This window comes from Roseobacter sp. HKCC-CH-9351, assembly GCF_037830295.1.
Classification (GTDB): domain Bacteria; phylum Pseudomonadota; class Alphaproteobacteria; order Rhodobacterales; family Rhodobacteraceae; genus M30B80.
Window position 1 is genome coordinate 1 of sequence record NZ_JBBLYM010000001.1, and the last position, 55184, is coordinate 55184.

The window sequence follows — 55184 nt, forward strand, 5'->3', positions numbered from 1 at the left end:
GATAGACATTCAACCGCCCCGCAAACCCCGCTTGCATATCCGCGATTTCGGCGGGCCAATGGGTGTTGTCTAGGGGCGGGTAGCGGGTCATCGGGATCTCCATCTAAATGACTGAAGTGATTGAAGCCATCGCTATGTAAAGGAAGAGTCGTTAGATTGTGTGACACATTTAACGACAGTTACTAGGTAAGCTTGTCAGCCGCAAAGGCCAGACATTTTTCCACGATGAAAAACCAGTGGATCACCCGCACCCTGCCAAAATTGTCTGACCGCACCCACAATGAGTTTATGATCTCCACCATCCAAAACTTGGCTAACGACACACTCAAAATGAGCCAAACTGCCATCAATACTCGGAGGCCATACCACAACCGATGGCCGAGATTTCACATTCGCAAACTTGTTACGACTAGGTTTCGCAAATTGCCAAGCAATCTCCTCCTGAGACGCCGACAGCACGTTCACAACAAATTCTTTCTGTTCTGCCAGCAAGCTCAGACTTGCCTGCGAATTTCCAATCGAGAATACACAAAGAGGAGGATCCAAGCTTAAGGATGAGAAAGAATTGACCGTTACTCCAGTGGGTGAACCATCGTTGTCCAATAAGGTTACGACGCAAACTCCAGTAACAAACTCACCAAAGGTATTTCTTAGTCGCTTCGAGTGGGAGAGATCAGTATCCAGCATTTCTAGTACCATTAGAGTTGACCTATTCTTGCTTTAAATTAGCGCTTCCAAAAATAAGTAAAAATGATATTTTATGATAAAAAATATCAAAAAGAGAGATGCCAAAAAATGCCAATCCCCAAAATCTCTATAAGAGCATTGAAAGCTTTAATCTCAATTTACGAGGAACAGTCGTTCTCACGAGCCGCGGCTCGCGAGAATGCGACACAATCTGGCATGTCGATGCAGATCAAAACATTAGAAGAGCGTATTGGGGTGAAAGTTTTGGAACGCGCCAGAAACCAACTTAATCTGACCGCAGAGGGTCGAATTTTGTATGATGAAGGACGAAAAATCATAAAATCATTGGTCGAGGCAGAAGAGAAAATTTCAGCACGAGCAGACACGCTTCAGGGCTCTTTAAAAATTGGCATCATCCCAGCGCTCACAAGATCTGTCGTTCAAGCGGCATTAAGTCAGTTTAAAACTATTGCCCCTATGGTGGAGATTTCATTAGTGGAAGAGTATTCAGGCAGCCTGATCAATCGAGTTGTGGCTGGAGAAATTGACTTTGCTATCGTCCCCGCAGGACCAATTGGCCCAGGGCTGGATGCAGAATATATCGCTCAGGACAACGAAATGTTATTGTGCAATTCTAAAATGTTTCCTGAATACTCACACCTTTCAACAGCACCACTTTCGAGCCTGAAGAAAAAAAAGTTGATAGTTCCATCGCATCAAAATGTAAGACGGATCCAAATTGAAAAGCTACTTGATAGCTATCAAATCGAAGTGAGCGACCTGTTAGAAATGGATGGGATGCTCGCCACAATTGAGTTGGTCGCACAGTCTGATTGGGTTGCAATATTACCTTCAGCGATTTGTCATGCAGATTTAGATGGACGAATGCGAAAATCACTCAAAATCACCGAGCCGGCAATTCCGTTAGACTACATCATGGTCAAAAGGAATGATGTAACCTTCACACTACCCGCTCAAAAAATGGCTGAACAAATCAAATATCAAACAAAAAAAATCATTTCCGAATTCCAGGAAAATTCAAAGTTACATTAGAGAAAACTATGTGAACGCTCTCGTTAGATGTACGATGGTTTAATCATGATAAGCAGCGAGGTGACATGATGATAACTTGTGCAGTAGTGGGCTTTGGCTGGTGGGGTCAGCACATCTCGCGGATACTGAAAGATTTAGATGAAATCAAAATCGTATGTGTTGTGGAACCGGACATTCAAAAACGTTCTCATGTAGAAAGCTTAGGCCTCAAATACGAAAATGACTATGCAGATGCTTTATCTAAATATTCTATAGACGCGGTCATATTAACGTCACCAAATGATAAACACGACGAGCAGATTGCACTAGCAGCAAACAAAGGTATCCATGTGTATTGTGAGAAACCACTTTCTCTCACAGCAAATGGTGCACAGTTTAGTATAGCTACGTGTAAACAGAACAACGTTGTTTTAGCCATTGGTCATGAACGGAGGTTCGAGCCAGGCATCCAAATCATTAAGGAAATGATCACGTCTGGCCAGCTCGGCACGCTGATGCATGGCGAATTTGCATTTTCCCACCAAAAACTCGCAAGTCTACCGACGACTAGCTGGCGCACTAAAAAACAGTACGCTCCAGCTGGTGCGATGACGCAAATGGGCATTCACTTGACGGACCTCATGATATGGTTCTTTGGGCCCGTAGAAGCCGTTCACGCTATAACTGCAGACCGCTCTTTAGGTTGGGAAACTGGAGACCTTACGAGCGTTCATTTTCAATTCGAAAGCGGAGCAACAGCAACGCTACAGGCCATTTTGAACACACCGAACTACATACGTACATTCGTCAGCGGTACAGATGCGTGGGTCGAGGTTAAAAACTCGAGCCATCCAGATACACCAGGAGGTATAGTTTCAATACAAAAACTGGACAAGCATGGCACAAAAACCGAAGAAGAATTGCAGTGGTCAGATGCAGTTAAAGCTAACCTACTCGCTTTCTTTCAAGCGATATTAGGCCACGCAGATTACCCGTTCAGCGAATTTGAACTTATGCATAACATCGATGTGCTCGAGGCGATCATAAAATCAAGCGAGACTAAGACTTCTGTCAAGGTGCATGCCACTAAATTAGAATGATCTATTGAAATGAACTTGCCTAAATGTTTAAAAAATTTCCGATTGCCGCATTGAACGGCTCTGGCGCATTAATGTTTGCAACATGCGCAGCATCTCTAATCTTGACGTATGTCGCGTTAGGCGTCGCTCCAGCCATATTAGACATTACCTCTGGTGAAGCACCTTTGTCTTGATCACCGCCAACGTAAAGAACTGGCACAGTTAATCGTGGCAAGTCTTTGAGATAATCAAGCTCTTTGAGAGCATAGCAACAACTCACATATCCTTCTGGATCGTTGGATAGGAGCATTTCTTTGATCTCGGCGACGCGGCTTGGATTTCGCTCTACCCAATCTGAGGTGAACCATGACTTTATTGTACCGTCCACTATGGCTTGAAGGCCACCATCTTGAACTCTAGCAATCCTATCGTCCCACATATTACGGAACACTTCTGGTGAGTCAGCACGTCCATCGGCACACACAATTTTACTGAAGCGCTCCGGGAGCTGAAGACCAAGACCAAGGCCAGTCATGCCTCCCATCGACAAGCCCATGAACACCGCTGACTCAATTTCAAAGTGATCCATCAACTGCAGCACATCAAAACACAAATCGTCAAATGTATAACGGCCAATTGGCGTCGAGCTACCACCATGACCTCTGGTGTCATAACGCAATACGCGAAACTTTGACGACAGCAGCGGGATCTGATCATTCCACATATTCAGGTTTGCACCTAGTGAATTTGAAAGAATTATCCAATCACTGCTTTCTGCGCCATCAATACGGAAATTGATTTTCGACTTAGGCGCCTCAACAAACCCAGTTTCAACAAAATATCTACCCGTCTCCATCATTCTGCAGCCTTACTAGACCCGGCTTCGGCGGTATTCACTAGCGGTTTAACCTGCTCAGCTAGCAATCGCATGGAACGGCGTGATAATTCTAAATCGGCCCAATCCTTCCCTGCGTAGAGCAGTGTGCCAAATCTTCCAACCTGCTCACGAAATTCGAGCAATTCGTCGGCCACTTTGTCTGGCGTGCCCCAAATAACCAGCCTATCAAAAACACTTTGCAAAGTGACTTCATCATCTGGCTGGTCCTTGTACTCTTTAAAAAGGTTAATACGACCGTGCTTCTTAAGTTTAGTGTATAGCTGCTTGTAATAGAAATAATATGGTCCGTTGGGATCCGTTGCGTAGTTGCGAGCGGTGTCCAAATCATCTGCCACAAAAATACTCTTCGCAACGCGCCAGTTTTTCAGATCTGCCACGCGCCCCACACGCTGGCAACCTTCAACGTACTTTGGCCAGTGGCTAGCCACCCATTGCGGCATTAGAAAGTTTGCACTTATGGGATCCCAACCACGTGCAGCTGCTTCGGTCACACCGTTAGAAAATGGTGCAACTGCCGTCACAACGATTGGGGGATGTGGCTTTTGGAGCGGCTTCGGCATAATACCCTGGCCTATCTCTGTCATAGAAGTCCGCTCTGTACTGATATTCCAAAAATCGCCAGTGATATTATATGGTGCCTCGCTTTCCCAAATTTTCAGTACCATATTGATACTTTCTAGGAACATCGCAGGGCGATCTTTGTCCAAGTTACCAAACACTTCAGCATCAGAAGCTAGCCCCCCAGGAGAAATACCGAGATTGAACCTACCATCAAGCATGTGATCTAACATTGCCGCCTGCGCAGCGATAGCGGCAGGATGATTGTTCGGCATGTTGAAAGTGCCCGTTCCCAAGCGAATGTTTTTGGTCGCAGCTGCCAAATAGGCGACGAACGCTGCACAACTGGTAATGTTTTCAGCGGCGTCGGTTACATGCTCTCCAACGTATCCCTCCACGAAACCCAATTCATCAGCAAGTAGAAACGCTTCTCTATCTTCGGCAATTGACTGCCTCCAATCCTTGTCGATTGGGTGAATAGGCATGGTGAAAAAGCCAAGTTCCATCAACACAACTCCATGTCAGTGCAATCTACGTGTCTCGTTTTTATTAAGATAGATCGCTACATACGCCTCGGAAAATTATAATTTCAGAGTATTTTCATCAAAAAAAATGATGCAAGCGCTGGCGTCTAGTCAGAGCATAACCTGCGGGAGCCACGTTGCGAGACCGGGGATAGCAATAACAAGCATAGCAGCAACAAGAATTAGAACAAAATAAGGCGCTGATCCTTTGAAGATAGTCCCCAATGAAACAGTTTTATCTGGCAGAGCACCTTTGACAGTGTAAACGAGAAGCCCGAATGGAGGCGTCAACAAACCAGCTTCAATCACCAAGATGCCAAAGATAGCAAAGGCTATTGGATTGAAACCAAGAGCCATGGCCAGCGGAGCAAAAATCGGGACGGTTAGCAGAATTATGGAAACACTATCTACCAACATCCCAAGAATGATCCAAATAACGGCCATTATCATCAAGATGATCCACGGGTCCGCACCTAAACCTAAAAAGATGGACTGAATAAAGTTAACCGCCCCGCCCATAGCCAAAAGGCGCGAATACATTTGGGCGGTAATAAGCAAAAACATTATCGGTGCTGTGGTGCGACCGGCTTGTAAGATTGCATCCATCAGCTCAGCTTTTCTCATGCCTTTCACCAGCCCGATTACAAGAGCTCCGATAGCTCCAAAACCTGCTGCCTCGGTCGGAGTGAATAACCCAAACCAAAGTCCACCAATGACCAAGCAAATAAGCCCAACAATGCCTAGGCCTCCAATTAGTTCTTGTTTGCGCTCTTCAGAACTTAGGATTACCAAATCTTGATTGGATGAGGGTGCTACATGCGGCCTGAGCTTGGCGGCTGTCACTACATACCCGGAAAACAATAACGCCAAGACAATACCGGGAATTATTCCGGCTATGAATAAAGCACCCACGCTCATTTCAGTTAGAATTGCCCAAACGATCAGCAAGATTGATGGAGGGATCAGCATCCCTAAGCACGCAGAACCGGCAACGGCTCCAACAGAAAAAGTATCTTTATAACCAAGCTTTTTCATTTCAGGGTATGCAATTCGAGAAAATGCTGCAGCAGCAGCTATGGAAACACCTGTAACCGCCGCGAATACGGTGTTGCCGGCTATGGTTGCAATCGCGAGGCGTCCAGGCAAACGCTTCAAACCTCGATCGCATATTCGATACAAATCTCCCGCAGCACCAGATCTTGAAATTATGTCACCCATAAGTACGAATAGCGGGATTACGGCAAAAACGTCTTTACGCACGGCCTCGTATGCCGTGTTACCCATGATAGAAACAGCCGCCTCGAAGCTCCCGATCATTAGCCAAACGCCGAGACCTGAACACAAAGCCAACGCTATTCCGATGTGTACTCCCGTTACGATCAGGGTCACGAGCAGCGCCAGCATCCAAAGAACAATATCTGCACCCATGCCTCTTCAGCCCCTTATTCTTCTAGTGGTGGAAGCGCGCCAGGCGCCTCGGCCTCGTATTCCAATTTGTTTTGCCAATCCAAAACCATCATTGAGAAATATGCCCAAGCCGCGAAGATAGATGTTACTAAGACCACCCCGCGAACCGGCCAAGTAGGCACGCGCAGAGCTCCCTCGCCCTCATATTCGCCAATCCGATACGCATCCCAGAAAGATGGATACGTACTCTGAATAATGCCAATAAACACACTAAAACCAAGTAGGCAGGTAATGGTTCTCAATACTTTTCGCCCCAATGGAGGCAACGCATCTGAGAAAATCGAGGTACGCAACATTGACCCTGAATATATCGCCAACGGGATCTGCAGAAAGGCAATGGAAACGATCGAATTCTGTAAAATCTCCTTAGTCCCAGGCAACGGCTGATTGAAAATAGTTCTACCCATTACGTCGATAAAGATGAGTACAGCCAGGCCAATGACCCATACAGATGAAACTAGGTGGATTGCTTTAGCGACGGAAACCGACTTTAGCATCTTTCCTGCGCACCTCCCCTTGCACATCTCAATACCGATAAGGCTATCTAATTGAGAATTTGGGTCAAGAAATAAATTAGCGAGCGATAAATAATCTCAAAGCTTGACGGACGAGGATTTCTGTATTGAACTAAACTGGTGTTTAGCAATCGATAAATTAAGGCGAGTAAGAAACTCGCCACTCAACCATAGATAACTTCGATGGCAAGCAAATAGGGAGAATGAAATGCATCACAACCGACTATCAATTGCCAGCCTTTTGGCAGCTACAGTGTCAACTATTGCTGCGACCAGTGCAGCTGCTGAAACGTTTACGCTACGCATCGGAGCAGGGCATCCAAATGGCCCTGCCGCTTACGTGGCGGATGTTGCGAATGTGTTCGTACCAGAAGTCGTTAGACGGGTTGCGGAAGAAACTGACCACGAAATCGAGTTCGTGGAAGGTTATGGCGGTGCTATTGCTGGGGTAGCTGAAACGCTAGAAGCCGTTCAGAATGGCATTTTGGACATTGGTGCTTACTGCATTTGCTTCGAACCCGCCAAATTGTTCCTTCATAACTTCCCATACTACGCTCCATTTGGACCTCAAGACTCTGCAGACGAAATGCGTGCAGTACGAGCCGTCTATGATCAAGTGCCTTGGTTGACTGAACAATTTTCATCAGAATATGGCCAAGAGCTTCTAGGGCTCCACGGCTGGGACAACTATCACCTCGGGACTACAGACCCATGGGAGACCGTGGACGATTTGCAAGGAGTGAAAATCGGAGGCGCAGGACCCAACTTGCCTTGGCTTGAATTTGCAGGTGCCATCCCTGTTCAATCGACCTTGCCAGACGGGTACTTGTCGCTACAAACTGGTGTATACAATGGATGGCTGATGTTCCCATCAGCTTATCTTGGCTTCAAATTTCACGAGCCCGCGCCATACTATACATTGATTGGCTTCGGAGCGATGGGCGTAAACGCGCTAACAGTGAACGAGCGGAGCATGGCAAGACTTCCAGAAGAAATACAAGCCATTATTCGTGAAGTAGGCCAGCTGTACGAAACACAAGCCGGTGAAACATTGAACGCACGCCAAGCCTCTGGCATGGCTGGGCTTCGTGAAGCTGGAGCTACAATAACTGAGCTTTCTCAAGAGGCTCGTGCAGGTTGGGCGGCTTCTCTCGCATCTTTCCCATCACAACAGGCGGCAGATGCAGATGGTCGAGGAATGCCTGGCTCAGAGGTTATGGCGGCTTATCTCGAAGCGGTGGCCGCTACCGGTTACGAATGGCCATACGAGTACAGTCTTGACTAAGCTTCACAAAAAGGGGGCGAAAGCCCCCTTTTTTTTGTGACTTGGCGAATTATCCCACCATCGAGATGCATAAATGTTGAACAACCGAATTCCATACACTGCCATTGTTGATCGTCCCAAACTATTGTTACCCAATAAGAAAAAGATGGCTGTTTGGGTGATCCTGAATGTAGAACATTGGTCTATCGACAAACCTATGCCACGAACTGTCCTACCACCACCGATGGGAAAACCGCTCATTCCAGATGTGCCCAACTGGTCTTGGCATGAGTACGGAATGCGGTCGGGCTTCTGGAGACAGTATCAAGCCCTAGTGGAACGCAAAATCCCAACAACTTTAGCAATCAACGGCAATGTATGCGTTTCCTATCCCAGAATTGCTTCTGCGGCTCTTGAAGCAGGTTGGGAATTCATGGGTCATGGATTTTTACAGGGGCCAATGCATAACCTAGCAGACCAAGAAAAAGAAATATGTAAAGCTCTCGACACTATAGAACAATTTTGTGGCAGACGCCCCACGTCATGGGAAAGCCCTGGATTAACTGAAACCACTGAAACTGTTGATCTATTGAGAAAGCACGGAGTGAAATACGTTGCAGACTGGGTTATTGATGACTTGCCAGAAATAATTGACACACCGCATGGGACGATGACCACTATTCCGTACACAGTCGAAACAAACGACATAACGGTATATGCGCTGCAAGCGCATCGCTCACCGGAATTTTTCGACCGAGGGAGAGATCAATTTGATCGACTTTATGCTGAAGCGGAACATAACGCGCGAGTGATGGCAATTTCTATTCATCCATACATTACGGGTGTGCCCCATCGCATCAAGTATCTCGAGGCGTTACTAGATTATATCGGAAGTCATGAAGAGGTTGAATGGATGACCGCCAGCCAAATTGGTGACTGGTACGGGAACGAATTACAAAGGCTTTCGGGAAAATAGTTTAAGCGGTTTGGGCCATTAGTTCTGGCCCAAACCAACATCAATTTTCTGCTGTTGTTTCCGCCAAGGCAGAAAGAATGCGATCCGGTGTCATTGGCATTTGATAGATTGTTACTCCCATATGACGGAGAGCATCGTTCACAGCGTTCATAACGGCAGCTGGTGCACCTCCAGTACCGGCTTCACCAGCTCCTTTAGCACCCAAAACAGAAGATTTTGTGGGTGTTTCTATGTGTGCCACATGAATATCCGGCATCTCCGACGCCATCGGTACAAGGTAGTCTGCCAAGGACGTATTCAAAAGCTGCCCTTCGTCCGAATAAAGACACTCCTCATATAAGGCGCCACCAATTCCTTGAACCACTCCGCCTCTAATTTGCTCGTCAACCAAGAGAGGATTAATCACGCGACCACAATCTTCAACTGCCCAAAAATCTAAAACTTTCACGAAGCCAGTCTCAATATCCACCTCTACATGTGCTGCCATAGCCCCATTAGTAAATACAAATGGGGCATCGGTGACGCGATAATGACGTGTCGCAACTAGCTCTGGCTTTGCTTCATCAGGTAACTCGTTGCCACGATAATAAACAGTCCGGGCCAAATCAGATAAGTTCATCTTCTCAACAAAAGTCTTTGCGTCCACAACCTGTCCATTCTTTATGTCAAGCTCGGACGGTTTGGCTTGCAATATAACAGAAGCGGCATCCAAAATCTGCTCTTTCAGCGCATTTGCAGCTAACAATGCAGCTTCACCACCAATACCAGCGCCGCGAGATGCCCACGTTCCACCGCCGTAGGGTGTAGTCTTTGTATCGCCGGTGGTAACTTTAACCCGAGCTAGATCTACTCCTAACACATCCGCTACAATCTGGGCGAGTATGGCATTAGTTCCTTGGCCTTGCTCGGTGACTGACGATGATATGTGGATACCGCCTCCAGCATCTAGCCTAACGGTCGCCCCGTCTTGGCTGGCAATTGGAGCACCGCCGATCCCATAAAACATTGGGCTTGGGTTCGTAACTTCCACCATGGAAACAAATCCAATACCCCTGAATACTCCATCTTTACGCTGCTCTAATTGGTCAGCGCGCAGGCTGTTATAATCCATCATTTCGATCAGTTTGTTCAGCGCGGCCTGATGCGACAACTCATCTAATTTCATCCCAGATACACTGGTGCGCGGATAGGAGTTGTCAGCCATCAAATTAATGCGGCGCACTTCTACCGGATCCATTTGAATTTGAGCCGCCGCCTCTTCAAGCAGGCAGTCGCAGATAGCCATAGCAATTGGATGCCCCACAGCACGATACTGGCACATCAAATTTTTATTTTGAAAAACTACCTTTGATGTTGCTCGATAGTTCGGGATGACATACGGGGCACCGGTCAGATTCAGTACCTGATTAGCTTCAATCGCAGATGTCCGCGGGTACATCGAATAAGGCCCTATCCCAGTCACGTCGTCAAATTCTAAACCAACAATTTGACCGGAGGCACTAACGGCCATTCGCGCATCAACCACATGATCTCGCGCATGAATGTCAGACATAAAGCTCTCGTAGCGATCTGCGGTGAATTTTATCGGGCGCCCCAAGAGCTTTGCTATTGCGGCAACAGCGACTTCATCGCCATAGGTGTGCACCTTAATCCCGAAAGATCCGCCAACATCCTGTGAGATAACTCGAACGTTCTCTTCCATAAGGCCAAGATGCTTGGCAAAAATAAACTGCATCATATGCGGCGCTTGGCCAGAATACCAAACCGTCAACTGATCATCAGATGGGTCATATTCTGCAATACTCGTTCGAGGTTCTAAAGTAACGCCCGTATGTCGCCCGAACTTGAACTTCTTTTTCACAACAAAATTTTCAGGATTACTGAACGCGTTCGATACATCGCCTACGTCAACTGTGCGTTGCCAAGCGAGATTAGAGTCGTAGCCTTCGTGAATTAGGGGACAACCCTCATCGAGCGCCTTTTCCATATCAACCACTGCTGGCAGCTCATCATATTCTATCTCAACAAGTTCTGCCGCATCTTCTGCCTGCGCTCTTGAGTGAGCAAGGACAACAGCTACTGGCTCTCCTTGCCACTTCACATAGTCAATGGCTACTGGCGCCTGTGGAGGGGACCTCAGACCCGCCAAGTGACTTAGAACTCCGACATATGGCTCGACAACGTTTTCTAAATCTTTGCCGGTAAAAACATTTACTACACCATCTGCATCCATCGCTCTGGATGCATTTATTGAAACAATTTTACCGTGGGCAATTGGCGATCGTATGAAATACGCGTGGAGCATTCTAGGAAGTTGAATATCGTCAACAAACCTTCCGCGTCCGTGCAGTAAACGCTTCGCATCTAAACGTGCTTCAGGCTGACCAATTAATTTAGTCGGTTTATCGAAATCGAACTTAACGCCAGTCATGTTTCAGCACCCACCTGTATTACATCACAAATCGCATCAACGATTGATTGATAACCAGTACATCTGCAGTAATTCCCTGATAAGTGCTCGCGAATTTTTTTGCGATCTGGCTCTCCAATTTTCTCAATATATTCAACGGCGGATGCGAGCATGCCAGGTGTACAGTAGCCGCATTGGAGTGCATTTCGTTTCAAAAAGGCATCTCGCAATGCTGATACCGGTCCACTGTCAGCTAGTCCTTCAATCGTGGTTACCTCGAGATCATCCACTTGGACAGCTAACATCAGGCAGGAACGAACAGTTTGACCATTAACACGCACGGTGCATGCTCCACATACACCATGTTCACAACCTACATGAGTACCAGTCAGCCCCAGATCATTTCTTAAAAAATCTGACAGATTTGTTCGTACGGCAACGTCTCGTTCAATTCGCTCACCATTAACCATCACTTTGATTTTTTTAGTCTGCCCCATTTACATCGCCTCCAAAGCACGGCGCACACACACAGTCGCAAGCCGCCGTTTTGTGTCCTGAGAATTGTGCAAATCAGAATCAAAAATTAAATCAGACAACGCTTCACTAGCGCCGCGAATTTTCCGTTTATCAGTACGAGCGACACCCACTAGGTTCTCTTCAACAGACTTTGCACGCAGCGGGCGATCAGAGACACCAAACAACACAACTTTAGGTGCGTTAAATGCTTCAGATGGGCGACTGTCATCAGAAATGCAAACGCCTGCTATTGCGTAATCTCCATGCCTTCTTGCCAACTCATAAAACCCAGTGCTCAGCGACTTAGAAGAATTTGGTATAAAGACCGACAAAACCAACTCATCGTCTTTCCGGTCAGTAAGATAGAGCCCTTGAAAAAATTCATCAGCCAACACAAATCTGGTGCCTCGTTGGGACGCCAGCTCAACACTGGCCCCTAGAGCCATTAACACCGCAGGCATTTCCGCGGCAGGATCAGCAAGCGCCACACTTCCGCCAATCGTTCCTCGATTTCGTATTGCTGAATGAGCTATATGAGGCAGAACGCTATCAAAAACCTGCGAAAACTCTGACACCAGAGCTGACGCTCCTAACTCGCTGTAGGTAACAGTGGCGCCGATGCGAAGGCCATCATCTACGGCCACAATCTCTTTCAAGTCTTTCAACCCACTCAAATCAATCAGCGTTTTCGGAGCCGCGAGCCTAAAATTCATCATCGGCAACAAACTCTGGCCTCCAGCCAGAAACGCCTTTTCGTCAGCATCTTGCGCAACTATAGCGAGTGCCTCAGATATTTCCGTGGGGCGTTCGTAGGTAAACTCTGACGCTTTCATAGGTCTTCCCTTAAATCAGCATTGCACCACAAATTTGGTTGCACAGCTCGGCGTCTGTCAATAACAATTTATCAAACTATAAACTAATCCATGGCTATCAAGGAAGGGCTTCCGATGGCAATTCGTCCCAAAACCACCATTCAAATGTCGCTCACAGGGTCTGGACAAACTCACGCACGCACGGTCGTTAAAACGAGAGATGTAACCGCTTTAATAGACGAACCAATGATCAGGGGCGGAACAAATCTGGGCCCGAGCCCAACTGAAACCTTCATGGCATCGCTGATCGGTTGCACGAATGTAATTTCCAGCCGCATAGCCCAAAAGATGGGGCTAGTGTGGCAAAACTTAGAGGTAGAACTGTCCGCAGAATTTAACCGCCTCGGCACAATGTTGGAGGAGGAAGTTGAGCACCCTTTTGCCAACATCGTTATGGATATTTCAGTAGAAACAAACGCATCGGAGCAAGAACTCGAAAAATTAAAAAGCGATCTGTCAAAATTTTGTCCAATCGCGAAGGTGATCCGGAACAGTGGCATCACCATCACAGAAAACTGGTCAACTAAATCGATTTAAATCAGAGGTTTACGCTATGGACACCAAACCAACGCCTGGGAACTTTGCTCCCAATCTAGAATTAAAACTTATCGGCGGCGAAACATTTAGCCTTAAAAGCAGCAAGCCACAACTGATTGACATGCTTGTGTTCTACAGGGGCTATCATTGCCCACTTTGCAAGGATTTTCTGCATAAATTAAATGGACTAGCAGGCGCATTTTTAGAATCTGGCGCTAACGTTGTTGCCGTGTCTATGGACACCGAAGAACGTGCCCAAAAATCAAAAGAAGAATGGGGATTAGACAACCTTTCCATTGCTTATGGGCTTTCGGAAGAAGCGGCACGCGCTTGGGGCTTGCACATCACAGAATCTATTAAAGAAGTTGAGCCTCAAACATTTAGCGAACCTGCTTTATTTTGGGTTCTTGCGGACAAGAAAATATATCTAATGGATGTTGCAAGTATGCCGTTTGCTCGCCCCGACCTAGAACTGCTACTTGCTAAGGTTCCGGCTATCACAGCTGGATACCCCGCTAGAGGAACTAAATAACATCATCTTGCGGCGCCACTGCCATGGATGGCGCCGCCCTTATTTGCTAATTTAAATTGTGTTTACGAATGGCCACAAGTTGGTGTGTCCATGCTTGAATACTGTTTTCAATGACAAATGACTTATCAGGGTGCACAGCCATATTGTATATCAAGAGGCGCACACCGTAATAAAAAATTCCTCCATGTATCGTCCAACCAAATTCTATTTCATCATCACTCGGCGGCATTTGGTCTACATGATATTCTGCTAAAATTTCTCGCGTAATTACTTCAATGAGGTTCTGACGAATAAAAAGCAAATATTCACGATTCAGACCAATTCCTTTCAAGCCCGAAAATAAAAAGATGCGCATCCAGTCGTCTCGGAAAATCACATCAGTATATTGGGTGTAAAATAAATTCAGGCGATCTTTAATGGACTTACTCCTGTCTATTAACAAATCATTCCACTCATCACGCCACCTTTGAAGATAAACAGCCTCGTAAACCTCACGGATTAAATCCTCCTTTGACGGAAAATATCGATATAGAAGAGGCTGCGTGACGCCCAAACTACGGGCTAAATCACGGGTCGAACTCTCAAAGCCCTCTTTTGCAAAGAATTGAACAGCTTTTTCGACAAACTGTTCTTTACGTTCATCATATGGCAATCTCTGCCTTACAGGTTTATTTGGCATAATAGTCTCAAATTCAAACTTCAATCCAACCAGAGTTGTCTTTTAAGCGATGCTTGACCTTCACCCGATCTGAGAGTGACTGCTCGATAAAACAACCCTTGGTTGCGGCCTGTATCAATGCAATTTTTTCAGAAACATTAACATCTGTGTCCATCTCGATGTCCAATGTAAACAACTCTGGCATAGAAACATAAGGCTTATTACCTTCTTGCTCAGCACTCCAATGCAATTTGGTGTTCACTTTCAAATCATGTATTTGAACTTCCAACCTGTTCGCAAAAGCTCTCAGTTGTGTCATCAAGCATCCAGTAAGAGCTGCCGTGAATAACGCGAGTGGCGGTGGCGCTGTGCCGTCTCCCCCATGGAAAGGCCCTTCATCAGTCGCCAGCTCAAAATGCTCATTCATCATGGGCCAACTGACAGCGATGTCATTACGCATCTTACCAGTCGCAACTCCAACACCTTCAAAAATCACACTAAATTTTTTTATACTTCCAGCCACAAGCTCAACTCCACATTAACACAATCATAAATTATTCTGCGATTGACCCCCACAAAGTACCAGTCAACCGCGATGCATTTTGCTCGATTGACAAATTTTACAGCTTATTTTTCAATTGATAAATAGTGGAGGATCAAAGGAAGCCATAAATGCCTAAGTTCACACGCGATTACATTTATCAAACCGCTAAGGAGCTCTCCAATTGGGGACGTTGGGGCACTGATGACCAGATTGGCACCCTCAATAACATCTCACCAGAAGATGTTGTTGAAGCTGGCAAGCTCATACGAAAAGGCCGGGTATTTGCTTTAGGCCTGAACCTTAAAGAGCAGATCCAGTCTGGGCTTTTTGGCGGCCGGTGGAACATGATTCATCAGATGCTCGCCACCGGCACTGATGCTGCAATTGGAGCTCAAGACGGCGACGGTAAAGCCTACTTGCGTTATGCTGATGACGCCATCAACTTACCATGCCAAGGATCTACGCAGTGGGACGCCCTCTGCCATATTTTCTTGGACGACAAAATGTACAACGGGTTTCCTGCCACGGACGTGACAGTACAGGGCGCAAAAAAGCTTGGCATAGAGCATGTACGAGACAAGATGGTCGGGCGCGGAGTCTTGCTCGACATAGCGCGTTGGAAAAATCAAGAATTTTTACAAGATGGTTATGCAATCACGCCTGAAGACCTAGACGAGTGCGCCAGTGCACAGGGCGTTAAAATCAAAAAAGGAGACTTTGTAATCGTTAGAACGGGCCAACAAGAGCGCTGTCTGAAAACCGGTGACTGGACAGGATACGCTGGCGGCGATGCTCCTGGCTTAAGCTTTGAAACAGCTCGTTGGATAAAAACAAAGGATATCGCCGCAATATGCGCTGATACTTGGGGTTGTGAAGTCCGACCCAACGAAACAGATGAGGCGAACCAGCCCTGGCATTGGGTGGTTATTCCTGCAATTGGCATCTCAATGGGCGAAATTTTTTACGTGAAAGAATTGGCACAAGACTGCGCCGAAGATGGCGTGTATGAATTCTTTTTCAGCGCACCTCCACTTCATATTCCTGGAGCCGCAGGCTCGCCGATCAACCCTCAGGCTATAAAATGATAACGCTCTGGGGAAGAGGAAGCTCTGCTAATGTTCAGAAAGTTATGTGGGCATTAGCAGAGCTCAACTTACAATTTCGCCACGTTATAGTGGGAGGACCTTACGGAGGCACCACCTCGGAAGAATTTAAATCACTTAACCCAGTTGGCAAAATCCCTGTTTTTCAGGACGATAATATCACTCTCTGGGAGAGCCATGCCATATTGCGATATTTATCTCGCAAACATGGAGGACACCTTTCCATAAAGGAAATTGATCAACCTTTCGTTGATCAATGGCTGGACTTCACAGCAACCTGCTTCTTTCCACCATTTGTCGGCTTGTTCTGGCAATTGGTTCGCACCCGTCCAAGTGACCGCTCGCAAGAGTTAATAGCTCTGCATACAAATAATTTAGGCGCCGCTTTGGACATAATAGACGAACAGCTAAGGAAAAGCAGGTGGTTGGCAACAAATACATTCACGATTGCCGATATTGCAGCCGGCGTAACCATGGAAAGGTGTTTAGAGATCATCGATCTACACCAAAACCGACCGAACCTCACAAAATGGCACGGCAAACTAGCTTCTCGTGAGGCTTACAAAACGGTAGTTGCGACGTCCTACGAAGAGCTACGTGCTAAATAAAAACTATTGACGCTAAAAATCAGCTGTAGCTGTCAAGCGGACAATTTCATCTTCAAAAGGGTGAGAGGCTCCATCCAGGTTTCCTTTTGGATCTTCGCCTTGCACAAAACTTCCCAAACGCTGAGACCGGGCATTTATCATCAACGCAATTGGACGCCTTGCAGCGTCATAGGCCTCAAACGCCTCTTCAATGGTTCGGTTGGCGCGCAGACAACTCGAAAGACAAAGCGCGTCTTCTGCCGCTTTTGTTACACCCATTCCGACGTGCGGACGAATTAATGCGGCAGCATCGCCTAATAAGCAAACATTGCCGCAACAAAAGCGTGGAGAGACATAATCATAAATCGGCGCGAGAAAGGGACTAGCCGCGCATTTGAATGCTTCAGAAAACATCCAAGGCAAGTCCACCTCTGCTGCCATCAATGCGCAATCTACAACTTCACGACGAACCAAAGGCGGCGGTATTGAAATCTCATGGACTTTGCCACTTTCATCCGTCAGTAAATCGACAAGCTCATCGTGGGATGTGGGCTTATACCAAACAATATTATATCTTCTCGATCCTTTATTCGTCTCATTGTGGAACCCTGGTATTGGATATCCAATCACCTGGCCTCTGTTGGGTATAAAAAAGGAAAAATCGTCAAAAAAAGCATCTCGAAGATTGGGCTCGATTAACGTTTCGTCTACAACGGCTCGCCAAACAACATAGCCAGAATAAGCTGGCGCTGGGCGCTCAACAAATTTGGACCTAACCGCTGATCTATAGCCGTCCGCACCAATCAGTGCATCAAACTGTTGAACCGAGCCATCAGACAAATGGACGTTGACTTTGCCTGCTACGTTCTCCCAGTTTAAGACGCTTGTGTCGGTGAAATAGAGCTCACGCGGCAGCCGTGCGTGAAGCAACGAATAGATCATATCCCAACTTGTAACTAGTTGTGGAAACTCGCGCTCTGAGACAATCTTACCAAACTTATCGAAGACCCGACGAGAGCGTACCTCCACGCCTATATCTTGCAATGATACCCCAATAGATCCAAGAGCTTTCAGCAACGGCTCGTGCGTGACAATGCCAGCCCCTCTGCCTGAAAGGGCGCTTCTAACTTTTTCGAAAACGGTAACCCGCCATCCAGCTTCGGCCAAAGCCAGTGCAGCAAACAAACCACCTATAGATCCGCCAGATACAGCAATGTGACCGCGCATTCGACTGAATGTTTCCCAATTATGATAACTATGCTAACTTTATCGCACGATAATTTAGTAACAATGGTATCTCAAGAATGTCTGACAATTTTGACCAAGAAAATAATACTGACGCCAACATTTGGTCCAGCTGGACAGCCGATCTGAAACAGGAACTGGACCGCAACGCGGGTAAAAATGGCCGAGTAGGATCTGAACTCGTCAGTACTACTGATCGAGTTAGAATTTGGTTGATATCGCTCCATCCCGGCCAAAGGTTAGAGTTTCATACCCATGTACTAGACTACTTCTGGACTGCTACGAGCAGCGGCAAAGCTAGATCTCGTTACTCAGACGGTCGCCTGGTTGAAATGGAATACACAGTGGGCCAAACACAACACCATAAATTTAAGTTTGGCGAGTCAATGACACATGATCTCGAAAATATCGGTGAAAACGTTTTAAGCTTCACCACAGTAGAATTTCTTGACAGCCCAAACTCTCCTTTAAGTATATAAATTAAATCTCAAGTAAGATGCTCTAGAAGGTTTGCATAAATGCTATAAAAAATAAATTATAAATATTTCGAATAGAGGCATTTCAAACAATACGTGCCTTAACGCCTGAACATTGTTTTCGAAACTTTCCGCGTATTCTCTGCACGCCCAAGAACCAGTGACCACTCGAATGAATAACGAAGAAAAAAAGACCGGCTGGCTAGAAAACTTTCCAGTTTTACTATTTACGGTAATTATGGGATATTCAGGTTTGACCCTCGCTCTTCAGATAGCAGGCGAGGTCTACTTAAGTAAGATCACACTACTAATTACTACGTGTCTGTTTTTACTTATCCTGCTAATTTATATAATGAAAATTATAGTATGCCGAAATTCGGTAATCCATGAATGGCAGCACCCAATAAAAATTTCTTTTTTTCCAGCTATTTCTATCTCTATCCTCTTACTTTCAATGCTTTTTAAGACATTCTCAATCGAAATCGCGACGATCTTATGGCTAGTGGGCATAGCCGCTCAAACGCTCTTAGCTCTTTCAGTACTGGCAAATTGGATCGGCACTCGTCCTTACGAAACCATACATATTTCTCCTGCTTGGTTTATCCCGACGGTAGGAAACATCATTGCTGCAGTGGGCGGCGTCGATTTGGGATTCATACAAATTTCGTGGATATTTTTTTCAGCAGGAGTGATATTTTGGATATTATTACTAACATTAGTATTTAATCGCTTAATCTTTCATGATCCACTTCCAGAACGGATGGTTCCCACGCTAGCAATTCTAGTCGCCCCCCCTGCCGTCACTTTTCTGGCTTGGATAAAGTTTAATGGTGGAAACGTTGATAGCATGGCGCATGCAATGTATGGAGCTAGCCTTGCGTTCTTGGCGTTAACTCTTACTCAGGCCAGGCTACTTATTCAGCTTGCATTCTCTTTATCTTGGTGGGCCTTGAGCTTTCCCTTTGCGGCGCTTGTTTCGGCAACCATGATCTATGGAACAGCACTGAATAGTCAGCTTCACCTACTACTAGGGAGAGCCGGTATATTTCTTCTTTTCTTGCTCATCGTTGGGCTGTCATTACGTACTGTATTAGCGTTCTTTCGCAAAGAAATTTGTATGCCTGATTGAACGACCCAGCGCCGGTGAAAATATAATAAATGCTAGAGCGCAGGACTAAAATACAGCCATCATCTCATTAACAACTTAGTGAGCCTCCCCCACTGAACCGGTCCACCGCTATGTTTAGGAAACGGAGGACCATGAATGGCAAACAAACGACCAAAGCCCGAAGAGATCGTTACAAAGTTACGTCAAGTTGAAGTGGTGCCCGGGGGCGGAATCGAACCACCGACACGAGGATTTTCAATCCACTGCTCTACCCCTGAGCTACCCGGGCACGGGAGATGGTGGAACACCATCAAGGTGGGGGCGTTCTAGGGCCTTCGTGGGGGGCTGTCCATAGGGTTTGCGCAAAATTATCGCGTTTTTTCTATTGCAGCGGCCCTGCATCATCCTCGCCATCGCCGTTGCGACCAAATGCTTTGGCGCGGGCTGCTTGATCAAGGGCTTCTTCGATATCTTCGGGGTCGTTGGACGGCACGGCATATGATCCGTTCAACCATCGCGCCAGATCCACATCCGCGCAGCGGCGCGAGCAAAAAGGGCGATAGGCCGCGACTGTTTCCTTTTGACAAATCGGGCAACTCATGACGGCCATATCTCGTGCAAAGGCGCGCGGTCGCGCTTGCGCTGCAGTTCAAAATGGCCAAGCGGTGTCCATCCCGCAAGCACCGTGTCGGTCGCGTCAGAGCGCAAGGCACTGCGCAATTTATCCTCGAATAAACGGCGGTCTTTTTTCGGCATTGGGGCCAAATCCATTGTAATCTGCCCCGACAACCCACGCAGACGCAATTGACGCGGCAAATCACGCACCAAAGCCAAATTGGCCTTAAGCCCTGCTGCAAGGGATAAATCCCCGCCAGTGTTCACATCAATCGCCACGAGGGCAGAGGTAGGTTCAAACATGGCCCACGCCCCACCACCCAACTCCACCCGCGGGGAGAGGAGGGCATCAACCGCCTCCTCCACGCCGAGATCGGCGAAGGCGGCAGGGCTTTCCACCACTTCATCAGGCATCGGGCTTGTCCAATCGCGCCACGCCACCTCATGAGATGTGGGGGCTGCAACCAGCAATTCGGGGGTGCCAGTCACATCGGCCACCACGGCCTCGGCCAAGGCGCGCATGGCGCTGACATCCTCAACTATATCTTCATCCGCCGCCTCAGCGCTTGCTGAGCGAATGATCACGCCAAAATCCTCAGGCGCGCCCTCCATCGCCTCATGCGCCAGTTCCAAAAGGTGATCGCGGTCTTCCTCGTCACGGATCGAGCGGGCGATGTTAAATCCTGCCGCCGCGGGCGTGACAATGGCGTAGCGGCTTTTGAACAACAGCCTTGTCGTCACAGGCGCGGCCTTATTGCCTTCGGCATAGCCCATGACCTGAACAATCACGCTTGCCCCTTGCTCAAGGCCTTTGACCCCGCGCAAAAATCCCGATTGCCCATCGGGAAGGGTAACCATAACGCCGCCCTGCCCGCCCATGGCACGGGCCACCTTGGCACGGTAAATCTCGCCGATCTCGGGGCTTGGGTCATTTTCAGGGGGATCAATACGGATATCCTGCAGGCGGCCATCAACGAGCAATGCTGCCGCCTTGCGCCCTGCAACCTCATCCAATGCAATGACGCAGCCCTTCATTCTTGCCTCCAAACGGGATAGCCCAAGGCCGCCAAGGCACTGGCTGTTTCGGCCAAAGGAAGGCCCATAATGGCGGGATAGCTGCCTGAAATCCACGGAATAAACGCACCAGCAGGGCCTTGAATGGCATAACCGCCTGCCTTGCCGCGCCAATCGTCTGTCGCCAGATAAGCCGCGATTTCCGCATCGCTGAGGGATTTCATCTTCACACGGCTTTCAACTGCGCGCTCGATCACGCGCGCGCCTTTACGGGCAGCCAAGGCCGTGATGACGCGATGACGGCGGCCCGACAAAAGGCGCAAAAACGCCTCTGCCTCCACCGCATCCGCAGGCTTGCCCAAGATCCGCCGCCCCATAAAGACGGTCGTATCTGCGCATAGAACGACATCCTCGGGCGCAGATGATACAGCGGCAACCTTTTCGCGCGCGATACGGGTGACATAGGCGCGCGGATGTTCCCCCTTTTGCGGGGCTTCATCAATTTCAGGCGGGGCGATGTCGTCAGGTGAGATCCCCAACACCGCCAGTAACTCCCGCCTGCGCGGGCTTGCTGATCCCAAAATCAGGCGCAAAACAAATCACTTAAAGCGGTAATTGATACGGCCCTTGGTCAGGTCATAGGGGGTCATCTCAACCTGCACCTTGTCGCCTGCCAGAACGCGGATGCGGTTTTTGCGCATCTTGCCTGCCGTATGTGCGATGATCTCATGGCCGTTTTCTAGCTCGACCCTGAATGTCGCATTTGGCAGGAGTTCCTTCACGACACCGGGGAATTCGAGCATCTCTTCCTTGGCCATGGTCTCTCCTTAGCTTTCTCATTGCCCCAAATGGCAGCTTCGCCGCGGTAAATGCGCCCAAAGGAGCGGATTTTCAAGGCAAATCTTTCACCTGCGGCACAAGCGCTGTGCGCGCGGCGCTCTCGGGCCAATCGCGGCGGGTTAAAACCGTGCCGTTTTGGCGCAGATCTCGTAGCCGACCAAGGTCAATATCGGCCATCACCCATCCTGGCTTGTTCATTGCGCCTTCAGCAAACACGCCATTGTCACAAAAGCCCGCTTCAGCCGGGCCGTAGATCGCCGCTGCGCCATGGTTTTCATCCACTGCGGGCGACCATGCCGCCTGTCCGACTGTGGGTGATTGTAAAACTGCGCATTGTCCCTCTAGCGCGCGGGCCATTGCCCCCACCCGAACACGCCAATAACCTGCGCCACTATCCGTGCAGGATGGCACCAGAAGCAAATCAACCCCCGCCTCGACCAAGGCGCGCGCCAAAAGCGGAAACTCCGCATCATAGCAGATCAACACACCCACCCGCAGATCGCCAAGGTCAAAGACCTGCAAAGGCCCGCCCGATTGCACATGCCAAATCTCGCGTTCAAAGCGGGTCATAATCTGCTTGTCTTGATGCCCAATCCGCCCCTGCGCCCCATAAATGCAGGCGCGATTGACGGGCCGCAGCGCATAATCTTGGTCAAAAATCGGCGCAGATGGTGCCAATAGGGCAAGGCCATGCTGCACCGCAAGCCGCGCAAAGAGGGCATCCGCCTCAGGCCAAATATCACTGACGGCGCGCAGGCTGCCTTCAAGATCTGCCGCAACCGATGGCCCTGCAAGATGGGCCAATTCCATCGCGCCATATTCAGGAAAAATCGCAATCTCTGCGCCGCCATCCGCGGCCTCAGCGACCCATGCGGTGATCTTCGCGTCAAAATCAGCGAAACGGGTCAAGGGATCGAGCGGATAGGCAGCGGCGGCACATTTCATAGCTGTTTGATCCAAAATTGCAGGCGCTTTTGGGTTTTTTCGGAATCTCCGATATCGAGCCATGAAAATTCTGCAAAGACGCCATCCAATTTTTGATAGCCCCGCATTTTCCAGAATTCATTAAGCGGGCGATAGTCCTTTGGGGCCATCGGATGAGCCGCAGGGCGCACCACAGCGCAAAAGGCGCTATATGTTTTTCCCTGCGCGCGGGCCTCTGCCTCGCGCGCATCGAAAAACATATGCCCTGCCCCCTGCCCGCGATGGTCTTGCATCAGAACAGACTCTGCGCAGTAGAACACACCTTCGGCGGCGATATCGCAGGCCGCCAAAGCACCAGAGAAATCATCATCATGCTGAAGCAAAGGCATCCCCGTGGCCGCGCCAACCATCTGCGCGCCATCATAGGCGGCAACCACTATTGCCCCGCATTGTGCATAGCGGGCGAGATAACCCGTCTCATAGGCCAAATCCCCCTCATAGAGATAGGGCCAGTCACGAAAGACCGTGATGCGCAGCCGTGCCAGATCGGGAACAATTGCCGAGATCTCAGCCCCGCGATAGATGCGATAGGCAAGGCTCATGCCGAAACCTGAGCGATCCAATCAGCAAGGTTGTAATAGGTCACAACACGGGTGATCTTACCGTCCTCAACGGAAAAGAAACTGCCAGCGGGCAGGACATATGTCTGTCCGCGCGCTTCGGGCAATCCTGCATCCGTGGCCAGATAGGTGCCATTTACGATAAATTCGGCGGCAACGCGATTGCCTGCCTCATTCTGCATCACCACGATATCGGTGAGATGTTCTTTATAGCAGCGGTTCATATGGGCGCAAAATTCGGCAAAGGCCGCTTTGCCCATGCGCACCTGCCCCTCATTGACATGATGCGCCACATCTTCGCTGAGGCAATCAAGCATGGCCTCCAGATCGCCCGCATTAAACGCGGCGTAATACCGATGGATCAGATCCATTAGTCCCCCTCCTGTTCTAGCCCCGCATCTGGGGGGCCAAAACGATCTAGAATGCGTTTTTTGATTTGATCACGGGCTTGGCGATAGGCATCCAATTTCGCCTCGCGCGTTTCGCCCAACCCTGTTGGGTCAATGATGGGCCAATATTCAATATCGAGATGCGCATGACGCGTCAGATCCAGCGCGCGGCGTTGACTGGCGGGCGAAAGCGCCACGATCAGATCGAACCCCGAGAGATCATCCCCCCATTCCGCCATTTCATCGAAAGAGCGCACGCGATGACGTTCAAGGGCGACACCGATCTCAGCGGAAACAGAAACGGCAAAGCCATCTATCTCCAATTCATGATGCACACCCGCAGACTGAACATAGGCGCGGTGGCCGTAATATTTCTTCATCAGCCCTTCCGCCATGGGTGAGCGGGTTGCGTTATGATCGCAACAAAACAGAACCGAAGATGGAAATTCTTTGCCCACCAGATCAAGTCCCGAAATGCAGCACGCAGATCAGGGTAAAGAGGCGGCGCGCGGTATCGGTATCAATCTCGGCTTTGCCTTCAAGCCGTTCTTGCAAAACACGCGCACCCTCATTGTGAATGCCGCGCCGCGCCATATCAATCGCCTCAATTTGGGCTGCAGGAAGCTTTTTCACGGCAGAATAATAGCTCTCACAAATCTGCCAGTAATCTTTGACCACCTGACGGAATGGCGAGAGTGAAAGGTGGAATTCGGCGGCCAGTTCCGTCTCTTGGGTGGCAACAGAAAAAACCAGACGTTTGTCACGAATGGCCAAAGCCAAATGATAGGGCCCATCGGGCGGTGTGCGCCCATCCCGCGCAGGCAAAACAAAACTGTTTTCTTCGAGCAGATCAAAAATCGCTACGCGCCGTTCCTGTTCGATCTCAGGGGTTGGTGCAGGCATATTCGAGGTGTCAATCTGAATATCGGTAATGTGCATTGTCATTCACCATCCCCCTGATTGATCCGCGCAAGCCGCGCCAAAACGGATAGGCCATGCGCCTCAAGGCTTTCTGATTTCGCCAATGTTGCCGCCGCAGGGCCAATGGCCCGCAATGCTGCGGGTGTCATTTGCGCCATGGTGGAGCGTTTCATGAAATCAAGCACCGATAGCCCGCTAGAGAACCGCGCAGAGCGCGCGGTCGGCAGCACATGGTTTGGCCCCCCAATGTAATCGCCAATCGCTTCGGGCGTCCACGCCCCCACGAAAATAGCGCCGGCATGGGTGATCTTATCGGCATAGGTTTCGGCCTCAGCCACGCAAAGCTCGAGATGTTCAGGCGCAATGCGGTTGGAGAGCGCGGCTGCTTCATCCAAATCACGCACAACAATGATAGCGCCAAAATCACGCCAACTGGCCCCTGCGATGGCTCGCCGCTCTAGGGTTTCGAGGCGTTTCTCTACAGCCCCGGCAACAGCGCGGCCAAATTCTGCATGATCGGTGATCAAAATGGATTGCGCGCTTTCGTCATGTTCCGCTTGCGACAGAAGATCCAGTGCGATCCAATCGGGGTCATTGTCACGATCTGCGATCACCAAAATCTCAGACGGGCCTGCGATCATGTCAATGCCGACCTTGCCAAAGACCCGCCGTTTTGCGGCGGCGACATAGGCATTGCCGGGCCCTGTGATCTTATCCACGGGCAGCACGGTTTCAGTGCCATAAGCCAAGGCTGCAATCGCCTGCGCACCACCCATGCGGTAAATGCGATGCACCCCCGCAAGACGCGCCGCCAAGAGAACAAGGGGGTTCACCTTGCCATCGGGCGTGGGCACCACCATCGACAAATGACCAACCCCTGCCACGGCAGCGGGGATGGCATTCATCAAAACGGATGAGGGATAACTGGCCAGCCCGCCTGGCACATAAAGACCCGCGCGTGAGACAGGGCTCCATCGCCACCCAAGTTTGGCACCAAGTACGTCCTGCCACGCAGCATCTTCGGGCAGTTGGCGGGCATGGTAGGCGCGTATGCGCGTGGCGGCCAATTCAAGTGCTGCGCGCTCGGCGGCGGGCACAGTGGCAATGGCCGCATCAATCTCGGCCTCGGAAAAGATCAACTGCTCGGGCGTCAGACGGACACGATCAAATTTCTCGCCAAAGGCAATCAAGGCTGCATCGCCATCACGGCGCACCTGCGCAATGATATCGGCAACCACCGCATCTACATCAGGGCTATCCTCGCGCTTCATCCCGAGAAGTGCTTCAAACGCCGCCTCAAAATCCGCCGTATCCGTGTTCAGAAAAATAGGCATACCCGTCTCCGTCAGAATAGGAGGGGCTTACCTTGTGTTGGCCTCGCGCTCAAGACGCGAAAGCGTCACGGGTGCGAGGGGGTTTTTCCTGAAGGGGCCTGATAGGGCCTGGTCACATCGCGCAGAGCAAGATTGATTGCCTCGACCTCAAGCGCCAAGGCCCCATCGCCTGCAAAGGTCAGGGTGAGGCGCCCCATACCATCTTCGCCCGCCTGCCACTCGACCGAAAGCAATGATAAAACCACATCGCGCGCCTTCGGGCTGATGCCTTGCGCAGCCATGCTCAGCACATCATCCACAATCAGCAAGCTGCGCACCCGCTCAGGTGGGCTGATGCGCGCCCCATTTTCCCAACGAAAGCGATTGAGCAGCAGAACCACCTGACGTTTGGCGCGCGTGTATTTGATATCAGCCACAGTAAGGACGGCATCTTGCGCAAGCGCAGACAGGATTTTCACATCCTCCGCATCTGCGGCGGCAAGCGCCAAAGGCGCTTCGAAACCATCCTCAAATCGGGCGTCAACCATGGTCTGCCACCCGTTCAATATGTGCGCCAAGGCCGCTGAGTTTTTCTTCAACCCGCTCATACCCGCGATCAAGGTGATAGACGCGGTTCACACGGGTTTCCCCTTCGGCTGCAAGCCCCGCGAGGATCAAACTGACCGAGGCGCGCAAATCCGTGGCCATCACAGGCGCGCCGCGCAATTGTACAACGCCGGTCACCTTAGCTGTTCCGCCATGCACATCAATTTTGGCCCCCATGCGGATCAATTCGGGCGCATGCATAAAGCGGTTCTCAAAGATGGTCTCTTCCAATGTGGCAACCCCGTCAGCGGTGCACATCAGCGCCATCATCTGTGCCTGCAAATCAGTTGGGAACCCTGGGAATGGGGCGGTGGTCACATCCACGGCCCGCACGCGGCCCGTTTTGTGGCTGACGCGCAAGCCGCGATCGGTTTTAACAATCTCGACCCCCGCCTCTTCCAACTTATCGGCCAAGGCCGCCACAATAGCACGGCTGCCGCCGATCAATTCTACGCTGCCGCCTGCAATCGCGGGGGCAATCATATAGGTGCCCAGTTCAATACGATCTGCGATGACACGATGCGTTGTCGCATGCAAACGATCCACGCCACGAATAACGATGGTGTCTGTGCCTGCACCTTCGATATCTGCGCCCATGCCTTGCAAACAATGCGCCAGCGCCACGGTATCGGGCTCGCGCGCGGCATTGCGTAGAATGGTGGTGCCTTTAGCCAAAACCGCCGCGCAAAGCGCATTTTCCGTTGCACCCACGGAAACAAAAGGAAAGCTGATCTCAGCCCCTTTGAGGCCATTTTTTGCCGTTGCGTGAACATAGCCTTCGCGCAGATCAATTTTGGCCCCCAAAGCCTCAAGCGCGGTCAAATGCAAATCCACTTTGCGCGCACCAATTGCACAACCGCCCGGAAGCGAGACAACTGCCTCACCAAATCGGCCCACTAAGGGCCCAAGCACGTTGAAAGAAGCGCGCAGCTTGCGCACGATGTCGTAATGCGCAGTCAGATTGGTCACATCGGCAGACGAGATCATCATCGCGCGGCCATCGGCCAAACGGGCCACTTCGCAGCCCAAGCTTTCCAACAAGCTGCCCAGTGTCGCCACATCAGACAGGCGCGGCACATTGGTCAGCGTCAAAGGTTCATCCGATAAGAGGGCCGCACACATCAGCTTTAGGCAGGTGTTCTTCGCGCCCGCGATGGGAACCTCGCCCGAAAGCGGGCCATTTCCTTTAACGATGATACTGTCCACGGGTGCTGCCTCTTTTGCTCTGCTCAGGCCGCGTCAAGATGACGGGCCCGCGCCATTTTCGCCATCTTCCGCATGTCTTTTACGGGCCTGCGCCTTGCGGCGGGCCAAATTGGCCTTAAGCGCTGCTTTCAACCGCTCCGTGCGAATGTCTTGCGCGCTTCTTTGACCAGAATTTGATCTTTTCTGCGGGTTTGATGGTTGCTTCATGCCGCCTCTCATAACGAAGCGGACAATTCGCGTCTAGCGCGATGCAAATCGAAATTGGCAAAAATTGCCCATGTGCATCCGCACCCACCAAAAGGAATTAGGCCTTGGTGCAAATTTTCGTTTGCTTTGGTCTTGCATGGGTCTGCGATTGCGTCTAATCCACGCGCCACACGTGCGCTGCAGTAGCTCAGTGGTAGAGCACTCCCTTGGTAAGGGAGAGGTCGGGAGTTCAATCCTCCCCTGCAGCACCATCAAAATCATATAATCATTAATACAACAAACGCCCAAGTTGATGTGTGTAATCCAATTGGCTCTGAGCTTGCAAAAGTGCACACGTTGTACGCGATTGACAGAATGACCAGATGATCAGGGTGATTCAAAAACTAGTAATTGTTTCATATTATGTATATTTTTTTAAATAGTAATCACTGATAGCAGCAGAGTCGGAAAAGTCGTTCCCGTCATTCGCGTAGGATGTGTAGATTTCTATAGATCTATCAATAAGCGGTAGCCCGCCATTAATAGCCTGCATAAAGGCAGCAAGAGCGGTCATGTCTTTAGCTAACTGCCTTGCGTAAGCTTTAGGGGGATCAAAATCTTCAGAAACCATCTGCTTGTAAATCCGTTGCAAAATTTGAGAATCCGCCATTCCACCCGCTAATGCTTCTGGCAAAAGCTCGGGATCAATCTGCGCTGATCGCGCCAATGTCAAAACCTCTGCCATCAGGACATAATTCGTTCCAACAATCGCCTGATTTAAAGTTTTAGCAATTTGACCAGCACCCAATGGACCCAATAAAGTTGAGGTCTTTGTTAGAGCATCAAGTATCGGAATTACTCTTTCAAAATCGGCCTGCACACCGCCTAGCATCGCCGTTAAAGTTCCTGTCTCTGCTGGATCAGGACCTCCTGATACGGGCGCGTCAATCCAAGCAACTCCGTGTTCAGCCATTCTACCAGCAATTCGCACAGTGTCTTCGCGTGGCACAGTTGAAAAATCAATAATCAGGTCGGCGCCACCATCTGAGTTGGCAAAGCCGGTAGGACCAAAGCAACAGTTTTCAACTGCTTCAGTGTTAAGAACGCACATTGCAAGGATATCACTGCACTCGCGCACTTTTGCTGGAGTGTCTGCCCAAATTGCTCCATGCGGCAATACCTCTAAAGCCCGTTCCGGCTCTAAGTTCCATACAGTTACTTTAAAGCCACGCAACAGAAGGCGCCGCACCATCGGGGCGCCCATAATCCCAAGCCCGACAAATCCAATTTGAGGTAATTTCGAATGGTCTTTCATAATAGCTCCAGTTTTATTGAAAATGACACTTTACGGACATTCGAAAAGCGAACACGAGCTCGATAAATCATAGCTTAATCTAACCAAATTTGCTTAGCTTTCAGGATAAGAATCTTGGATTCAGCCAATTTATAGTCTCTCATATTGCAAACAAATTGCGACCTCAAAGAACTGATAGAGATATGCCCAGCCAAATAAGCACTTCAAACTTACCACTAACAGGATTGAGAATAATTGACCTGACACAGGTGATGGCTGGGCCATTCTGTTGCATGATGCTTGGAGATATGGGGGCAGATGTCATAAAAGTTGAGCCGCCAAAAGGTGATCAAACCCGAGCGGCAATGGGCTTTCGGATGAAAGGAAATGACAGTCCCGGTTTTTTTGCGTTGAACCGGAATAAAAAATCAGTTGTCTTAAATCTAAAGAGCTCTGGAGGCATGACCATGTTCATAGAGCTCGTTAAAACAGCCGACGTGCTGGTTGAAAACTATCGACCAGGTGTCACAAAGAGGCTGGGCATAGACTATCAATCTCTCAAACAAATTAACCCTAAACTGATTTATGCAAGCATATCTGGTTTTGGACAGACTGGGCCTTGGTCTCAGCGTCCAGGTTTCGACCTTATGGCACAAGCTATGTCTGGCGTTATGAGCGCCATGGGGCACCCCGATATGGGACCAGTAAAGTCTGGCGTTTCTGTTGGCGATTTGGGAGCAGGCTTATTCTGCGTTTATGGCATTCTAAGCGCAGTAATTGGCCGCACAAAATCTGGTACAGGTCAATATATTGACGCTTCTCTTTTTGAGGCAGCGCTATCTCTATCGATCTGGGAAACCACCGAATTTTGGGCCACAGGCAGGTCGCCCCAACCACTCGGTACAGCAAATCGTATGAGCGCACCCTACCAAGCATTCATGGCAAGCGATGGTATGTTTGTTGTGGGCGCTGCAAACCAAAAATTATGGGAATTATTTTGTGATGTGATTAACCGCCCAGAAATAAAAGAAGACCCACGGTTTATGACTAACATGGATCGCGTCGCTAACCGCAGCCAACTGGAAGCCGAACTCAAACCTATTTTCATCGAACAAAACGTGGGGTTTTGGGTTGCAAAGTTTTTAAACTACGGTGTTCCAGCAGGCCCAATTAACGACTTTGAGCAAGTTTTAAGTGCTGATCATACTTTGGAACGCAACATGGTTCTGGAAATCAATCACCCCGTAGAAGGGCCAATAAAATCTTTGGGCTTCCCGGTAAAGTTGCAAGACACCCCACAACAAGTACGTTTACCTCCGCCTCTACTGGGGGAGCATACTCATGAACTAGCAATTGAACTAGGATTGGATACTAACAAATTACGCGCAGAAGGAGCTTTTGAGTGAGTAGCGGTGCGGTACATATGCAAGTCGAGGGATCTGTTGCTAGAATTTGGTTTGATCGACCGGAAGCAATGAATTCGATGACTTGGAAGATGTACAATGACTTCGAAAAAATAAGTCTTCGTCTACAAACAATGTCAAAGCTAAGAGCGATAGTTTTACGTGGTGTGGGTGGTAAAGCCTTCGTCGCAGGTACGGACATACATCAATTCTCCGATTTTGATCGCAGTGAGCATGGCGTTGAGTATGAAAAAAAAATGGACCGAATACTCAATGAATTCGTGTCGCTTCCGGCACCTACTCTGGCAGTGATTGACGACCTAGCGATTGGTGGTGGCCTAAATATTGCAGCATCATGCGACTTGAGACTGGCTGCTACAGGCGCTCGGTTTGGTGCTCCGATATCTAGAACACTGGGAAACTGCCTCTCTATGCGCAACTATGCCAATATGGTCAGTCTTATTGGCGAACCCGCTTCAAAACGAATGTTGTTTTTAGCAGAACTAATGACCGCCGAAGAGCTTGCCGGAACTGGGTTTCTAGCCCGCGTAGTCCCCCCCCAGGAGGTGGACACTGCCAGCGATGAATTGATTGAAAAGCTATGCTCCATGGCGCCCCTCACCATCACGGCAAGTAAAAAAGCACTTCAACGTTTAAGGACTGCAAATTTACCTAGCGGCGAGGACTTGATCGAGCTTTGTTATGGGAGTTCAGATTTTCAAGAAGGCGTTCAAGCTTTTAAGGCGAAAAGACGCCCTAATTGGACTGGGGAATGAGCTAATGCAGGTAATATCTGTCATCTAGTTCGAGCCCCCAAATGTCCATGATCAATGATTTCTCCAACACGGTTTTAAACTCTACGGATATGATAGAGGACTTTTGAAAGTGAAGCATCCAATGAAACCAAGAATTGCTATTATTCCAGGAGATCCATCCGGTATTGGGCCTGAGCTTATCGCGAAATTATTGCAAGAAACAGATGTAAAAGAAGCGGCGAATATCCTTCTTGTAGGTGATGCTCATGTTTGGAAACAAGGCGCGAAGCAGGCCAGAAAAGATGTAGATTTAAATACAATACCCCGTTCAGAAATTTCCAGTTTTGAAGGAGTTGCACACCTCAATTTACAGACCTGTGAACCTGAAGAAATTGAAGTGGCCAATATTTGTTTGGCAAGCGGAAGATCTTCATTACGCAACCTGGAAAGCGCCTTAGATCTTGCTAAAAGTGGTCTTATCGATGGTATTTTATTCGCACCTTTTAATAAGGCAGCGTTGACACTCGCAGGCATGGAAGAACAGGACGAGCATCAATTTATTGCCAAGTATATAGGGTTTTCTGGCCATCACTCTGAAATAAATGTCCTGGACGACATCATGACCACCAGGGTCACCAGCCACATAAGCTTGGGCGAAGTGGCCCGCAATATAAATGAGTTATCAATCAGCCGAGCAATTGATTTAGCCGCTGTAACTCTCAAACGCTTCGGAATTGAATACCCTCACATAGCGGTTGCAGCACTCAATCCCCATGCCGGAGACAACGGAAAATTTGGGCGCGAAGAGATTGATGTAATTGGGCCAGTAATTCAGAATTACCAACAAAGTCAGATGAAAGTCACTGGGCCTTGGCCCTCTGACACTGTGTTTTTAAAAGCGCAGAACCGCGAAGTGGATGCTGTAGTTACAATGTATCACGACCAAGGGCAAATCGCGATGAAATTGATGGGGTTTGAGCGTGGAGTAACCGTTGCAGGCGGTTTACCAATACCAATCGTCACCCCTGCGCACGGCACTGCTTTTGATATTGCGGGTCAAGGCGTCGCCTCTGTCAGCGCGACGCTTCAAGCTTTTCGTTTATTACTGCGCACAAGACACGTTAATGCCGTAATTTAATTATCTACAATAACCCAACTTTCTGCTGATTTATCTTTATCGGGAGCGAAATATGAAAATCATCGACGCTCATCATCACTTTTGGGATCCAGACTTAAATTACCATCCTTGGCTCCGCGACGAGCCCCAAATCCCTTTTAGATATGGTGATTACTCCAGTATCCGCACAAGGTTTATGCATGAAGAATACGATTTAGTATCAGCAGATTGGGAGATTGTTGCAAATGTAACAATGGAGGGAGAATGGGATCCCACGGACCCAACTGGTGAAGCAATTTGGATGCAAAAAGTTGCAGATAGTACAGGAAAACCAGCCGCGCATGTCGCTCAAGCATGGTTAAACAAAAACGATTTAGATGAGGTTCTTTCTACTTTAGCCAATCTACCAATTGTCAAATCCGTACGCCATAAACCACGGTTCAATGCATCTCCAGGAGGACCACCGGGCGGTATGACAGACCCATATTTCAAAGCCGGTTACAAAGCCTTAGCAAAATCAAAACTGATGTTCGATTTACAGACCCCGTGGTGGCACTTGTATGAAGTAAAATCGATGGCAGATATGGCTCCAGAAGTGCCAATTATACTCAATCACACTGGACTTCCTTCTGATAGATCCGCCGAGGGTTTGGCTGGATGGTACGAAGCGCTAAAAGATTTTGCACAAATTCCCCAAACATTTATCAAAATTTCAGGATTAGGTGTTCCAGGAAAGCCTTGGTCCCTAGCTGACAATCGCGACATCATCAGAAGGGCAATTGATATTTTCTCGCCTGACAGATCTATGTTTGCGTCAAACTTCCCGGTGGACAGCTTGTGCGGAGATTTCAACACTATTTTTTCAGGGTTCGACACCGCTACCAATGACTATTCAAACGAGGAGAGACAGTCATTGTTTAGCGGCACTGCATCGAAAGTATACGGGATCAAGATGCTGTAATTTTTAAAAAACAAAATTTATAATCATTTGGCCAATAATTCTGAGATTAGTTGAGGCTAAGGTCGATACTCCCACTTCAATGGAAACCTATCCATAACCTGCGATAGCTTTGCTTCCTCCTCACCAATATTACTATTCAAACAAACAATTAGACCAAATTTTACATCATCGCGCACTGATACAACACGGGCCGCAAAACCCGCCTCAGCAAGGCTTGCGTCTAATACGCGCGCAATTGCGAGTTTGCGTAAAGCCGGCTTAAAGGTTTTACCTACGGCAGTTTTCGGTAACTCAGGTAAAATTTCGACATATTTGGGCGCTGCAGCACGTTCGGTAACATGGGTGCGGGCATGTTCCATTAAGGCATCCACGGTCACATCTGCCCCTTCAACCAATTCCACATAGGCGCAGGGCAGTTCGCCAGCGATTGGATCAGGCTGGCCAATTGCCGCTGCCATTGCCACTAATGGATGAGTGGCCAAAGCCTCCTCAATAATTGCAGGATCGATGTTGTGACCACCGCGATTAATCAAATCCTTCGCTCTGCCCGTGATCCAGAGATAACCGTCCGCATCAAACCGGCCCAAGTCGCCCGTGCGCAAATATTGGCCCTCGTACATTTGCGCCGCCGATTTTGTAGCGTCTTTGTAAATACCCTGCTCCGTCACGCCAGGACTTGCTACACAAATCTCGCCGATCTCATCAACGGCACATTCTGTGAGGCCTTCGGGCGTATCTTTGAGGATGATCACATTACAATGCGGAAAGGGGATCCCAACAGACCCAACCTTTTTCTCACCTTCAACTGGGTTGCAGGAGACAAGACAAGTAGCCTCGGTCAGGCCATATCCTTCGACAAGGCTGACGCCCGTTGCGCCCTCAAACCGGCGAAACAATTCCAATGGCAGGGGGGCTGATCCCGAAAAAGCGGTTTTCACAGAGGAGATATCCGCATCTACAGGCCGTTGCATCAACACCGCAAGCGCAGTTGGCACCGTGATCAAGAATGTGACCTGCCACCGTTCAACTAGTTTCCAAAAATTATCAAAAACCCCTGCCCCGCGATACCCTTGCGGCGTCGGAAAGACCGTATGGGCTCCCGAGCACAAACCACCCATTAAGATCACATGGCTTGCAAAAACATGAAATAGCGGCAGCGGGCAGAGCACCGTATCAGTTTCTGTAAATAACAGGCTGTGACCCACCCAACCATTATAAATCACACCCGAATAGCTGTGCTGCGCCACTTTGGGCATGCCTGTTGTGCCGCCTGTATGAAAACAGGCCGCAATGCGATCTTGCCCCTGATCTGCGAGGCGCAAGCGATCCGCATCCTCGCCCTCCATTTCCGCCCGCAACGACAACACGCGGGCCTGATGCGTGATCTTTACCTTGGGCCGCAACAAGGGCACGATCACCCGCTTGATCCCCGTCAGATAGCGCAGAAGATCAACTTCCAACACGGTCTCAACTTCGGGGGCCATGGCCACGGCGGCGGCGGTCTTTTGTGCAAGATCCGTCTTGGGGAATGGCGCCAAAGTGACCACAAGCCGCGCTTTCGTTTCGCGCAGGATACTCGCAATTTGATCAGGCTCAAGCAGCGGATTTATAGGCACCACAACGCCCGCAACCATCCCCGCCAGAAGGGTCAAGACTGTTTCGGTGCTATTGGGCAGCACAAAGGCCACCGCATCCTCAGGGCCAATGCCAAACCGCGCGAACAAATTGGCCAGTTGAGTCACCTCCGCCCTGAGGCTTTGCCAGTCCAATGTCTCTGCTTTTGCGTCAGGATCTGAAAACAGTTGAAAGGTAACCGCCGGGCGCGCGGGATGGCGCGCTGCAACGTCAGTCAGCAATTCATAAATGCTTTGCGCAGGCGCGGCCGCAGGCCACGGGTGATCTGTCTCAATTTTGCGCACATCTCGATTATTCGCAAAAGGCAGCATGGCCTTGCCCCCCCATCATTCTCCCAAATGATCCTGCTGTCACGATGCACGCTGTCGCACGGCAGGCTTTGCGTGAGAATGAAGAGAAAAGCGCGTTTTCGCAAGCACGCTGTGATTATTCAGCAGCGATTCCATCGGTGAATTGCAACCGCGCCAGACGTGCATAAAGTCCACCTTCCGCGACAAGCGCATCATGGCTGCCTTCGGCGACAATCTGCCCCGCATCAAAGACCAAAATGCGGTCGGCCTTTTTCACAGTTGCCAGTCGATGCGCAACAATCAAGGTCGTACGTTCGGCACTCAGATCTGCGACCGCGCGCTGCACCAAACGTTCACTTTCAGCGTCAAGCGCACTGGTAGCTTCGTCTAGCAGCAGGATGGGTGCATCGCGCAAAATGGCGCGGGCAATGGCAATACGCTGTTTTTGCCCCCCTGACAGCATGATCCCCCGCTCGCCTACATAGCTGTCGTAGCCTTTGGGTAGGGCGGCAAGAAAATCATGCGCTGCGGCGGCGCGGGCGGCGGCCTCAACCTCGGCATCGGTGGCATCAGGGCGGCCAAAGCGAATATTGTCTCGCGCAGATGCCGCAAAAATCACAGGGTCTTGTGGCACCAGCGCCATAGCAGCGCGGAACCCCTCACGGCGCATATCGCGCAGATTGACCCCATCAAGGGTGATCTTGCCTTTTTGCGGATCATAGAAGCGTTGCAGCAATTGGAAGATCGTGGATTTACCCGCGCCTGATGGCCCGACAAGCGCCACTGTCTCACCCGATTTAATGGTGAAGCTCACATCTTTGAGCGCCGCCGTTTCTGAGCGGGTCGGATAGGCAAAACCCACGCCGTCAAACACGATATCGCCCTTGCCCCCATGTGTCGGAGACACAGGGCGGACGGGATCGGTGACTGCGTCCTCAGCGTAGACAAGTTCTACCAACCGCTCGGTCGCACCAGCGGCGCGCTGCAATTCGCCCCAAATCTCAGACAGCGCACCCACCGCGCCTGCGACCATAATTGCATAGATCAAAAACTGGATTAGCGCGCCGATGCTCATTGCGTCTGCGCGAACATCCCGCGCTCCCACCCAAAGTACCCCCACAATCCCCGCAAAAATGAGGAATATCACAATCACTGTCATGAAGGCACGGGTTGAAATGCGGCGCTTGGCACTGTTGAAACTGGCCTCTGTAACGTTGGAAAAATCATTGGAAGAGGCTCGCTCATGAGTAAAGGCCTGCACAGTTTGAGCGGCCAAAAGCGCCTCGGAGGCCGCTCCAGAACTTTGCGCAATCCAATCTTGGTTTTCACGCGACAACGCACGCAGTTTGCGTCCCAAAACCACAATCGGAACGATAATCGCAGGCACAAGCAGCAGAACCATCCCCGTCAGCTTGGGCGATGTGACAACCATCATCACCAAGCCGCCCATCAAAATCAGCGCATTGCGCAAGGCAACCGACACCGAGGAGGAGATCACGCTGAGCAAAAGCGTGGTGTCTGTGGTGATGCGGCTGAGCACCTCACCCGTCATGACCTTCTCATAAAAACTTGGGCTCATGGAGATCATGCGGAAAAACACAGCCTTGCGAATATCGGCAATTACGCGCTCGCCCAATCGTGTCACGAGGTAATAGCGCGCGCCCGTCCCCAACGCCAAAAGGCCCGCGATCCCCAAGGCAGCAAGAAAATAGCTGTCCAAGAGGGCGGCGGTGTTTGTCTCAAACCCATCTACGACACGGCGCACGGCCAAGGGCATAATCAGCGCCACAAGCGCCGTGGTCACAAGCGCCAAACCCGCCCCGATGATCCAGACACGATACGGCACGAGAAAGGGCACAAGCGCACGCAGCGATCCAATCTTTTTGGAGCGCGCACGCTCCTCCGTGGCATTGGCGGCCTTTGCAGGCGGTGCTGCCTTAGCGGCATCGGTTTGGGTGGTCATGGTCGCGTTTATCCTCAATCTGTGAAAGTGGGATAAAGCGGCACGGCTCATCAAACAAGCCCCGCGTGGCGCGACTTAATGCGCGCAGAAATGAAATCAGGGACGCGGCCCGCGATATTTGGCAACAAATTCCGCCGCAGGCATTGCGCGGAAATCAGGTAATGCGCGGCGCAGACGGGCATGATCCCAGTCCCACCACGCCAAATCCATGAGATCTTGCGCGACCTCATCGGCAAAGCGCATGCGCAAGGGCTTTGCGGGCGTGCCTGCCACAATCATAAAATCTGGCACATCCTTTGTCACCACAGCGCCTGCGGCAACAATCGCGCCGATGCCCACGCGGATTTCGGGTTTGATAATCGCACCATGACCGATCCAACAATCGGCCCCAAGGCTAAGACGGCGCGCCGCACGAGCGGCAAAAAATGCAGCATCGTCTGACGCGTCATCGAAATAGAGCTCAGAGCGATAGAGGAAATGATGTTGCGCCGCATTGCGCATCGGGTGATCGGTTGGCCCGATCCGTGTCATCGCGGCAATGTTCGAAAATTTGCCGATATCGGCATTGGCAATATCGGCCATACGGTCACAATAGGCGTAGTCCCCGAAAGCCGAGTTCAGAACGCGCGAGAACGCCCCCACCTCGCAATAAGCCCCGAAGGTAGAATTGGCGATTTCGCAACCTTGATGGATCAGGGGCGTATCGGCTGTCAGTTTTTTTGCGTCACTCATGTTGGCCTATCACTTGCCTGAGCCATCGCCTTTGATCAGGCGCGCCCGTATACGACCAGAAACCGCATCCATTGCAACCACCATCAGCACGATCAAGGTTATATAATAAGTGACCTTTTCCCAATCTGCCGTGGTCTGGATGGCTTGGGTCAGCAATAGACCGATGCCCCCGCCCACAATCGCGCCCACAATCGTGGCCGAGCGCGTGTTCGATTCAAAGAAATACAACACCTGACTGAGCAAAATGGGCATGACTTGCGGCAAGACGCCGAAACGATTGCGCTGCACTGCATTCGCGCCTGTCGATGCCAGCCCCTCAATCTGCTTTTCATCGACATTTTCAAGGGCCTCGGAAAACAGTTTGCCAAAGCTGCCCGTATCTGTCAGCAAAATAGCCAAGGCCCCTGTCATCGGCCCTGGCCCAAAGGCCCGCGATAAGATGATGGTAAAGATCAGCGCATCCAAGCCACGCACAAAATCAAACAGGCGGCGGATGACAAACCGCACCGCTTTGGACGGAGCGAAATTTGTTGCCGCAAAAAACGCCAAAGGCAGCGCAATCATTGCCGCGCCAAATGTGCCCAGAAAGGCCATCAGGATCGTTTCTCCCAAAGCCCAAAAAACATCCCCATGCCGCCAGATTGAATTGTTCCAGACATTCGACAGCATCAGACCAAAATTGGAATGCGCGGGGTCAATTTGCGCGCCGCGGGTGATGGTCGCGAAAACCTCGCCCGCGCTCATGCCTGAATAGGGGCTGGCCAGATCGAAAAAGAACATCTCCCATCCCGCGAAATAGCGCATGGTTTCGGTGCGGTTGCGGGTGACAGACAGCCGCCCACCTTCGGTCGCAATCGAGACGCGATTGCCAGAGGCATTGATGAAATCAGGAACCGCCTCGGCGGATAGGCGCAAATCAACCCCATTTGCGGTATCAATGACAATGTCGCCAAATTCAGGATGGTGATAGGTGATCAGCGGCCCAGCATAGGTCACGCGATGCCCATGGCGCAGTTCGATTTCGGCTGTGTGGCCTGCCACTTCGGCCCAAGCGGGGATTTGATCAGGCGCATAGGTGGCACGGCGTGAACCTTCAATGGCGACCGTGATCTCGCCTGAGCGATTATCGCGCGTGACATGGGTTTTATAGCTGACCGCATCCGACACCAACACCGCCGCGTTATCCATCCGCGCCCGTTCTGCCAGACCCAGAATGTCAAAGGCAAAAAAGACATAGACCGCATAGGCAAAGATCACCGCTGGGATCGCAAAACCAAATAGTTTCTTGCGCCCAATGCGGCGGATTTCGGAGGTACGCAAAGCCGCAACATCTTGGGTAGCCATGACCATATCAGAACGTCCCCTTGGTCAAATAATTGCGCAGGCTGCTTGAGAGCTGATCAACCGCGACAATGGTCAAAAACAGGATCACGAAAACGGCGGCGGCCTCATCGAACTTGCCCTGCCCGAACGTCAGCGCGTTTTTCAGCTCGTAGCCAATGCCACCCGCGCCCACAAAACCAAGGATGGCTGACGCGCGGATATTGATCTCAAAGCGCAGCAACCCATAGCTGAGGTAATTGGGCAAAACCTGTGGGATGACACCCAACCAAATCCGTTGACCCCAATTTGCACCGACAGACTGCAACCCTTCGACAGGTTTCATGTCCGTGTTTTCAGTCACCTCAGAAAACAATTTGCCCATGGCACCCATCGTATGCAGCGCGATGGCAATCATTGCAGGCACAGGGCCACCACCCATGATGAAAATCAGCACCAATGCCACCACAACCTCAGGGATCGCGCGCAAGATGTCGGTGATACGGCGAAAGAACGGGATCAGACGCGGCCAATAGGCCAGCCCGCGCGTGCCCAAGAGCGAGAACACCACCCCACCCGCGCAGCCAAGCAAAGTCGCGACCGCCGCAATGTTAAGCGTCTCAATCAAAGCAGGCAGTGCATCCACCATATGGCCAGGCAGGTTTGCTGCTTTTTCAATCGCCTCAGAAATCAGATCAGCAGGGAAATCAAAAAGGCGATGTAGGCCTTCCAAGAAACCACCCGCATTGCGATCTTCTGCAATAGAGAAGCCAGAAATCAACATCACCGCAAAGATCAAAATGAGCAGACCTGAATAGAGACGGCGGCGCTGCGTCATCTGCAGATAATCTTCGCGCACTGTTTCACGTCTTTCCCGATCGATCTGGGATGAGGTGATATCGGTCATGGTCAACCTTTCTTGAAGATGGGGGCGCGCAAATCTGCGCACCCCCCAATGTCATGCACCAGTGTGCAACAAGGGCTTAGTTACCTTGTGCCAAACGCACAGCGATGATGGTCTCATAGGCTTCGTGGCTGATGGGTGCGAAACCTGCGGTTTCACCTGCCGCCACGCCATAAGCGCAGGCCTCATCTGTTTCGTGCAGATTGGCCAAAAGTTCGGTTACAGTCGCCTTTACATCGTCAGGCAGCGATTGACGCAGAACGACAGGGCCTTCTGGAATTGGCTTAGAGCGCCAGATTTCAACCAAGTCGTTCATATCAACCAGACCTGCATCAACCGCGCGGCGCAATGCGCCCGAGTTGTAGCCGTCTTCCCAGTTGCCCAAACCATCGGCCCAAGTCACGCCTGCATCAATATCGCCATTGTTTACGGCGATGATTGTCTGCTCGTGACCGCCTGTGAATACAACATCACCAAAGAAATCGCCTGGCTCCATCGAGTAACCCAACTGTGGGATCTCAACCGAAGGGATCAAGAAACCAGAGGTCGAGTTTGGATCACCAAAGCCAAAGGTTTTGCCTTCAAGATTGGCCAAATCGGCAATGCCGCTGTCAACGCGGGCAAAGCCGATGGAATGATACGAGAAAGAGCCATCCAAATTGGTCTTAACCAAGACAGGCTCGACCGCGTTTTCATCTGCGATATAGGTCGCGGCATAGGAAGACGCGCCCAACCATGCGAAATCAAGCGTGCCGCCAAGCAAGCCTTGGATCACGCCGTTGTAATCTGCAGGGGTGAACAAACGGGTTGGAACGCCAAGGGCCTCTTCAACATAGGCGCGGAAGCATTCGTTATTTGCCAAACGGTCTTGCGCGTTTTCACCGCCCAAAAGGCCGATATTGAATTCTGTGATTTCTTGCGCCGCCGCAGGCCCAGCAAGGGCTGTTGTCACTGCGAGGAGGGTTGCCAGTTTCTTCATGAGAAGTCTCCGTGAGATGAGATGTCCGAACAGATGGACTGGGGTTTTGGCCCTACATCAGGCCTTGTATCGCGGGATGTTTGACCCGCTTTTCCGCCACCACCTCAGCACCCGAAATCTTGGTAGAGGTAGCGAATTCGTTGAATGTTTCATCCGCGCCATAGATGTCGCGCGCGACACCCGTGGTCAGTTGCGCAGGAGTGCCATCGAACACGATGCGCCCGTCCCGCATTCCGATCACGCGGTCACAATATTGGCGCGCCGTATCCAATGTATGCAGGTTCGCAATTACCATGCGCCCGTCTTCTGTGTTGATCCGCTTGAGCGTATCCATCACGATTTGGGCATTCATGGGATCAAGGCTGGCGATTGGCTCATCGGCCAGAATGATCTGGGGATCTTGCATCAAGGCGCGGGCGATGGCGACCCGTTGCTGTTGACCACCGGACAACGCCTCAGCCCGTTTGGGCGCTTGTTCGGCAATGCCCAGACGATCAAGAATATCAATCGCGCGGGAAATATCGGCCTTTGGCCAAAGATTAAACATCGTGGCCAAGGTCGAAGCGTGGTTCAATTTCCCATGCAATACATTCGAGACAACATCGAGGCGTGGCACAAGATTAAACTGCTGAAAGATCATGGCGCAGCGGCTTTGCCATGCGCGCGCCTCCGCGCCGCGATAGGCAAGCACATTGGTGCCATCAACCAGAATTTCGCCATCCGTGGCATCGGTCAGGCGGTTCATCATCCGAAGAAAGGTGGACTTGCCCGCCCCAGAGCGGCCAATGATCCCGACAAAGGCAGGTCGGTAGATAGAAAAGCTGACGCGGTCAACGGCAATCTTGCTGCCAAAAACCCGGGTTACGTTGCGCACTTCGAGCATAAGGCCCCCTTCCAAAATCTTGAGGGCCGTATCGCCGTGCAATGATTCAGTTACGTGACCGAATTGTTACCGTTTCGTAAAAATATCATCGGTCAGGCAACGCGCAGGCCGCGCGACCAAACCCCGCGCAAACGCGGTGTGCCGCCCGCAACAGACAGGCGCAAAACGTCACCGCGCAAGCCTTGTTCGATGCGGCCACGATCCTGCAAACCCGCAGCCTTAGCAGGGTTGGCCGTCACTGTGGCCATGGCGCGCGGCAGATCATTCCACATTTGCCCCAAGCGATAAGCCGACAGCAAAAGCGCGGCAGGGACATAATCGGAGGAGATGATATCCAACAGGCCCGCTTCGGCCAATTCGGCAGCCGAAACATTGCCCGAATGTGACCCGCCACGGATCAAATTGGGCGCGCCCATCATAACCGCGATGCCATGCCTATGGCAGGCCTCGGCCGCCTCGCGCGTGGTCGGGAATTCGGCCAATTTGATCCCGTAGCCTGCCGATTTCGCGACATGATCCGCGGTGGTATCATCATGGCTTGCCAAAAGCGCGCCATAGCGGCGGGCGTGATCCACTGCGGCCTGTTCGTGCATATCCCCAAATCGCGCACGCATATCTGTCAGCTGTGCGATATGGTCTAACCATTCATCCTCGCTGAGATTGTTCTTGCCCATCACATAAGCTTTGAGCTTGGACAGATCACGGAATTGCCGTTGCCCTGGTGTGTGATCCATCAGGCTCACCAAACCTACGCGGTCTGCTGGGCCAAATTCGGCCAATTCTTCCGCCAAGGTTTCGGAACAGATTTCGGCGCGCAAGTGTAGAAAATGGCTGATCTTCAGCATCCCTTGATTGCGCAGGGCCAACATCTCGCTGGCCAAAGGACGGGCATAGCGTTCGTAACGGGTTTTGCCCGAATTAATCGACCCAATGCGCATGGCATCGAAAACTGTCGTGATCCCTGCCCCTGCCAGTTCGGCATCATGGGCGATAATGGCCGCATCATGGGGCCAATCAACTGACGGGCGCGGCTGCATGTGCCGCTCAAGATTGTCAGTGTGCAATTCAACCAGACCAGGCGTCAGAAAATCGCCCTCGCAATCAATCGCGCCACTCGGCAAGGTGCCGCCTTCGCGGATATCCGCAATAACCCCATCTTGCACAATCACGCTGCCTGCAAAGACCCGATCCACAGTAACGATCTGCGCATTGCCGAAAATCACTTCGCTGCTCATGATTGGTCTATCCTTTGAATAAGCCTGCCTCAGCGGCGGCGATGGCGACCTCTATCGTGCCGCTATTGTCAATTTCCACGATATTCAGGCCTTCGGGCAAAGGAACCTGTCGCGCCAGACGCGCGGCGATATCCTGTGCATCCTCGCGCCCGCGCGCGGCAAGACGCGTGGCCAAAACCGCAGGACTTGCGGTGATGGACAGAACCACTACATGCGCAAATCGCAACGCAGCCTCGCTCAACACATTGCGAGACAAGTTTGCAAGGACATCATGACCTGCGGCAATCCAATCGGCCACCTCAGCGGGAATACCATAAGAGAGGCCATGCGCCTGCCATGACAAGGCAAAGGCCCCCTGCCCGTTGAGACGCGCAAATTCATCTGCGCTGACCCCATCAAAGGCCTCACCCCCCGCATCACTGGGGCGGGTGATCACGCGTTTGGCCGCGCGCAAATCTGGATGGCGGGCCATCAGCCCTGCCATCACGCTGTCTTTGCCCACCCCCGAGGGGCCAACAACCGCAATGATGCGGCCTGTCTTCATGCGATCTTCCTTGGGGTAAAGACGCTGACATCAATGGCGCGATCCGCCACCCGCTCGCGCGCTTCAAGGTCATGGAAAATTCCAACTATCGCAGCCCCTTCTGCCTTCGCCTCTTCGATCAGCGATAGCACCGTCTCGCGGTTCTGGGCATCAAGGCTGGCGGTTGGCTCATCCAAAAGTAAAACAGGATAGCGATGTGCAAATCCGCGCGCGATGTTGACGCGTTGCTGTTCACCGCCCGAGAATGTCGTGGGCGATAACGGCCAAAGCCGTTCGGGGATGCGCAACCGCGTCAGCAAATCTGCGGCCCGCGCCTGCGCTTCGTCCTCAGCCACACCAAGAGACAAGAGCGGTTCTGCCACAACCTCTAGGGTGGGCACGCGCGGCACCACGCGCAAGAACTGGCTGACATACCCTAAAACCTCGCGCCGTAGGGTCAAAATCTCGCGCGGGGTGGCGGTGGTGATGTCCAACCCGTTCACCACCACACGCCCCGCTTGCGCCAGATAATTTCCGTAAAGGATGCGCATGACAGTGGATTTCCCTGCCCCGCTTTCCCCTGTCAGGGCGACACATTCGCCCGCCGCCACGGAAAAATTCGCGCCCTCTAGCACGGGGATCACCGCGCTGTTTTGATTGTGCAGGGTAAAAGATTTCCCCAAATCTGTGACTGTGATCATCGTCATCCCTCACACCTGCAAAACCGAAGATACCAAAAGCTGCGTATAGGCATGTTGCGGATCATCCAAGACCTGATCGGTCAAACCTGTTTCCACAACATGGCCCGATTTCATCACCATCAGCCGATCTGCCAAAAGACGCACGACCGCCAAATCATGGGTGACGATAATGGCCGACAATCCCATACGGCGGACAAGACCGCGCAGCAAATCCAACAGCCGTGCCTGCACGCTAACGTCCAAGCCGCCCGTGGGTTCGTCCATGAAAACAAGGCGCGGGCCCGTCACCAAATTGCGCGCGATTTGCAGGCGCTGCTGCATCCCACCCGAAAAGGCCGAAGGGCGATCATCCATACGGGCGGTGTCGATTTCAACCTTGCTCAGCCAGTCACCTGCGGTCTGGCGAATATCGCCATAATGACGAGCGCCGACCGCCATCAACCGCTCGCCGACATTACCGCCTGCGGATACCCGCATCCGCAATCCATCACGCGGATTTTGATGCACAAAGGCCCAATCGGTGCGCGACAGCATCCGCCGCTCGGCCTCAGGCATCTGACGGACATCACGGGGGCCATCGGCACGGGTGTCAAAAATCACTTCCCCCTGATCAGGGCTCAGATGCCCCGCTAGGCAATTGAGCAGCGTAGACTTACCTGACCCAGACTCGCCCACAATCCCCAAGACTTCGCCTGGATAAAGATCAAACGAGACATCTGCACAGCCAATCCGCGTGCCGTAGCGTTTCTCAATATTGCGCACTTGCAAAAGCGGGGTCATGCGGCCTCTCCTGTCTCGCGGCGGCTGGCGCAGTAATCTGTGTCAGAACAGACAAACATCCGCCCGCCCGCATCATCCACGATCACCTCATCTAAATAACTGTCTTCAGCCCCACATAGCGCACAAGGATGTGCCGCTTTTGACGGATCAAAGGGGTAATCTTCAAAATCGAGACTCACGACCTTGGTATAGGGTGGCAGGGCATAAATCCTTTGCTCACGTCCCGCCCCAAACAATTGCAAGGCAGGGCTTTCCAATTTGGGATTGTCGAATTTCGGGATTGGAGACGGATCCATCACATAGCGCTCTTCCACCTTCACGGGATAGGCATAGGCGGTCGCAATCTCGCCATGGCGCGCAATGTCCTCGTAGAGCTTGACATGCATCAGGCCATATTCCTCAAGCCCATGCATCTTGCGCGTTTCGGTTTCACGCGGCTCTAGGAAACGCAGCGGCTCGGGGATTGGCACTTGATAGACCAAAATCTGATCCACACTGAGCGGCGTTTCAGGGATGCGGTGGCGCGTTTGGATGACAGTGGCCTCCGTGGTTTTCTCGGTCACGGCCACGCCTGCGGTTTTCTCGAAAAAGCGGCGGATTGAAACGGCATTGGTCGTGTCATCCGCACCTTGGTCGATGACTTTGAACACATCATCGGGGGTCAAGCAGGCGGCAGAAACCTGCACGCCGCCCGTGCCCCACCCATAGGGCATTGGCATTTCGCGACTTGCGAAGGGCACCTGATAGCCTGGAATGGCCACCCCCTTCAGAATAGCGCGGCGGATCATCCGCTTGGTCTGTTCATCGAGATAGGCAAAATTATAGCTCATTCTGCAGCCTCCCGTGGGCCTGTAGATGCCATCATCGCCTCGGCGCGCAGGCGGCGGATCAGCTCCAATTCAGATTGGAAATCCACATAATGGGGCAATTTGATATGTTCGAGAAACCCAGTTGCTTGCACATTATCGGAATGGGACAGGACAAACTCTGCGTCTTGCGCGGGCGCGCCCACATCATCCTCACCCAATTCCTCCCATCGCAAGGCGCGATCCACGAGGGCCATGGAAATCGCTTTGCGTTCGGATTGCCCAAAGACCAAACCGTAACCGCGGGTGAATTGCGGCGGCTCGGTCTTGCTGCCTGTGAATTGGTTCACGGTTTCACATTCGCTGACCGTGATCTCGCCCAGATCAATGGCAAAGCCCAATTCGGGAATATCCATCGACACAGCCACGCGCCCGATCCGCAATTCGCCCACGAACGGGTGGTTGCGCGCATAGCCCCGTTGCGTGGAATAAGCCATGGAGAGAACAAACCCCTCATCGCCACGCGCCAAGGCCTGAAGTTTCAGCGGACGATCCGCAGGGAAATCCAAGGGCTCGCGCGTCAGATCACGCGGGGGCGTGTTATCCTCAGGCTCGGGCTGCAATAGACCCTCGCGATCCAGAAATTTGGTGACATGCGGCAAAGGTGCGGCATCCACTGGGGCGCCCCCCTCATCCTCGGACGGGACCGCCCCATCTGCCATCAACGCGAAATCCAACAGACGGTGGGTATAGTCAAAGGTTGGCCCCAAGATCTGCCCGCCTGGCAGATCCTTAAAGGTGGCCGAAATGCGCCGATCACAGCGCATCGCGCCAGTATCAATCGGGGCGCTAACCCCAAAACGGGGCAAGGTGGTGCGATAGGCGCGGATCAGAAAAATCGCCTCAATCATATCGCCGCGCGCCTGCTTGATCGCCAGAGCTGCCAAATCAGGATCGTATAGCGAACCTTCGGCCATGACCCGATTGACAGCCAAGCTAAGCTGTTCGCGAATTTGCGGGATGCTCAGTTCCGCCACATCGGTTGCGCCGCGCCGCTCATCGGCCAGCCATTCATGGGCGGCGTCAATCGCCCGCTCGCCCCCCTTTACCGCAACATACATTAGGAAGCCCCCTCAATACGGGTGGATCGCGGCAGGGCCGCTATTTGGCTGCCTGACGTGAAGAACGTATCAAAACCAAGCGGGAAGCGGCGCGCATTGGCGACAAAAGCCGCAGTCTCGGGCAGATTGAGATAGGCCTCCGCCTGAATGCCTGGCCCAGTCAAGCGCACCCCCTCCGCCGCGAGATGATCCATCTCAACGATCAATGTGACAGAGCGGTCAGGGTAATCTTGCACACCTTGACGCATTTTCCCGAGATCAACGCAAAGCTCATCCCATGGGCCAATGGCGAAATCTGCCTCATCCGCAGCAACCAAAGGCGCGCCCGTATGAAAGCGCAGCCATGCGCGAATGGCATCTGTGTCGCAAGACGGGGAAAGGTAAACCCGTGTTTCAGGATCACAAAGAACCAGCAGCAAACTGCCCGCCGCAGGGGATAAGGGCAGCGGCGGATGCCCACCTGAAATCTCGCGGATCACCCCAGGACGGGCCATCACATCCAAGGCCGCGCGAAAAGCAATTGCCGCATCGCGCGGGGGATTGGCGAATCCGCCCCCCATTGCATCGGTCACATTTGGCTCAGACATTGCCATACTCATTCCCCCCGAACCATGGTGAAAAATTCAACCTTTGTGCCCGCCGCGCGCACCGCCCGCGCGCCCTCACGCGCTGCTTTTTCCGCGCGCAAAGGGGTGATCACGGAGGCAATCAAAGCCGACCCTTGATCTGTCTGACACAGCGCATCGACAAGCGCGGCATAGGTTGCGGCCTCATGACTGCGGCCCTGCACATATCCATGCCCGACCGCACCGCTCTCGGTGAGGCGCACCGAGGCGCGGGTGACAGTCATTTCACCGAGATTAAACGCAGCGCCCACCGCGCCTGCGCGCCCACGCACCATGACCGTGCCAATTTCAGGCGCACGCAAAACGCTATGCGGCACCTCAACGCCTGCGGATTGACACAGCGCGATCAAGCGATCTGCGGAGGCCTGTGCCATGGTGGACAGCCATGCTTGCCGTTCGATGTGTTCGCCTAAATTCGACATCTTGCGAAGTTATCCGATAAAATATACAACTAGACAAACTTTACGCTCAACCCTGCCCCCTCACAAGCGGCTTTTGATGAAATTTTGATGACAGATGCCCAAAGCCACGATCTGGACAGAAATTCGAGACGACCTTGAAACCGATATCCGTTTGGGACGCTTTGCAGCGGGCAAGAAATTGCCCACAGAGGCGGAATTGGCCGCCCGCTTTGGCGTGAACCGCCATACGGTGCGCCGCGCCATCGCAAGTCTGGTTGAGGCGGGGCTGGCCCTTAGCCGCCAAGGCGCAGGCGTTTTTGTAACCGAAGCCCAGACCCCTTATCAGATTGGGCCAAGGGTACGGTTTTCCCAAGCTATCCGCGCAACAGGCCGTGTGCCCGACAGACGTTACACCACATTGTTCAGCCGCCCTGCTGATGCCAAAGAGGCCGAGATGCTCGATATCCGCGAGGGGGAATTGGTGCATCACGCAGAGGGTCTATCCTATGCCGATGGGGTGGCTCTGTCGCTGTTTTCATCTTGCTTTCCTGCCGCAAGGCTGCCGAATTTATTGGACAATCTTACACGCGACCCTTCGATTACAGCGGCCTTTGCGGCGGATGGGTTTGACGATTACCTGCGCCGCGACACGCAAATTGACGCGCGCGCGGCCACAAAATTGCAGGCACATCAATTGGGCATTCGCCATGGCGCGGCCCTGTTAGAAATCACCGCGATTAACATCTGCGCAAAATCTGGCGCAGTCTTGGAATTCGGGCAAAGCGTGATGGTAGGCGGGCGCGTTAAATTGCGGGTTGAGGGCTCTGCCCCGACACCCCTGCCGCCCGCACAAAATGCGCCCTAAGGAAAAGCTGCGCAACACCGCTTGGCGTGTGATGCGTGGCTGTCTCCGCCGCGCGCAGGGTGAAATCTGACCCCAGCCGCGCAGCAAGCGTGGCGGCATCATAACGCTGCACAGGCAGGCCGCTGCATCGCTCAGGGCCATCCTGGTGAAACACCGACAAGATCACATGACCCTTGGGGATCACAGCGCGGGCCATCATCTGCACATAGGCCGCCTGCGCGTCAGGGTCGGTTAAGAAATGAAACACCGCGCGATCATGCCAAAGGTGATAGTGGCGGGGCGGTTGCCAGTTGCGCAAATCCGCACAAATGAAGCGCGGCGGATGGTCAAGATCACGACAGGCCGCCGTGCTTTGGGTCATGGCATGGGCCGAAATATCGATGGCTGTTACATCGCGATAGCCTGCAAGCGTCAAGCCACGCACCAAACCTGACCGCCCTGCCCCTGCATCTAGAATGGGCGCGTCAGGCCCAAGCTTGAGCGCCGCGATTTGGGCAAGGACGTGGGTGTAATCTGCTTGATACCACCCAAGCTGATCAACCGCCCGATCGTGATAGACCGCATCCCAAAAGCCAGCTTCCGCAGCATTCGGGGATGGCGCATGATCTGTCATCTGATGAATTGGTCAACGTAATCTGCGCCAAGCCCGACGCGTTCGTAATGCGCGCGGCACAGATCAATCTTGGTAAAGACATCCTCATAGCCCAAAACCTCGCCATAAGGATCGACATAGCACATGACGCCATTAACTTGGAAAAAGGTGATCATTTCTTCGACCCCTTCGGGAACCACCAAAGTGTGAGTTTCACCAGGAGGTTCATACACATACGAGCCTTCGGTCGCCTCCCAATCGTGCTCAAGGTAATACCACCGTCCTTTAAGAACCCAACCATGTACTGCTTGAGGGTGTCGATGGCGCGATAGAACACCTGATTTTTTCACCTTCAGAAGGTTCATCCAATAACCCTGAGAACGATTCAAACACAGCGGACGAAACCATACATTGGGAGCCTGCGGAACCCAGATCCTTTCATCATCTGGAATAGCATTAGGCACTACTATCTCTTCCAAGGCATCTTTTGGAAAAGGAAGCTGATACGGGGTCATTGGATCTTGGTCAGTTTTTTGTAGGGGCATATTATCTCACATTGCACTATATCCGCCATCTACAGGGTAGATAGCACCGGTTATAAAGCCCGCGCGATGCGATAGTAGCCACGCTACAAGCTCTCCAATTTCATCAGGTTTGCCCCAACGCCCCATCGGCGTGCGAGCCAAGATTGGTCCATTGCGCTCTGGATCTTCGCGCAAGGCAGCTGTCATTTCTGTTTCAATCCATCCAGGTGCAATCGCGTTTACGCGAATTCCATCGGCGGCCCATTTTCCAGCCAAAGCCTTGGTTAACTGGGAAACGCCGCCTTTTGAGGCTGAATAGGCTGGCACAAGTGGTCCGCCAAATGTGCTGAGCATCGAAGCGGTATTAACAATCGCACCTTTAGATCTGACGAGCAATTCATGAGCTGCTAAACAAGTACGCATTGTACCAGTGAGGTTGATCTCGATGACCTTGGTGAAAACATCCATTTCATATTCCGCACCACGAAACAAAACGCCGGCACAATTAACAAGGGCATCCAGAGTTTCAAACCGGTTAAAAAATTCAGTAACCTGACCTTGGTCGGTGACGTCTAATACAGCGGTTTCCACGCTGGGCACAGCAATTGAGAAAGCATCGATCTCGCGCTCATCAAGACCTGTGGCCAATACATGCCAACCCTCTCGCAATAGCACGCGCGCAATACCGGCGCCTATCCCGCCCGTACCACCGATAACTACTGCATTCTTCATATTTGTACCTTTGCGAGCGGAATACTTGAGCCACCTTCATACAAGATGGCAGCGCATACAAGTTTCAATTAAAGTTTAATTGAGCCTTATATTTCTACGCGCCCATCTCAGTTGCAAACTCAATTAAGTCAGACGCAATGACATCCCACTCTTGCTCGGCAGTTAGATCAGTCTTCTGCCCGGGACCATACTCGGTAGACCTTGGAATGAATGCCGTCCGCAGTCCACATTCACGTGCAGCAACAAGGTCATAATTATGCGCAGCACATAACATCACCTCTTCAGGATCCAGATACATCATCCGACACACTCCCAAGTATGTCTCAGGATCAGGTTTATAATGCTGGTATAACTCGCAAGAAAAGGCATGATCCCATGGCAAATTCGCAAATTTGGCCATGTTAACCAGAAGAGAAACATTAGCATTAGATAATGGGCCAATCACAAACTTACGCTTCAAGCGTTCCAGCCCCTCAACTGCGTCTGGCCAAGGATTTAAACGGTGCCAAACACGGTTAATATACATTAAATCTAGCTGACCAAGCTCAGGTGCGTGTAGTTCTGATAGCACAGCCTGAAGACTTTCAAAATGTAAGTCATCCAAATTAGTCCAAGGAATTTCCCCTGATCTTACGCGCCCCATTTGCGGCTCGTAGCTGCCGCGCCAAAGATCTGCTACCAGCGCCCAGTCAATTGATAGGCCTTTTTGTTCACCCCACTTAGACAAGTCCTCAATAATGCTTCCACGCCAATCAACAACTGTTCCAAAACAATCAAATATAATCAGTTTTACATTCTCAGGCCCAGTCATTTTGGGTCTCCGTCATTAAATTCGTAAATAGCAATCTCACCAAACCACAAGGCAAATGGTCTGCCAATAAATTTAAAGTGCGTGACTTGAAGCTCCTTTTGTAAGCTATTCGAGTTGCTATCTCTAACTAACGCTATTTTTGCTCATTTAACGATTATTTGTCTTACGCCATTTGGCAAATTTATCGAGATTTTCTTCCTTGGTTGCGGGATACAGACCAATAATCGTGGCACCATTTTGTACTTGCTCAATTACAAAATCTTCGTACGCCGTCATCTCGACGGCTTCGTCTGCAACTTCCTCGGCCAGATGGGCTGGAATAACTATGACACTGTCATCGTCGCCGACCACAATATCACCGGGAAAGACCGGTGCATCGCCACAACCAATAGGTTCGTTTATCGCTATTGCCTCGTTCGTCACCAGGCTCGTAGGTGAAGAGGGGCGGTTATGATAGGCCGGTATATCGAGTTCGGAGATATTCATAGCATCACGCAAACCGCCGTCAGTTACCACACCAGCACCGCCGCGCATCATCAAACGAGTAATCAAAATGTCTCCCGCACTTGCGGCAAGCGCCGACTTCCTGCTGTCTATCACCAAAACATGTCCAGGCGGACAAGTCTCGATAGCGACCCGCTGCGGGTGATCCGGATTACTAAGCTCAGCCAGCTGATTGCGGTCTTCTCGCGCAGGTATAAAGCGCAAAGTGAAGGCAGGGCCTACCATATTCTTACCTTTTGGCGATAGAGGCCGCACATCCTGGATAGTTTGGTGGCGCAAACCACGCTTGAAAAGTGCGGTTGCCAATGTAGCAACAGAAACCTGTTCGAGTTTTTCTTTCATTTTCTGTGTCAGTGGATGACTGTTCATAGGGAAATTCCTTCGGTTCAAACGTTAGGAGCCATAAATATTTGCAATCGAGCATTGGCCAAACTTCGCAAATATAATCTCTTGCCTCATTTCAGAGGGACATCCTTTGGACAGAGATAACACAATGCGCATGGTCGCGATTTTATTCCATTAGAATATATCAGGCTCACCCGCAGTTTGACCGTGATCGCGTGTCAGGTAATCAAAATCGCAGCCGGTATCGGCTTGCCCCACATGTTTGGAGAACATCCATCCCCAGCCGCGTTGGAAGCGAGGTTCAGGGGGAATCCAGGCGGCTTTGCGGCGCTCTAGTTCCGCGTCATCGACTATCATATTGAGCGACCGGTTCGGCAGGTCCATTCGGACTATGTCGCCAGTTTTTAATAGAGCCAACGGTCCACCAACAAAGCTTTCTGGAGCAACATGAAGAACACAGGCGCCGTAAGATGTCCCAGACATACGCGCATCTGAAATGCGAAGCATATCGCGATGCCCCTGCTTTATAAGCGCTTTTGGGATCGGCAACATCCCCCATTCCGGAAAACCTGGTCCACCCTGTGGCCCGGCATTACGCAAGACCAGAACATGATCAGGCGTAACTTCAAGATCTTCGTCGTCAATCGCCGTTTTCATCTCGGCATAGCTGTCAAAGACCAGTGCCGGCCCTTCATGGATATGATATTTCGGATCGCAAGCGGCCGGTTTAATTACCGCACCCGACGGACAGAGGTTGCCACGCAACACCGCTAGAGACCCTTCATGGTAGACCGGGTTGGACAACGGGCGTATGACGTCATCGTTGTAGACCTGAGCATCTGAAATATTATCAGCTAGCGTTCGACCGTTGACCGAAACAGCCGATGTGTCGAGCCGGTCTGCGATCTGCTTGATCATGGCAAGCAACCCTCCGGCGTAATAGAAATCCTCCATCAGGTAGTCCTTCCCTGACGGTCGAACGTTGGCGAGCAATGGAACAGTACGCCCCAACGCGTCGAGGTCGTCGAGCGTCAGTTCCACCCCCGCGCGGCGGGCCATAGCGATGAGGTGCACTACTGCATTAGTGGAACAGCCAGTGGCCATGGCGACGATGGCGGCGTTCTTCACACTGGCCGAGGTAACAATATCTTGCATAGAGACATCTTCCCAAACCATTTCTACGATCCTCCGGCCACAAGCGCTTGCCATGCGCGAATGATTGGCATCAACGGCCGGAATTGAGGAGGCTCCTGGAAGCGTCAGCCCCATAGAATCTGCTATGGTCGTCATCGTGGATGCCGTGCCCATCGTCATACAGACGCCATGAGAACGAGCAATTCCGCCTTGCACACCCCGCCACTGCTCATCGTTGATATTGCCAGCGCGCCGTTCGTCCCAATATTTCCAAGCGTCAGAACCAGAACCTAGGATCTCTCCGGCGTAGTTGCCGCGTAGCATCGGTCCCGCAGGTAGATATATGAATGGCACTCCAGCGCTAAGCGCTCCCATAATCAGAGCAGGCGTCGTTTTATCGCAGCCACCCATCAATATAACCCCATCAAAGGGGTGAGAGCGGATAACCTCTTCAGTCTCCATGGCCAGCATGTTGCGATAGAGCATAGAACTCGGTTTTGTAAATTGTTCATCCAAGCTGAGAACTGGCATCTCTATAGGGAAACCGCCCGCTTGGTTCACACCGCGCTTAACTTCTTTGGCGCGCTCAGGAAAATGCCCGTGGCACGAGTTGATCTCTGACCAAGTGTTTAAAACACCAATTATCGGTTTCCCCCGGAACTCCTCTTCCGCATAACCAAGCTGCATCATTCGAGATCGATGACCAAAACTTCGCAAATCATCTGGGGCGAACCAACGAGATGACCTCAATGAATCAGGTGTTTTAGGCATCATTCATTGTCCCTGTGCAATCAACCGTATGAAATTTATTAATAATGATGACCTTAATATTCTGCCACATGTATAAAAGTCCAAGCACCATTTAGCGACCCAGCGCCCAGAACGAATATATGCTGTCATGACGCAAACTTGGTTAGACATGGCTCGTGCGCTACACCTAACATCCAAGGGACGGCTGAGGATAGTGATAGACCCACTGCAAATAGAATTCATCAGAGCGGCTGAGAACTATCGCAAGTCATAAGA

Annotated in this window: 61 protein-coding genes and 2 tRNA genes; 16 read left to right on the top strand and 47 right to left on the bottom strand. The window is 51.3% G+C overall.

Annotation, left to right across the window (positions count from 1 at the left end):
* Nucleotides 1-195: 195 nt before the first annotated feature.
* On the bottom strand, nucleotides 196-687 hold the full coding sequence (locus AAC632_RS00005; RefSeq protein ID WP_340298730.1) for a flavin reductase family protein: 492 nt from the start codon (nucleotides 685-687) through the stop codon (nucleotides 196-198).
* A 63-nt stretch (nucleotides 688-750) separates the two neighbouring features.
* Here AAC632_RS00005 and AAC632_RS00010 point away from each other — a divergent pair, with 63 nt between their 5' ends.
* On the top strand, nucleotides 751-1740 hold the full coding sequence (locus tag AAC632_RS00010; protein WP_340298729.1) for a LysR family transcriptional regulator: 990 nt from the start codon (nucleotides 751-753) through the stop codon (nucleotides 1738-1740).
* Nucleotides 1741-1805: 65 nt separating this feature from the next.
* Nucleotides 1806-2819, top strand: coding sequence for a Gfo/Idh/MocA family protein (locus AAC632_RS00015; RefSeq protein WP_340298728.1), 1014 nt, complete (start codon nucleotides 1806-1808; stop codon nucleotides 2817-2819).
* Nucleotides 2820-2838: 19 nt separating this feature from the next.
* Here AAC632_RS00015 and pcaD read toward each other — a convergent pair whose 3' ends face one another.
* The 4 genes from pcaD to AAC632_RS00035 form a co-directional block, all read right to left on the bottom strand.
* Nucleotides 2839-3657: a 3-oxoadipate enol-lactonase gene (gene pcaD, locus AAC632_RS00020; protein WP_340298727.1), complete on the bottom strand. Its 819-nt coding sequence runs from the start codon at nucleotides 3655-3657 to the stop codon at nucleotides 2839-2841.
* Nucleotides 3654-4760 carry an LLM class flavin-dependent oxidoreductase gene (locus tag AAC632_RS00025; protein WP_340255129.1) on the bottom strand — a complete coding sequence of 369 codons (1107 nt, stop codon included), beginning with the start codon at nucleotides 4758-4760 and terminating at the stop codon, nucleotides 3654-3656. The genes pcaD and AAC632_RS00025 overlap by 4 nt, the downstream gene beginning before the upstream one ends.
* Nucleotides 4761-4889: 129 nt before the next feature.
* Complete coding sequence (locus AAC632_RS00030; protein ID WP_340298726.1) at nucleotides 4890-6206, bottom strand: TRAP transporter large permease; 1317 nt, start codon at nucleotides 6204-6206, stop codon at nucleotides 4890-4892.
* Nucleotides 6207-6220: 14 nt separating this feature from the next.
* Complete coding sequence (locus tag AAC632_RS00035; RefSeq protein ID WP_340255123.1) at nucleotides 6221-6742, bottom strand: TRAP transporter small permease; 522 nt, start codon at nucleotides 6740-6742, stop codon at nucleotides 6221-6223.
* A 226-nt stretch (nucleotides 6743-6968) separates the two neighbouring features.
* Between AAC632_RS00035 and AAC632_RS00040 the strand changes: the two genes are divergently transcribed.
* Entirely contained in the window at nucleotides 6969-8045 is a 1077-nt protein-coding gene (locus tag AAC632_RS00040) for a C4-dicarboxylate TRAP transporter substrate-binding protein (RefSeq protein WP_340298725.1), read from the top strand.
* 73 nt (nucleotides 8046-8118) lie between these two features.
* On the top strand, nucleotides 8119-9000 hold the full coding sequence (locus AAC632_RS00045; RefSeq protein ID WP_340298724.1) for a polysaccharide deacetylase family protein: 882 nt from the start codon (nucleotides 8119-8121) through the stop codon (nucleotides 8998-9000).
* Nucleotides 9001-9040: 40 nt separating this feature from the next.
* On the opposite strand, the gene AAC632_RS00050 is transcribed toward AAC632_RS00045, so the two are convergent.
* From AAC632_RS00050 to AAC632_RS00060, 3 genes are read right to left on the bottom strand one after another with little or no spacing between them, the layout of a single operon-like run.
* Entirely contained in the window at nucleotides 9041-11431 is a 2391-nt protein-coding gene (locus AAC632_RS00050; protein WP_340298723.1) for a xanthine dehydrogenase family protein molybdopterin-binding subunit, read from the bottom strand.
* A complete protein-coding gene (locus AAC632_RS00055; protein WP_340262049.1) occupies nucleotides 11428-11907 on the bottom strand; it encodes a (2Fe-2S)-binding protein in 480 nt (159 codons plus the stop codon). Before AAC632_RS00055 ends, AAC632_RS00050 begins: the two co-directional genes overlap by 4 nt.
* Nucleotides 11908-12759 carry an FAD binding domain-containing protein gene (locus tag AAC632_RS00060; RefSeq protein ID WP_340298722.1) on the bottom strand — a complete coding sequence of 284 codons (852 nt, stop codon included), beginning with the start codon at nucleotides 12757-12759 and terminating at the stop codon, nucleotides 11908-11910. It abuts the gene before it with no gap.
* A 114-nt stretch (nucleotides 12760-12873) separates the two neighbouring features.
* Here AAC632_RS00060 and AAC632_RS00065 point away from each other — a divergent pair, with 114 nt between their 5' ends.
* Both AAC632_RS00065 and AAC632_RS00070 read left to right on the top strand, forming a co-directional pair.
* A complete protein-coding gene (locus tag AAC632_RS00065; protein WP_340262053.1) occupies nucleotides 12874-13335 on the top strand; it encodes an OsmC family protein in 462 nt (153 codons plus the stop codon).
* Between the two features lie 16 nt (nucleotides 13336-13351).
* Nucleotides 13352-13867: a peroxiredoxin-like family protein gene (locus tag AAC632_RS00070; RefSeq protein ID WP_340255102.1), complete on the top strand. Its 516-nt coding sequence runs from the start codon at nucleotides 13352-13354 to the stop codon at nucleotides 13865-13867.
* Between the two features lie 46 nt (nucleotides 13868-13913).
* Here the strand turns inward: AAC632_RS00070 and AAC632_RS00075 are convergent, their stop codons facing one another.
* Together AAC632_RS00075 and AAC632_RS00080 are read right to left on the bottom strand one after the other, a co-directional pair.
* Nucleotides 13914-14546 (bottom strand): TetR/AcrR family transcriptional regulator, encoded by a 633-nt coding sequence (locus AAC632_RS00075; RefSeq protein ID WP_340298721.1) that lies wholly within the window; start codon nucleotides 14544-14546, stop codon nucleotides 13914-13916.
* Nucleotides 14547-14559: 13 nt separating this feature from the next.
* Nucleotides 14560-15048 (bottom strand): OsmC family protein, encoded by a 489-nt coding sequence (locus AAC632_RS00080; protein WP_340298720.1) that lies wholly within the window; start codon nucleotides 15046-15048, stop codon nucleotides 14560-14562.
* A gap of 149 nt (nucleotides 15049-15197) precedes the next feature.
* On the opposite strand from AAC632_RS00080, the gene AAC632_RS00085 reads away from it, so the two are divergent.
* Both AAC632_RS00085 and AAC632_RS00090 read left to right on the top strand, forming a co-directional pair.
* Nucleotides 15198-16154 (top strand): cyclase family protein, encoded by a 957-nt coding sequence (locus AAC632_RS00085; protein ID WP_340255093.1) that lies wholly within the window; start codon nucleotides 15198-15200, stop codon nucleotides 16152-16154.
* Nucleotides 16151-16780, top strand: coding sequence for a glutathione S-transferase family protein (locus AAC632_RS00090; RefSeq protein WP_340298719.1), 630 nt, complete (start codon nucleotides 16151-16153; stop codon nucleotides 16778-16780). The genes AAC632_RS00085 and AAC632_RS00090 overlap by 4 nt, the downstream gene beginning before the upstream one ends.
* A gap of 12 nt (nucleotides 16781-16792) precedes the next feature.
* Here AAC632_RS00090 and AAC632_RS00095 read toward each other — a convergent pair whose 3' ends face one another.
* On the bottom strand, nucleotides 16793-17986 hold the full coding sequence (locus AAC632_RS00095) for an FAD binding domain-containing protein (protein WP_340298718.1): 1194 nt from the start codon (nucleotides 17984-17986) through the stop codon (nucleotides 16793-16795).
* Between the two features lie 77 nt (nucleotides 17987-18063).
* Here AAC632_RS00095 and AAC632_RS00100 point away from each other — a divergent pair, with 77 nt between their 5' ends.
* Nucleotides 18064-18483, top strand: coding sequence for a hypothetical protein (locus AAC632_RS00100; RefSeq protein ID WP_340298717.1), 420 nt, complete (start codon nucleotides 18064-18066; stop codon nucleotides 18481-18483).
* A 169-nt stretch (nucleotides 18484-18652) separates the two neighbouring features.
* Nucleotides 18653-19609 (top strand): SLAC1 anion channel family protein, encoded by a 957-nt coding sequence (locus AAC632_RS00105; RefSeq protein ID WP_340298716.1) that lies wholly within the window; start codon nucleotides 18653-18655, stop codon nucleotides 19607-19609.
* A 193-nt stretch (nucleotides 19610-19802) separates the two neighbouring features.
* Here the strand turns inward: AAC632_RS00105 and AAC632_RS00110 are convergent.
* The 14 genes from AAC632_RS00110 to AAC632_RS00175 form a co-directional block, all read right to left on the bottom strand.
* Nucleotides 19803-19877: transfer RNA gene (locus AAC632_RS00110), tRNA-Phe, on the bottom strand.
* A gap of 93 nt (nucleotides 19878-19970) precedes the next feature.
* Nucleotides 19971-20189 (bottom strand): DNA gyrase inhibitor YacG, encoded by a 219-nt coding sequence (locus tag AAC632_RS00115; protein WP_317655407.1) that lies wholly within the window; start codon nucleotides 20187-20189, stop codon nucleotides 19971-19973.
* Nucleotides 20186-21238: a ribonuclease E/G gene (locus AAC632_RS00120; RefSeq protein ID WP_340255078.1), complete on the bottom strand. Its 1053-nt coding sequence runs from the start codon at nucleotides 21236-21238 to the stop codon at nucleotides 20186-20188. Before AAC632_RS00120 ends, AAC632_RS00115 begins: the two co-directional genes overlap by 4 nt.
* A complete protein-coding gene (locus AAC632_RS00125; RefSeq protein ID WP_340298715.1) occupies nucleotides 21235-21810 on the bottom strand; it encodes a Maf family protein in 576 nt (191 codons plus the stop codon). The genes AAC632_RS00120 and AAC632_RS00125 overlap by 4 nt, the downstream gene beginning before the upstream one ends.
* Before the next feature lie 6 nt (nucleotides 21811-21816).
* Nucleotides 21817-22035, bottom strand: coding sequence for a translation initiation factor IF-1 (gene infA / locus AAC632_RS00130; RefSeq protein ID WP_011455993.1), 219 nt, complete (start codon nucleotides 22033-22035; stop codon nucleotides 21817-21819).
* Between the two features lie 73 nt (nucleotides 22036-22108).
* Entirely contained in the window at nucleotides 22109-23002 is an 894-nt protein-coding gene (locus AAC632_RS00135; RefSeq protein WP_340298714.1) for a carbon-nitrogen hydrolase family protein, read from the bottom strand.
* Nucleotides 22999-23583 carry a GNAT family N-acetyltransferase gene (locus AAC632_RS00140; protein ID WP_340298713.1) on the bottom strand — a complete coding sequence of 195 codons (585 nt, stop codon included), beginning with the start codon at nucleotides 23581-23583 and terminating at the stop codon, nucleotides 22999-23001. The genes AAC632_RS00135 and AAC632_RS00140 overlap by 4 nt, the downstream gene beginning before the upstream one ends.
* Entirely contained in the window at nucleotides 23580-23972 is a 393-nt protein-coding gene (locus AAC632_RS00145) for a ketosteroid isomerase-related protein (RefSeq protein WP_340298712.1), read from the bottom strand. Before AAC632_RS00145 ends, AAC632_RS00140 begins: the two co-directional genes overlap by 4 nt.
* Complete coding sequence (locus AAC632_RS00150; protein ID WP_317655414.1) at nucleotides 23972-24448, bottom strand: arsenate-mycothiol transferase ArsC; 477 nt, start codon at nucleotides 24446-24448, stop codon at nucleotides 23972-23974. Before AAC632_RS00150 ends, AAC632_RS00145 begins: the two co-directional genes overlap by 1 nt.
* 4 nt (nucleotides 24449-24452) lie before the next feature.
* Nucleotides 24453-24935, bottom strand: coding sequence for a UPF0262 family protein (locus AAC632_RS00155; protein ID WP_340298711.1), 483 nt, complete (start codon nucleotides 24933-24935; stop codon nucleotides 24453-24455).
* A complete protein-coding gene (gene hisD, locus AAC632_RS00160) occupies nucleotides 24932-26245 on the bottom strand; it encodes a histidinol dehydrogenase (RefSeq protein WP_340298710.1) in 1314 nt (437 codons plus the stop codon). Before hisD ends, AAC632_RS00155 begins: the two co-directional genes overlap by 4 nt.
* 65 nt (nucleotides 26246-26310) lie before the next feature.
* The gene (locus tag AAC632_RS00165; RefSeq protein ID WP_340298709.1) at nucleotides 26311-26772 is read right to left on the bottom strand and encodes a DUF2948 family protein; all 462 of its coding nucleotides are present in this window, start codon (nucleotides 26770-26772) and stop codon (nucleotides 26311-26313) included.
* A complete protein-coding gene (gene murA, locus AAC632_RS00170) occupies nucleotides 26765-28036 on the bottom strand; it encodes a UDP-N-acetylglucosamine 1-carboxyvinyltransferase (RefSeq protein ID WP_340298708.1) in 1272 nt (423 codons plus the stop codon). The genes AAC632_RS00165 and murA overlap by 8 nt, the downstream gene beginning before the upstream one ends.
* A gap of 33 nt (nucleotides 28037-28069) precedes the next feature.
* Nucleotides 28070-28243, bottom strand: coding sequence for a hypothetical protein (locus tag AAC632_RS00175; protein WP_340298707.1), 174 nt, complete (start codon nucleotides 28241-28243; stop codon nucleotides 28070-28072).
* A gap of 176 nt (nucleotides 28244-28419) precedes the next feature.
* On the opposite strand from AAC632_RS00175, the gene AAC632_RS00180 reads away from it, so the two are divergent.
* Nucleotides 28420-28494 (top strand) — tRNA-Thr (locus AAC632_RS00180).
* Nucleotides 28495-28643: 149 nt separating this feature from the next.
* Here the strand turns inward: AAC632_RS00180 and AAC632_RS00185 are convergent.
* On the bottom strand, nucleotides 28644-29537 hold the full coding sequence (locus AAC632_RS00185; RefSeq protein ID WP_340298706.1) for an NAD(P)-dependent oxidoreductase: 894 nt from the start codon (nucleotides 29535-29537) through the stop codon (nucleotides 28644-28646).
* Nucleotides 29538-29719: 182 nt separating this feature from the next.
* On the opposite strand from AAC632_RS00185, the gene AAC632_RS00190 reads away from it, so the two are divergent.
* The 4 genes from AAC632_RS00190 to AAC632_RS00205 all read left to right on the top strand — a co-directional run bounded on the left by AAC632_RS00190 (nucleotide 29720) and on the right by AAC632_RS00205 (nucleotide 33752).
* A complete protein-coding gene (locus AAC632_RS00190; protein WP_340298705.1) occupies nucleotides 29720-30922 on the top strand; it encodes a CaiB/BaiF CoA transferase family protein in 1203 nt (400 codons plus the stop codon).
* Nucleotides 30919-31695 carry an enoyl-CoA hydratase gene (locus AAC632_RS00195; protein WP_340298704.1) on the top strand — a complete coding sequence of 259 codons (777 nt, stop codon included), beginning with the start codon at nucleotides 30919-30921 and terminating at the stop codon, nucleotides 31693-31695. Before AAC632_RS00190 ends, AAC632_RS00195 begins: the two co-directional genes overlap by 4 nt.
* Before the next feature lie 121 nt (nucleotides 31696-31816).
* Nucleotides 31817-32812, top strand: coding sequence for a 4-hydroxythreonine-4-phosphate dehydrogenase PdxA (locus AAC632_RS00200; protein ID WP_340298703.1), 996 nt, complete (start codon nucleotides 31817-31819; stop codon nucleotides 32810-32812).
* 52 nt (nucleotides 32813-32864) lie between these two features.
* Nucleotides 32865-33752: an amidohydrolase family protein gene (locus AAC632_RS00205; protein ID WP_340298702.1), complete on the top strand. Its 888-nt coding sequence runs from the start codon at nucleotides 32865-32867 to the stop codon at nucleotides 33750-33752.
* A gap of 56 nt (nucleotides 33753-33808) precedes the next feature.
* Here the strand turns inward: AAC632_RS00205 and AAC632_RS00210 are convergent, their stop codons facing one another.
* The 15 genes from AAC632_RS00210 to phnG all read right to left on the bottom strand — a co-directional run bounded on the left by AAC632_RS00210 (nucleotide 33809) and on the right by phnG (nucleotide 48672).
* Nucleotides 33809-35698, bottom strand: coding sequence for an acyl-CoA synthetase (locus AAC632_RS00210; protein WP_340298701.1), 1890 nt, complete (start codon nucleotides 35696-35698; stop codon nucleotides 33809-33811).
* A gap of 115 nt (nucleotides 35699-35813) precedes the next feature.
* A complete protein-coding gene (locus AAC632_RS00215; RefSeq protein WP_340298700.1) occupies nucleotides 35814-37640 on the bottom strand; it encodes an ABC transporter transmembrane domain-containing protein in 1827 nt (608 codons plus the stop codon).
* Nucleotides 37641-37736: 96 nt separating this feature from the next.
* Entirely contained in the window at nucleotides 37737-38372 is a 636-nt protein-coding gene (locus tag AAC632_RS00220) for a chloramphenicol acetyltransferase (protein ID WP_340255031.1), read from the bottom strand.
* A gap of 9 nt (nucleotides 38373-38381) precedes the next feature.
* Nucleotides 38382-39716, bottom strand: coding sequence for a phosphonate ABC transporter, permease protein PhnE (phnE, locus tag AAC632_RS00225; RefSeq protein ID WP_340298795.1), 1335 nt, complete (start codon nucleotides 39714-39716; stop codon nucleotides 38382-38384).
* A gap of 7 nt (nucleotides 39717-39723) precedes the next feature.
* Complete coding sequence (gene phnE, locus AAC632_RS00230) at nucleotides 39724-40599, bottom strand: phosphonate ABC transporter, permease protein PhnE (RefSeq protein WP_340298699.1); 876 nt, start codon at nucleotides 40597-40599, stop codon at nucleotides 39724-39726.
* A 76-nt stretch (nucleotides 40600-40675) separates the two neighbouring features.
* Nucleotides 40676-41575 carry a phosphonate ABC transporter substrate-binding protein gene (phnD, locus tag AAC632_RS00235; RefSeq protein WP_340255022.1) on the bottom strand — a complete coding sequence of 300 codons (900 nt, stop codon included), beginning with the start codon at nucleotides 41573-41575 and terminating at the stop codon, nucleotides 40676-40678.
* Nucleotides 41576-41627: 52 nt separating this feature from the next.
* Nucleotides 41628-42458, bottom strand: coding sequence for a phosphonate ABC transporter ATP-binding protein (gene phnC, locus AAC632_RS00240; RefSeq protein ID WP_340298698.1), 831 nt, complete (start codon nucleotides 42456-42458; stop codon nucleotides 41628-41630).
* A gap of 92 nt (nucleotides 42459-42550) precedes the next feature.
* Entirely contained in the window at nucleotides 42551-43693 is a 1143-nt protein-coding gene (locus AAC632_RS00245) for an alpha-D-ribose 1-methylphosphonate 5-triphosphate diphosphatase (RefSeq protein ID WP_340298697.1), read from the bottom strand.
* A gap of 7 nt (nucleotides 43694-43700) precedes the next feature.
* A complete protein-coding gene (phnN, locus tag AAC632_RS00250) occupies nucleotides 43701-44237 on the bottom strand; it encodes a phosphonate metabolism protein/1,5-bisphosphokinase (PRPP-forming) PhnN (RefSeq protein WP_340298696.1) in 537 nt (178 codons plus the stop codon).
* Nucleotides 44234-44917, bottom strand: coding sequence for a phosphonate C-P lyase system protein PhnL (gene phnL / locus AAC632_RS00255; protein ID WP_340245286.1), 684 nt, complete (start codon nucleotides 44915-44917; stop codon nucleotides 44234-44236). Before phnL ends, phnN begins: the two co-directional genes overlap by 4 nt.
* Before the next feature lie 9 nt (nucleotides 44918-44926).
* Nucleotides 44927-45697, bottom strand: coding sequence for a phosphonate C-P lyase system protein PhnK (phnK, locus tag AAC632_RS00260; protein WP_340260054.1), 771 nt, complete (start codon nucleotides 45695-45697; stop codon nucleotides 44927-44929).
* The gene (locus tag AAC632_RS00265) at nucleotides 45694-46527 is read right to left on the bottom strand and encodes an alpha-D-ribose 1-methylphosphonate 5-phosphate C-P-lyase PhnJ (protein WP_340298695.1); all 834 of its coding nucleotides are present in this window, start codon (nucleotides 46525-46527) and stop codon (nucleotides 45694-45696) included. The genes phnK and AAC632_RS00265 overlap by 4 nt, the downstream gene beginning before the upstream one ends.
* Nucleotides 46524-47624 (bottom strand): carbon-phosphorus lyase complex subunit PhnI, encoded by a 1101-nt coding sequence (locus AAC632_RS00270; RefSeq protein WP_340298694.1) that lies wholly within the window; start codon nucleotides 47622-47624, stop codon nucleotides 46524-46526. Before AAC632_RS00270 ends, AAC632_RS00265 begins: the two co-directional genes overlap by 4 nt.
* Entirely contained in the window at nucleotides 47624-48211 is a 588-nt protein-coding gene (gene phnH, locus AAC632_RS00275; protein ID WP_340298693.1) for a phosphonate C-P lyase system protein PhnH, read from the bottom strand. The genes AAC632_RS00270 and phnH overlap by 1 nt, the downstream gene beginning before the upstream one ends.
* 8 nt (nucleotides 48212-48219) lie before the next feature.
* Nucleotides 48220-48672 carry a phosphonate C-P lyase system protein PhnG gene (gene phnG, locus AAC632_RS00280; protein ID WP_340298692.1) on the bottom strand — a complete coding sequence of 151 codons (453 nt, stop codon included), beginning with the start codon at nucleotides 48670-48672 and terminating at the stop codon, nucleotides 48220-48222.
* Between the two features lie 94 nt (nucleotides 48673-48766).
* Between phnG and phnF the strand changes: the two genes are divergently transcribed.
* Nucleotides 48767-49516 (top strand): phosphonate metabolism transcriptional regulator PhnF, encoded by a 750-nt coding sequence (phnF, locus tag AAC632_RS00285; protein WP_340298691.1) that lies wholly within the window; start codon nucleotides 48767-48769, stop codon nucleotides 49514-49516.
* Here phnF and AAC632_RS00290 read toward each other — a convergent pair.
* The 6 genes from AAC632_RS00290 to araD all read right to left on the bottom strand — a co-directional run bounded on the left by AAC632_RS00290 (nucleotide 49455) and on the right by araD (nucleotide 54932).
* On the bottom strand, nucleotides 49455-50129 hold the full coding sequence (locus tag AAC632_RS00290; protein WP_340254992.1) for a class I SAM-dependent methyltransferase: 675 nt from the start codon (nucleotides 50127-50129) through the stop codon (nucleotides 49455-49457). The genes phnF and AAC632_RS00290 overlap by 62 nt on opposite strands.
* Nucleotides 50126-50653: a 2,4'-dihydroxyacetophenone dioxygenase family protein gene (locus tag AAC632_RS00295; protein WP_340299838.1), complete on the bottom strand. Its 528-nt coding sequence runs from the start codon at nucleotides 50651-50653 to the stop codon at nucleotides 50126-50128. The genes AAC632_RS00290 and AAC632_RS00295 overlap by 4 nt, the downstream gene beginning before the upstream one ends.
* 6 nt (nucleotides 50654-50659) lie before the next feature.
* The gene (locus AAC632_RS00300) at nucleotides 50660-51364 is read right to left on the bottom strand and encodes an SDR family NAD(P)-dependent oxidoreductase (protein ID WP_340298690.1); all 705 of its coding nucleotides are present in this window, start codon (nucleotides 51362-51364) and stop codon (nucleotides 50660-50662) included.
* 94 nt (nucleotides 51365-51458) lie between these two features.
* Nucleotides 51459-52175, bottom strand: coding sequence for a haloacid dehalogenase type II (locus AAC632_RS00305; protein WP_340298689.1), 717 nt, complete (start codon nucleotides 52173-52175; stop codon nucleotides 51459-51461).
* Nucleotides 52176-52322: 147 nt separating this feature from the next.
* Complete coding sequence (locus AAC632_RS00310; protein WP_340298688.1) at nucleotides 52323-53048, bottom strand: ribonuclease activity regulator RraA; 726 nt, start codon at nucleotides 53046-53048, stop codon at nucleotides 52323-52325.
* 150 nt (nucleotides 53049-53198) lie between these two features.
* On the bottom strand, nucleotides 53199-54932 hold the full coding sequence (gene araD / locus AAC632_RS00315; protein ID WP_340298687.1) for an L-arabinonate dehydratase: 1734 nt from the start codon (nucleotides 54930-54932) through the stop codon (nucleotides 53199-53201).
* Between the last annotated feature and the right edge of the window lie 252 nt (nucleotides 54933-55184).

Excerpts from the sequence above, each read along its gene's own strand:
- AAC632_RS00005 (WP_340298730.1), bottom strand. The coding sequence starts at position 687 with ATGCTGGATACTGATCTCTCCCACTCGAAGCGACTAAGAAATACCTTT.
- AAC632_RS00010 (WP_340298729.1), top strand. The coding sequence starts at position 751 with ATGATATTTTATGATAAAAAATATCAAAAAGAGAGATGCCAAAAAATG.
- AAC632_RS00015 (WP_340298728.1), top strand. The coding sequence starts at position 1,806 with ATGATGATAACTTGTGCAGTAGTGGGCTTTGGCTGGTGGGGTCAGCAC.
- pcaD (WP_340298727.1), bottom strand. The coding sequence starts at position 3,657 with ATGATGGAGACGGGTAGATATTTTGTTGAAACTGGGTTTGTTGAGGCG.
- AAC632_RS00025 (WP_340255129.1), bottom strand. The coding sequence starts at position 4,760 with ATGGAACTTGGCTTTTTCACCATGCCTATTCACCCAATCGACAAGGAT.
- AAC632_RS00030 (WP_340298726.1), bottom strand. The coding sequence starts at position 6,206 with ATGGGTGCAGATATTGTTCTTTGGATGCTGGCGCTGCTCGTGACCCTG.
- AAC632_RS00035 (WP_340255123.1), bottom strand. The coding sequence starts at position 6,742 with ATGCTAAAGTCGGTTTCCGTCGCTAAAGCAATCCACCTAGTTTCATCT.
- AAC632_RS00040 (WP_340298725.1), top strand. The coding sequence starts at position 6,969 with ATGCATCACAACCGACTATCAATTGCCAGCCTTTTGGCAGCTACAGTG.
- AAC632_RS00045 (WP_340298724.1), top strand. The coding sequence starts at position 8,119 with ATGTTGAACAACCGAATTCCATACACTGCCATTGTTGATCGTCCCAAA.
- AAC632_RS00050 (WP_340298723.1), bottom strand. The coding sequence starts at position 11,431 with ATGACTGGCGTTAAGTTCGATTTCGATAAACCGACTAAATTAATTGGT.
- AAC632_RS00055 (WP_340262049.1), bottom strand. The coding sequence starts at position 11,907 with ATGGGGCAGACTAAAAAAATCAAAGTGATGGTTAATGGTGAGCGAATT.
- AAC632_RS00060 (WP_340298722.1), bottom strand. The coding sequence starts at position 12,759 with ATGAAAGCGTCAGAGTTTACCTACGAACGCCCCACGGAAATATCTGAG.
- AAC632_RS00065 (WP_340262053.1), top strand. The coding sequence starts at position 12,874 with ATGGCAATTCGTCCCAAAACCACCATTCAAATGTCGCTCACAGGGTCT.
- AAC632_RS00070 (WP_340255102.1), top strand. The coding sequence starts at position 13,352 with ATGGACACCAAACCAACGCCTGGGAACTTTGCTCCCAATCTAGAATTA.
- AAC632_RS00075 (WP_340298721.1), bottom strand. The coding sequence starts at position 14,546 with ATGCCAAATAAACCTGTAAGGCAGAGATTGCCATATGATGAACGTAAA.
- AAC632_RS00085 (WP_340255093.1), top strand. The coding sequence starts at position 15,198 with ATGCCTAAGTTCACACGCGATTACATTTATCAAACCGCTAAGGAGCTC.
- AAC632_RS00090 (WP_340298719.1), top strand. The coding sequence starts at position 16,151 with ATGATAACGCTCTGGGGAAGAGGAAGCTCTGCTAATGTTCAGAAAGTT.
- AAC632_RS00095 (WP_340298718.1), bottom strand. The coding sequence starts at position 17,986 with ATGCGCGGTCACATTGCTGTATCTGGCGGATCTATAGGTGGTTTGTTT.
- AAC632_RS00100 (WP_340298717.1), top strand. The coding sequence starts at position 18,064 with ATGTCTGACAATTTTGACCAAGAAAATAATACTGACGCCAACATTTGG.
- AAC632_RS00105 (WP_340298716.1), top strand. The coding sequence starts at position 18,653 with ATGAATAACGAAGAAAAAAAGACCGGCTGGCTAGAAAACTTTCCAGTT.
- AAC632_RS00115 (WP_317655407.1), bottom strand. The coding sequence starts at position 20,189 with ATGAGTTGCCCGATTTGTCAAAAGGAAACAGTCGCGGCCTATCGCCCT.
- AAC632_RS00120 (WP_340255078.1), bottom strand. The coding sequence starts at position 21,238 with ATGAAGGGCTGCGTCATTGCATTGGATGAGGTTGCAGGGCGCAAGGCG.
- infA (WP_011455993.1), bottom strand. The coding sequence starts at position 22,035 with ATGGCCAAGGAAGAGATGCTCGAATTCCCCGGTGTCGTGAAGGAACTC.
- AAC632_RS00135 (WP_340298714.1), bottom strand. The coding sequence starts at position 23,002 with ATGAAATGTGCCGCCGCTGCCTATCCGCTCGATCCCTTGACCCGTTTC.
- AAC632_RS00140 (WP_340298713.1), bottom strand. The coding sequence starts at position 23,583 with ATGAGCCTTGCCTATCGCATCTATCGCGGGGCTGAGATCTCGGCAATT.
- AAC632_RS00145 (WP_340298712.1), bottom strand. The coding sequence starts at position 23,972 with ATGGATCTGATCCATCGGTATTACGCCGCGTTTAATGCGGGCGATCTG.
- AAC632_RS00155 (WP_340298711.1), bottom strand. The coding sequence starts at position 24,935 with ATGACAATGCACATTACCGATATTCAGATTGACACCTCGAATATGCCT.
- hisD (WP_340298710.1), bottom strand. The coding sequence starts at position 26,245 with ATGCCTATTTTTCTGAACACGGATACGGCGGATTTTGAGGCGGCGTTT.
- AAC632_RS00165 (WP_340298709.1), bottom strand. The coding sequence starts at position 26,772 with ATGGTTGACGCCCGATTTGAGGATGGTTTCGAAGCGCCTTTGGCGCTT.
- AAC632_RS00175 (WP_340298707.1), bottom strand. The coding sequence starts at position 28,243 with ATGAAGCAACCATCAAACCCGCAGAAAAGATCAAATTCTGGTCAAAGA.
- AAC632_RS00185 (WP_340298706.1), bottom strand. The coding sequence starts at position 29,537 with ATGAAAGACCATTCGAAATTACCTCAAATTGGATTTGTCGGGCTTGGG.
- AAC632_RS00190 (WP_340298705.1), top strand. The coding sequence starts at position 29,720 with ATGCCCAGCCAAATAAGCACTTCAAACTTACCACTAACAGGATTGAGA.
- AAC632_RS00200 (WP_340298703.1), top strand. The coding sequence starts at position 31,817 with ATGAAACCAAGAATTGCTATTATTCCAGGAGATCCATCCGGTATTGGG.
- AAC632_RS00205 (WP_340298702.1), top strand. The coding sequence starts at position 32,865 with ATGAAAATCATCGACGCTCATCATCACTTTTGGGATCCAGACTTAAAT.
- AAC632_RS00210 (WP_340298701.1), bottom strand. The coding sequence starts at position 35,698 with ATGCTGCCTTTTGCGAATAATCGAGATGTGCGCAAAATTGAGACAGAT.
- AAC632_RS00215 (WP_340298700.1), bottom strand. The coding sequence starts at position 37,640 with ATGACCACCCAAACCGATGCCGCTAAGGCAGCACCGCCTGCAAAGGCC.
- AAC632_RS00220 (WP_340255031.1), bottom strand. The coding sequence starts at position 38,372 with ATGAGTGACGCAAAAAAACTGACAGCCGATACGCCCCTGATCCATCAA.
- phnE (WP_340298795.1), bottom strand. The coding sequence starts at position 39,716 with ATGGCTACCCAAGATGTTGCGGCTTTGCGTACCTCCGAAATCCGCCGC.
- phnE (WP_340298699.1), bottom strand. The coding sequence starts at position 40,599 with ATGACCGATATCACCTCATCCCAGATCGATCGGGAAAGACGTGAAACA.
- phnD (WP_340255022.1), bottom strand. The coding sequence starts at position 41,575 with ATGAAGAAACTGGCAACCCTCCTCGCAGTGACAACAGCCCTTGCTGGG.
- phnC (WP_340298698.1), bottom strand. The coding sequence starts at position 42,458 with ATGCTCGAAGTGCGCAACGTAACCCGGGTTTTTGGCAGCAAGATTGCC.
- AAC632_RS00245 (WP_340298697.1), bottom strand. The coding sequence starts at position 43,693 with ATGAGCAGCGAAGTGATTTTCGGCAATGCGCAGATCGTTACTGTGGAT.
- phnN (WP_340298696.1), bottom strand. The coding sequence starts at position 44,237 with ATGAAGACAGGCCGCATCATTGCGGTTGTTGGCCCCTCGGGGGTGGGC.
- phnL (WP_340245286.1), bottom strand. The coding sequence starts at position 44,917 with ATGATCACAGTCACAGATTTGGGGAAATCTTTTACCCTGCACAATCAA.
- phnK (WP_340260054.1), bottom strand. The coding sequence starts at position 45,697 with ATGACCCCGCTTTTGCAAGTGCGCAATATTGAGAAACGCTACGGCACG.
- AAC632_RS00265 (WP_340298695.1), bottom strand. The coding sequence starts at position 46,527 with ATGAGCTATAATTTTGCCTATCTCGATGAACAGACCAAGCGGATGATC.
- AAC632_RS00270 (WP_340298694.1), bottom strand. The coding sequence starts at position 47,624 with ATGTATGTTGCGGTAAAGGGGGGCGAGCGGGCGATTGACGCCGCCCAT.
- phnH (WP_340298693.1), bottom strand. The coding sequence starts at position 48,211 with ATGTCTGAGCCAAATGTGACCGATGCAATGGGGGGCGGATTCGCCAAT.
- phnG (WP_340298692.1), bottom strand. The coding sequence starts at position 48,672 with ATGTCGAATTTAGGCGAACACATCGAACGGCAAGCATGGCTGTCCACC.
- phnF (WP_340298691.1), top strand. The coding sequence starts at position 48,767 with ATGCCCAAAGCCACGATCTGGACAGAAATTCGAGACGACCTTGAAACC.
- AAC632_RS00290 (WP_340254992.1), bottom strand. The coding sequence starts at position 50,129 with ATGACAGATCATGCGCCATCCCCGAATGCTGCGGAAGCTGGCTTTTGG.
- AAC632_RS00295 (WP_340299838.1), bottom strand. The coding sequence starts at position 50,653 with ATGCCCCTACAAAAAACTGACCAAGATCCAATGACCCCGTATCAGCTT.
- AAC632_RS00300 (WP_340298690.1), bottom strand. The coding sequence starts at position 51,364 with ATGAAGAATGCAGTAGTTATCGGTGGTACGGGCGGGATAGGCGCCGGT.
- AAC632_RS00305 (WP_340298689.1), bottom strand. The coding sequence starts at position 52,175 with ATGACTGGGCCTGAGAATGTAAAACTGATTATATTTGATTGTTTTGGA.
- AAC632_RS00310 (WP_340298688.1), bottom strand. The coding sequence starts at position 53,048 with ATGAACAGTCATCCACTGACACAGAAAATGAAAGAAAAACTCGAACAG.
- araD (WP_340298687.1), bottom strand. The coding sequence starts at position 54,932 with ATGATGCCTAAAACACCTGATTCATTGAGGTCATCTCGTTGGTTCGCC.